Annotated in this window: 57 protein-coding genes (2 of these 57 running past the window's edge); 42 read left to right on the top strand and 15 right to left on the bottom strand. The window is 68.8% G+C overall.

Translation table 11 applies throughout. The annotated features are described in order from the left end of the window. The 3 genes in view from rpmF to mutM are tightly spaced (at most 28 nt apart) and all read left to right on the top strand, a layout consistent with a single transcriptional unit that may run on beyond the window. Positions 1-76 carry the final stretch of a 50S ribosomal protein L32 gene (gene rpmF, locus PP359_RS03080; RefSeq protein WP_005050211.1) on the top strand. 134 nt of this gene lie to the left of the window's left edge, so only the last 76 of its 210 coding nucleotides appear in the window; the start codon falls outside the window, past its left edge; its stop codon occupies positions 74-76. Between the two features lie 28 nt (positions 77-104). Next, entirely contained in the window at positions 105-785 is a 681-nt protein-coding gene (gene rnc, locus PP359_RS03075; protein ID WP_499249881.1) for a ribonuclease III, read from the top strand. Continuing rightward, complete coding sequence (mutM, locus tag PP359_RS03070) at positions 778-1,683, top strand: bifunctional DNA-formamidopyrimidine glycosylase/DNA-(apurinic or apyrimidinic site) lyase (protein WP_499249880.1); 906 nt, start codon at positions 778-780, stop codon at positions 1,681-1,683. Before rnc ends, mutM begins: the two co-directional genes overlap by 8 nt. Here mutM and PP359_RS03065 read toward each other — a convergent pair. The 3 genes from PP359_RS03065 to PP359_RS03055 are packed head-to-tail and all read right to left on the bottom strand — an operon-like array spanning position 1,676 to position 4,021. Continuing rightward, entirely contained in the window at positions 1,676-2,749 is a 1,074-nt protein-coding gene (locus tag PP359_RS03065) for a GNAT family N-acetyltransferase (protein WP_499249879.1), read from the bottom strand. The genes mutM and PP359_RS03065 overlap by 8 nt on opposite strands. After that, on the bottom strand, positions 2,746-3,831 hold the full coding sequence (locus tag PP359_RS03060) for a GNAT family N-acetyltransferase (RefSeq protein WP_039416900.1): 1,086 nt from the start codon (positions 3,829-3,831) through the stop codon (positions 2,746-2,748). Before PP359_RS03060 ends, PP359_RS03065 begins: the two co-directional genes overlap by 4 nt. A 58-nt stretch (positions 3,832-3,889) precedes the next feature. Further along, entirely contained in the window at positions 3,890-4,021 is a 132-nt protein-coding gene (locus PP359_RS03055) for a hypothetical protein (protein WP_255266054.1), read from the bottom strand. 399 nt (positions 4,022-4,420) lie between these two features. Between PP359_RS03055 and smc the strand changes: the two genes are divergently transcribed. The 3 genes from smc to PP359_RS03040 all read left to right on the top strand — a co-directional run bounded on the left by smc (position 4,421) and on the right by PP359_RS03040 (position 9,414). Further along, positions 4,421-7,927: a chromosome segregation protein SMC gene (gene smc / locus PP359_RS03050; protein ID WP_499249878.1), complete on the top strand. Its 3,507-nt coding sequence runs from the start codon at positions 4,421-4,423 to the stop codon at positions 7,925-7,927. Between the two features lie 65 nt (positions 7,928-7,992). After that, positions 7,993-8,865, top strand: coding sequence for a signal recognition particle-docking protein FtsY (gene ftsY / locus PP359_RS03045; RefSeq protein ID WP_036320575.1), 873 nt, complete (start codon positions 7,993-7,995; stop codon positions 8,863-8,865). Positions 8,866-8,913: 48 nt separating this feature from the next. Next, positions 8,914-9,414 (top strand): DUF2004 domain-containing protein, encoded by a 501-nt coding sequence (locus tag PP359_RS03040; protein ID WP_036320573.1) that lies wholly within the window; start codon positions 8,914-8,916, stop codon positions 9,412-9,414. Positions 9,415-9,438: 24 nt separating this feature from the next. Here the strand turns inward: PP359_RS03040 and lipA are convergent, their stop codons facing one another. Together lipA and lipB are read right to left on the bottom strand one after the other, a co-directional pair. Next, a complete protein-coding gene (gene lipA / locus PP359_RS03035) occupies positions 9,439-10,467 on the bottom strand; it encodes a lipoyl synthase (protein ID WP_083868029.1) in 1,029 nt (342 codons plus the stop codon). Then, entirely contained in the window at positions 10,464-11,111 is a 648-nt protein-coding gene (gene lipB / locus PP359_RS03030; protein WP_295774616.1) for a lipoyl(octanoyl) transferase LipB, read from the bottom strand. The genes lipA and lipB overlap by 4 nt, the downstream gene beginning before the upstream one ends. Before the next feature lie 73 nt (positions 11,112-11,184). Between lipB and PP359_RS03025 the strand changes: the two genes are divergently transcribed. Continuing rightward, entirely contained in the window at positions 11,185-11,733 is a 549-nt protein-coding gene (locus PP359_RS03025; protein WP_347417266.1) for a TetR/AcrR family transcriptional regulator, read from the top strand. Positions 11,734-11,800: 67 nt separating this feature from the next. Continuing rightward, entirely contained in the window at positions 11,801-13,351 is a 1,551-nt protein-coding gene (gene ffh, locus PP359_RS03020) for a signal recognition particle protein (RefSeq protein WP_112931392.1), read from the top strand. Between the two features lie 4 nt (positions 13,352-13,355). Here ffh and PP359_RS03015 read toward each other — a convergent pair whose 3' ends face one another. Both PP359_RS03015 and PP359_RS03010 read right to left on the bottom strand, forming a co-directional pair. Continuing rightward, positions 13,356-14,090: an SGNH/GDSL hydrolase family protein gene (locus PP359_RS03015; RefSeq protein WP_499249877.1), complete on the bottom strand. Its 735-nt coding sequence runs from the start codon at positions 14,088-14,090 to the stop codon at positions 13,356-13,358. 99 nt (positions 14,091-14,189) lie between these two features. Continuing rightward, complete coding sequence (locus PP359_RS03010; RefSeq protein WP_347417268.1) at positions 14,190-15,353, bottom strand: glutamate--cysteine ligase; 1,164 nt, start codon at positions 15,351-15,353, stop codon at positions 14,190-14,192. A gap of 183 nt (positions 15,354-15,536) precedes the next feature. Between PP359_RS03010 and rpsP the strand changes: the two genes are divergently transcribed. From rpsP to trmD, 4 genes are read left to right on the top strand one after another with little or no spacing between them, the layout of a single operon-like run. Further along, positions 15,537-15,965 (top strand): 30S ribosomal protein S16, encoded by a 429-nt coding sequence (gene rpsP / locus PP359_RS03005; RefSeq protein ID WP_036317112.1) that lies wholly within the window; start codon positions 15,537-15,539, stop codon positions 15,963-15,965. Between the two features lie 5 nt (positions 15,966-15,970). Continuing rightward, positions 15,971-16,201 carry an RNA-binding protein gene (locus PP359_RS03000; RefSeq protein WP_036317111.1) on the top strand — a complete coding sequence of 77 codons (231 nt, stop codon included), beginning with the start codon at positions 15,971-15,973 and terminating at the stop codon, positions 16,199-16,201. Position 16,202: 1 nt separating this feature from the next. After that, complete coding sequence (gene rimM / locus PP359_RS02995) at positions 16,203-16,832, top strand: ribosome maturation factor RimM (protein WP_036317109.1); 630 nt, start codon at positions 16,203-16,205, stop codon at positions 16,830-16,832. Position 16,833: 1 nt separating this feature from the next. Beyond that, positions 16,834-17,523: a tRNA (guanosine(37)-N1)-methyltransferase TrmD gene (gene trmD, locus PP359_RS02990; RefSeq protein ID WP_112931396.1), complete on the top strand. Its 690-nt coding sequence runs from the start codon at positions 16,834-16,836 to the stop codon at positions 17,521-17,523. A 37-nt stretch (positions 17,524-17,560) separates the two neighbouring features. On the opposite strand, the gene map is transcribed toward trmD, so the two are convergent. Continuing rightward, entirely contained in the window at positions 17,561-18,343 is a 783-nt protein-coding gene (gene map / locus PP359_RS02985) for a type I methionyl aminopeptidase (RefSeq protein WP_036317104.1), read from the bottom strand. Positions 18,344-18,395: 52 nt separating this feature from the next. Here map and PP359_RS02980 point away from each other — a divergent pair, with 52 nt between their 5' ends. From PP359_RS02980 to PP359_RS02935, 10 genes are all read left to right on the top strand, one after another. Further along, on the top strand, positions 18,396-18,890 hold the full coding sequence (locus PP359_RS02980; RefSeq protein WP_039416884.1) for a hypothetical protein: 495 nt from the start codon (positions 18,396-18,398) through the stop codon (positions 18,888-18,890). A 168-nt stretch (positions 18,891-19,058) separates the two neighbouring features. Further along, positions 19,059-19,406 (top strand): 50S ribosomal protein L19, encoded by a 348-nt coding sequence (rplS, locus tag PP359_RS02975; protein WP_036317132.1) that lies wholly within the window; start codon positions 19,059-19,061, stop codon positions 19,404-19,406. 155 nt (positions 19,407-19,561) lie between these two features. Beyond that, positions 19,562-20,314 (top strand): signal peptidase I, encoded by a 753-nt coding sequence (gene lepB / locus PP359_RS02970; protein WP_135949136.1) that lies wholly within the window; start codon positions 19,562-19,564, stop codon positions 20,312-20,314. Beyond that, complete coding sequence (gene rnhB, locus PP359_RS02965) at positions 20,311-20,970, top strand: ribonuclease HII (protein ID WP_036316629.1); 660 nt, start codon at positions 20,311-20,313, stop codon at positions 20,968-20,970. Before lepB ends, rnhB begins: the two co-directional genes overlap by 4 nt. Before the next feature lie 53 nt (positions 20,971-21,023). Then, positions 21,024-21,347 carry a DUF2469 family protein gene (locus tag PP359_RS02960; protein ID WP_005050243.1) on the top strand — a complete coding sequence of 108 codons (324 nt, stop codon included), beginning with the start codon at positions 21,024-21,026 and terminating at the stop codon, positions 21,345-21,347. 113 nt (positions 21,348-21,460) lie between these two features. Then, on the top strand, positions 21,461-21,820 hold the full coding sequence (locus PP359_RS02955) for a YraN family protein (protein WP_378793480.1): 360 nt from the start codon (positions 21,461-21,463) through the stop codon (positions 21,818-21,820). Beyond that, positions 21,817-23,349, top strand: coding sequence for a YifB family Mg chelatase-like AAA ATPase (locus PP359_RS02950; RefSeq protein WP_135949138.1), 1,533 nt, complete (start codon positions 21,817-21,819; stop codon positions 23,347-23,349). The genes PP359_RS02955 and PP359_RS02950 overlap by 4 nt, the downstream gene beginning before the upstream one ends. Next, positions 23,346-24,557, top strand: a complete 1,212-nt coding sequence (gene dprA, locus PP359_RS02945) for a DNA-processing protein DprA (protein WP_499249876.1) — start codon at positions 23,346-23,348, stop codon at positions 24,555-24,557. The genes PP359_RS02950 and dprA overlap by 4 nt, the downstream gene beginning before the upstream one ends. Before the next feature lie 91 nt (positions 24,558-24,648). Continuing rightward, positions 24,649-25,545, top strand: a complete 897-nt coding sequence (locus PP359_RS02940) for a tyrosine-type recombinase/integrase (RefSeq protein WP_036316638.1) — start codon at positions 24,649-24,651, stop codon at positions 25,543-25,545. A 21-nt stretch (positions 25,546-25,566) separates the two neighbouring features. Next, positions 25,567-26,154 (top strand): hypothetical protein, encoded by a 588-nt coding sequence (locus PP359_RS02935; protein ID WP_294944174.1) that lies wholly within the window; start codon positions 25,567-25,569, stop codon positions 26,152-26,154. On the opposite strand, the gene PP359_RS02930 is transcribed toward PP359_RS02935, so the two are convergent. Continuing rightward, positions 26,139-26,723, bottom strand: a complete 585-nt coding sequence (locus PP359_RS02930; protein ID WP_244295648.1) for a murein hydrolase activator EnvC family protein — start codon at positions 26,721-26,723, stop codon at positions 26,139-26,141. The genes PP359_RS02935 and PP359_RS02930 overlap by 16 nt on opposite strands. 289 nt (positions 26,724-27,012) lie before the next feature. Here PP359_RS02930 and rpsB point away from each other — a divergent pair, with 289 nt between their 5' ends. The 9 genes from rpsB (at position 27,013) to PP359_RS02885 (ending at position 33,592) form a co-directional block, all read left to right on the top strand. After that, complete coding sequence (gene rpsB, locus PP359_RS02925; protein WP_036316642.1) at positions 27,013-27,882, top strand: 30S ribosomal protein S2; 870 nt, start codon at positions 27,013-27,015, stop codon at positions 27,880-27,882. An 89-nt stretch (positions 27,883-27,971) separates the two neighbouring features. After that, on the top strand, positions 27,972-28,799 hold the full coding sequence (tsf, locus tag PP359_RS02920) for a translation elongation factor Ts (RefSeq protein ID WP_036316645.1): 828 nt from the start codon (positions 27,972-27,974) through the stop codon (positions 28,797-28,799). A gap of 91 nt (positions 28,800-28,890) precedes the next feature. Next, entirely contained in the window at positions 28,891-29,610 is a 720-nt protein-coding gene (gene pyrH / locus PP359_RS02915) for a UMP kinase (protein WP_036316647.1), read from the top strand. Between the two features lie 56 nt (positions 29,611-29,666). Further along, a complete protein-coding gene (gene frr, locus PP359_RS02910) occupies positions 29,667-30,221 on the top strand; it encodes a ribosome recycling factor (protein WP_036316663.1) in 555 nt (184 codons plus the stop codon). Between the two features lie 4 nt (positions 30,222-30,225). After that, positions 30,226-31,248, top strand: a complete 1,023-nt coding sequence (locus tag PP359_RS02905; protein WP_036316648.1) for a phosphatidate cytidylyltransferase — start codon at positions 30,226-30,228, stop codon at positions 31,246-31,248. Next, positions 31,245-31,811, top strand: coding sequence for a DivIVA domain-containing protein (locus PP359_RS02900; protein WP_499249875.1), 567 nt, complete (start codon positions 31,245-31,247; stop codon positions 31,809-31,811). Before PP359_RS02905 ends, PP359_RS02900 begins: the two co-directional genes overlap by 4 nt. Before the next feature lie 48 nt (positions 31,812-31,859). Beyond that, positions 31,860-32,591 carry an aggregation-promoting factor C-terminal-like domain-containing protein gene (locus PP359_RS02895; RefSeq protein WP_499249874.1) on the top strand — a complete coding sequence of 244 codons (732 nt, stop codon included), beginning with the start codon at positions 31,860-31,862 and terminating at the stop codon, positions 32,589-32,591. A gap of 4 nt (positions 32,592-32,595) precedes the next feature. Then, a complete protein-coding gene (locus PP359_RS02890; protein ID WP_036316652.1) occupies positions 32,596-32,877 on the top strand; it encodes an Rv1322 family protein in 282 nt (93 codons plus the stop codon). 1 nt (position 32,878) lies between these two features. After that, positions 32,879-33,592, top strand: a complete 714-nt coding sequence (locus PP359_RS02885) for an alpha/beta hydrolase (RefSeq protein ID WP_036316654.1) — start codon at positions 32,879-32,881, stop codon at positions 33,590-33,592. 3 nt (positions 33,593-33,595) lie between these two features. On the opposite strand, the gene PP359_RS02880 is transcribed toward PP359_RS02885, so the two are convergent. Further along, positions 33,596-34,675 (bottom strand): AI-2E family transporter, encoded by a 1,080-nt coding sequence (locus tag PP359_RS02880; RefSeq protein WP_036316666.1) that lies wholly within the window; start codon positions 34,673-34,675, stop codon positions 33,596-33,598. 158 nt (positions 34,676-34,833) lie between these two features. On the opposite strand from PP359_RS02880, the gene PP359_RS02875 reads away from it, so the two are divergent. Together PP359_RS02875 and PP359_RS02870 are read left to right on the top strand one after the other, a co-directional pair. Further along, positions 34,834-36,600, top strand: coding sequence for a DUF8094 domain-containing protein (locus PP359_RS02875; protein WP_499249873.1), 1,767 nt, complete (start codon positions 34,834-34,836; stop codon positions 36,598-36,600). Beyond that, complete coding sequence (locus PP359_RS02870; RefSeq protein ID WP_499249872.1) at positions 36,601-37,527, top strand: tetratricopeptide repeat protein; 927 nt, start codon at positions 36,601-36,603, stop codon at positions 37,525-37,527. 32 nt (positions 37,528-37,559) lie between these two features. On the opposite strand, the gene glgB is transcribed toward PP359_RS02870, so the two are convergent. Genes glgB through glgX form a run of 3 tightly spaced genes read right to left on the bottom strand, consistent with a single transcriptional unit; the run spans position 37,560 to position 43,950 of the window. Beyond that, entirely contained in the window at positions 37,560-39,698 is a 2,139-nt protein-coding gene (gene glgB / locus PP359_RS02865) for a 1,4-alpha-glucan branching protein GlgB (RefSeq protein WP_499249871.1), read from the bottom strand. After that, complete coding sequence (locus PP359_RS02860; RefSeq protein WP_499249870.1) at positions 39,695-41,794, bottom strand: alpha-1,4-glucan--maltose-1-phosphate maltosyltransferase; 2,100 nt, start codon at positions 41,792-41,794, stop codon at positions 39,695-39,697. Before PP359_RS02860 ends, glgB begins: the two co-directional genes overlap by 4 nt. Before the next feature lie 56 nt (positions 41,795-41,850). Further along, positions 41,851-43,950, bottom strand: a complete 2,100-nt coding sequence (gene glgX / locus PP359_RS02855) for a glycogen debranching protein GlgX (protein WP_499249869.1) — start codon at positions 43,948-43,950, stop codon at positions 41,851-41,853. Between the two features lie 21 nt (positions 43,951-43,971). On the opposite strand from glgX, the gene PP359_RS02850 reads away from it, so the two are divergent. The 3 genes from PP359_RS02850 (at position 43,972) to ligA (ending at position 48,742) form a co-directional block, all read left to right on the top strand. Then, the gene (locus PP359_RS02850) at positions 43,972-45,213 is read left to right on the top strand and encodes a cysteine desulfurase family protein (RefSeq protein ID WP_499249868.1); all 1,242 of its coding nucleotides are present in this window, start codon (positions 43,972-43,974) and stop codon (positions 45,211-45,213) included. A gap of 9 nt (positions 45,214-45,222) precedes the next feature. Continuing rightward, positions 45,223-46,320 carry a tRNA 2-thiouridine(34) synthase MnmA gene (gene mnmA / locus PP359_RS02845; RefSeq protein ID WP_499249867.1) on the top strand — a complete coding sequence of 366 codons (1,098 nt, stop codon included), beginning with the start codon at positions 45,223-45,225 and terminating at the stop codon, positions 46,318-46,320. A gap of 94 nt (positions 46,321-46,414) precedes the next feature. Further along, entirely contained in the window at positions 46,415-48,742 is a 2,328-nt protein-coding gene (gene ligA / locus PP359_RS02840; protein ID WP_036316680.1) for an NAD-dependent DNA ligase LigA, read from the top strand. Positions 48,743-48,747: 5 nt separating this feature from the next. On the opposite strand, the gene PP359_RS02835 is transcribed toward ligA, so the two are convergent. Then, positions 48,748-50,466 (bottom strand): long-chain-fatty-acid--CoA ligase, encoded by a 1,719-nt coding sequence (locus PP359_RS02835; RefSeq protein WP_499249866.1) that lies wholly within the window; start codon positions 50,464-50,466, stop codon positions 48,748-48,750. Positions 50,467-50,524: 58 nt separating this feature from the next. Between PP359_RS02835 and gatC the strand changes: the two genes are divergently transcribed. Genes gatC through PP359_RS02805 form a run of 6 tightly spaced genes read left to right on the top strand, consistent with a single transcriptional unit; the run spans position 50,525 to position 56,068 of the window. Then, positions 50,525-50,824, top strand: a complete 300-nt coding sequence (gene gatC, locus PP359_RS02830; protein WP_036285370.1) for an Asp-tRNA(Asn)/Glu-tRNA(Gln) amidotransferase subunit GatC — start codon at positions 50,525-50,527, stop codon at positions 50,822-50,824. Further along, entirely contained in the window at positions 50,821-52,332 is a 1,512-nt protein-coding gene (gene gatA, locus PP359_RS02825; RefSeq protein ID WP_294944193.1) for an Asp-tRNA(Asn)/Glu-tRNA(Gln) amidotransferase subunit GatA, read from the top strand. Before gatC ends, gatA begins: the two co-directional genes overlap by 4 nt. Further along, positions 52,332-53,846 carry an Asp-tRNA(Asn)/Glu-tRNA(Gln) amidotransferase subunit GatB gene (gene gatB, locus PP359_RS02820; RefSeq protein ID WP_036316685.1) on the top strand — a complete coding sequence of 505 codons (1,515 nt, stop codon included), beginning with the start codon at positions 52,332-52,334 and terminating at the stop codon, positions 53,844-53,846. The genes gatA and gatB overlap by 1 nt, the downstream gene beginning before the upstream one ends. Positions 53,847-53,906: 60 nt before the next feature. Beyond that, entirely contained in the window at positions 53,907-55,166 is a 1,260-nt protein-coding gene (gene dinB / locus PP359_RS02815) for a DNA polymerase IV (protein WP_499249865.1), read from the top strand. 22 nt (positions 55,167-55,188) lie between these two features. Further along, positions 55,189-55,509 carry a hypothetical protein gene (locus PP359_RS02810; RefSeq protein WP_036285382.1) on the top strand — a complete coding sequence of 107 codons (321 nt, stop codon included), beginning with the start codon at positions 55,189-55,191 and terminating at the stop codon, positions 55,507-55,509. Next, the gene (locus tag PP359_RS02805; protein ID WP_499249864.1) at positions 55,493-56,068 is read left to right on the top strand and encodes a nucleoside/nucleotide kinase family protein; all 576 of its coding nucleotides are present in this window, start codon (positions 55,493-55,495) and stop codon (positions 56,066-56,068) included. The genes PP359_RS02810 and PP359_RS02805 overlap by 17 nt, the downstream gene beginning before the upstream one ends. Before the next feature lie 13 nt (positions 56,069-56,081). Here PP359_RS02805 and PP359_RS02800 read toward each other — a convergent pair whose 3' ends face one another. Then, positions 56,082-56,435 carry the 3' portion of a DUF2017 family protein gene (locus PP359_RS02800; RefSeq protein WP_135949162.1) on the bottom strand. The gene runs 132 nt beyond the window's last position, so the window shows 354 of its 486 coding nt (coding positions 133-486); its start codon lies off the right edge, out of view; it ends in the stop codon at positions 56,082-56,084.

The raw sequence follows: 56,435 nt of genomic DNA, 5'->3' as shown, positions 1-56,435 counted from the left end.
GGCGAAGGTCGTGACCGACTCGCAGGGTACCGAGCTGTTCCTCGAGTACAAGGGCCGCAAGGTCGCAGACATCTGATCGCGGCGGCCATCTGATGGCGGATGCCGTGATCGAGCACCGTGTGCTCTCCGACAAGCTCGGGGTCGATATCGACCCCGAGCTTCTGTCGGTTGCGCTGACACACCGCTCGTTCGCCTACGAGAACGGCGGGATCCCGCACAACGAGAGACTGGAGTTCCTCGGGGACTCGATCCTCGGTCAAGCGGTGACGGTGCACCTGTTCTTGACGCACCCTGAACTGGAAGAGGGTGCCCTGGCCAAGCGCCGGGCGAGCGTGGTCTCCACCGTCGCTCTCGCCGAGGTCGCCCGCGGTATCGACCTCGGCGCGCACCTGCGTCTCGGACGCGGTGAGGATCAGACCGGTGGGCGCGACAAGGACTCGATCCTCGCCGACACGATGGAAGCGGTCATCGGCGCCACATTCCTCTCCTCCGGGCCGGAAGCGGCCACGGCACTCGTGCTGCGCCTCGTCGAGCCGCTGATGGCGGACCCCGACCGCTACGGCGCCGCGATGGATCCGAAGACGAGCCTCCAGGAGCTCGCAGCGCGGCTCAACCTCGCGCCGCCGTCGTACGTGATCACCGCCGAAGGCCCCGATCACAATCGCGTGTTCACCGCGACGGTGAGCGTCGGCGAGGCGTCTGCGGCGGGCGTCGGTTCCAGCAAGAAGCAGGCGGAGATGGCTGCGGCGCTGACGCTCTGGCGCCTTCTCAGCGATCGTGCCTGAGCTTCCCGAAGTCGAAGTCGTCCGCGCTGGACTCGCCCCGGCGCTTGCCGGCGCCCGCATCATCGGGGTCGATGCGCGGGACCCGCGAGCGCTGACGCGCCACGACGGCGACGCCGTCTCGTTCGAACGCGAGCTGGTGGGTCGACGGGTGACGAGCGTGGCGCGGCGCGGGAAGTTCCTGTGGATGCCGTTGGCTCCGGCATCCGCTAGGGCCCGTCGTGCGATCATCGCCCACCTCGGGATGAGCGGTCAGATGCTGCTGCGTGCTCCGGGCGCGCCTGCGGAGCGTCACGAACGCGTGCGCATCGATATCGATCACCCTGAGCACGGAGAGCTCGCCGTGGTGTTCGCCGACCAACGGACCTTCGGATCCCTCGCGATCGATGAACTGGTGCCCACCGCCGACGGCCATGCCGGCGGGTGGGGGAGCGCCGAGGCGCTCGTCCCCTCGCAAGTCGCCCAAATCGGGCGAGACCCGCTCGATGACGCCTTCGATGACGCCGCCGTCCGGGATCGCGTGCGGGCGAAGCGTTCCGCGATCAAACGCGTGCTTCTCGATCAGACCGTGCTCAGCGGCGTCGGGAACATCTACGCGGATGAGGCGCTGTGGGCTGCGCGGATCCACCCCGAGTCGCCCGCCGCTGCCCTCAACGAGCGCGACGTGACCCGCCTGTTCGCCGAGGTGCGGGCCGTGCTGCTGAAGGCCTTGGCCGAAGGCGGAACCAGCTTCGACGCGCAGTATGTGAATGTCAACGGCCAGGCCGGCTACTTCGCTCATTCGCTCAACGTCTACGGCAGGGACGGCTTGCCCTGCCCGCGATGCGGACGTCCCATCGTGCGCGCATCGTTCATGAACCGGTCCAGCCACTACTGTCCACGCTGCCAGCGCCTCAGCTGAGACGCTTCTGCCACTCGCCGGCACAGGACACCGGCGTGAACCCGATGGCCTCGTTGATCACGAGCATTGGTTCATTCTCCTCGGCGTTGTAGGTCTCGACGTGCGTCACCTGCGGAAAGAACTCGCGCAGGCGCGCGAGGGTCGCGCACTTGACCCACGTGCCCAGCCGGCGACCGCGATGTTCCGCGCGTACGAGCGTGTCGTTCTGGTGCGCGATCGTCGGATCGGCCGGTGAGACGTTCAGCTCGTTCAGCGCGACGAGCACTCCTGACGGCTCATGCCGCACCGCCCCGATCAGGCGCCGCACACCGCCGACGGCGTCGTGTGCCTCGATGCGCGCGATGCGCTCGGCATCCCACTCGCCGTCTTCGACGTCGACGTTGCCCGAGGGGGCGTCGGTGGCCATTCGCGACTTCAGGTCGGCCAGCGCGGGCGCAAGAGCTGCGGGCGTGGGCGAGAGCCAGAACAGGTAGCGATAGTCGTCGCCGGCGTGGGTGCGCGCACGCGCGCAGAGCGCATCCGTGTGAAGGGCAGTGGACCTGAGGTCGAGGGTGCTCTGACGATAGACCTGCTCCAACCGGAACCCCCGTCTCCGTGCGAACATCGCCGTCGCATCGCGGGGCACGGATCCGAATCCGGTCGATGCCCGCAGGCCCGCACCGCCGGAATGCCTGTGTTCGGTCCAGGACTGCAGCACCGAGCGGCCCAACTCGGCTGCGATGGCCTCGGCCTCGCGCAGCAGACGCGTGCCGATGCCCTGACGGCGGTGTTCTGCGTGCACACGTACCATCACGCCCGCGGTCCGAGACTGCGCATCGGGGAGATGATCGACGCTCGCCGTACCGAGGATGAGGCCGTTGCGCTCCGCGAGACGTCCGATCACCGGGCGATCCGACTGATCCTGCCACGCGGCCAGAACCTGAGGGAGCGTCAGGTCATAGGCGCTCGAGCCATGCACGTGAGCGGCGTGCGCATTGCGCAATTGCCGCACCGCCTCGAGGTCCACGATTTCCGGTGCATCGATCGAGTGCGGTACCCGGATGGAGCGGACGGTGACATCGATCACGTCAGCACCTTCTTCCATGCCCCGTTGTAGGCGACGGGCACGAAGCCGATTCTCTCGTTGATGTCGAGCATCGGCCGGTTCTCCTCCGCGTTGTAGGTGATGACCTTCGGCGACTGCGGGGCGACATCGCGGCGCCAGGTCTGCAGGCCCGCGCACTTGACGAGCTGTCCGAGCCGATGGCCTCGGTGCTCGCGAAGCACCAGGGTGTCCTCCTGGTGACTCGGACCGGTCGCATCGGTGCCGAGGACGAGCTCGTTGAATGCCACCAGGTGACCGCTGTCGATATGCTGGGCCGCGGTGACGAGTTTGGTGCGGCCCGACTGGACGTACTTGGCGTCGTGGCGAGCGACCCGCTCGGCATCCCAGTTCTCCTCGTCGAAGTCGAGATCGGCGCTCGGTGCGTCCGTCGACATGCGGGATTTCATCCAGGCGTACGCCTCGACATGCGCCGCCGGCGTCACGCCCTGCCATTGGACGACGCGGTATCCGCCCGATGCCGTCACAGCCTCGGTGAGCAGGCGGTCGATGTTCGTGTCGGCGCCCGCGAGGATCAGCTCGCTCTGACGCTCGATCTGTTCCAGGGTGTAGCCGTGGCGCAGGTAGAAGCGCGCCGCATGGTCGCGCGGAATCGTTCCGTAGCCGGTGGGTGCACTCAACCGCTCGCCGTCGGCATCCGGATGCTGCGCCCACGACTGCAGGATCGTGCGATCGTGTTCGCGTGCGGTCTGCTCGATCAGGGCGTAGCCGGCGGATCCGATGCCGCGACCGTGGTACGAGCGGAGCAGTTCGACAAGCCAGAAGGCGGTGCGAGATCCGTCTTCCAGCGGCAGATCGACGCCGACGCGACCGACGAACTCGTCGTCGACGATCACCGCCCACGCACGACGGATCTCGTTCGGATCCGGCTGGTAATGCGGCAGCAGTTCTTCCGGGGTCATCGCGTCGTCGTCGTTGCCGGCGATCTCGCGATAGACGAGGTTGCGTACGCGGGTGAACTCGCGGAAGTCGGCGGCGTCGCCGGCATCCATGGAGGCAGGGATCGTGAGGGGGCGGAACTGGAGTCCGGGAATCGCGGTGGTCATGAGATGTCCTTGAGATGGGGCCGGGGCGTCGCGGTCGGACGCCCCGGCCCGGGGCGGATCAGAGGTACGGAAGGATCTGTCGGCGACGCTGCCATTCGAGCTCGCGCTGCTCGCGCTCGCGCTCGGCGAGACGGATGCGGCGGCGTTCGGGGTCGTTGGCGTGCAGGACCGACGCGATGAAGGTATGCATCGTGGTGCTTTCGGTGGGTGCGCGCGGATGCGCGGCGGGCAGAGTGAGAGGCCGGGCTGCGGCGGGGGCACACGCAACGAGAAGTCGTGGGTGCCGGAAGGCTGTGTGCGAGAGCGAACTCGCACCTCGACGAGGCGAGGGCGGAGTTCTCCTCTGATCGCGTCAGCAGGCGCCGCGGAAGGCGTCGAAGGAGACGGCCCCCGCGGGCTCACGGAACCAGAAGGAACGCATCGCGGATGCGATGCGGCCGGTGGCGTTCATACGAATCATGTCGGGGACCTCCTTTCTCGACTTCAGACGCGATCTGTGACGATAGCGGGTGTTCTCGACGCGCGTCAAGCGAGGATCCGCGTGTCGTTCCGCTAGCGTGGGTGGACGATCACCCAGGAGGACCCGCGGATGCACCTGAAGAGCCTGACGCTCAAAGGCTTCAAGTCGTTCGCGCAACCGACCACTTTCGCGCTCGAGCCCGGCGTCACCTGCATCGTCGGTCCGAACGGTTCCGGCAAGTCGAACGTGGTCGACGCTCTCGCCTGGGTCATGGGCGAGCAGGGCGCGAAGACCCTTCGCGGCGGGAAGATGGAAGACGTCATCTTCGCGGGCACCTCTACGCGCGGTCCGCTCGGCCGCGCCGAGGTGCAGTTGACGATCGACAACAGCGACGGGGCGCTGCCGATCGAGTACAGCGAGGTCACGATCAGCCGCACGCTGTTCCGCAACGGAACCAGTGAGTACGCGATCAACGGCGCGAGCTGCCGCCTGCTCGATGTGCAGGAGCTGTTGAGCGACTCCGGGCTCGGGCGCGAGATGCACGTGATCGTGGGCCAGGGCCGTCTGGACAGCGTGCTGCAAGCGAGCCCCGAGGACCGTCGCGGCTTCGTGGAGGAGGCCGCCGGCATCCTGAAGCATCGTCGACGCAAGGAGAAGACTCTTCGCAAGCTCGAAGCGATGGAGGCGAATCTCACGCGACTCAGCGACCTTGCCGGAGAGCTGCGTCGACAGCTGAAGCCGCTCGGCAAGCAGGCGGAGATCGCTCGCGAGGCGGCGACGATCGCGGCAGTGGTGCGTGACGCCAAGGCCCGCCTGTTCGCTGATGAACTGGTCGGTCTGCGTGCGCAGCTCGCCGACCACGCCCGCACCGAGCAGGAGCGCAGCGCCGAGCGCCTCGTGCTGCAGGATCAGTCGGAGCAGCTGAAGCTGCGCATCGATGCGCTGGAGGCGCAGCAGCGCTCGGAAGCCGTGGATGCGGCGCGGGCCGTCGCCTTCGGTTTGGAACGCGTGCAGGAGCGACTGCGCGGTCTCTTCTCGCTCGCGGGCCAGCGTCTCGCTCTGCTCGAAGACGACGGCACGCTCGGGATCGAGGTCGCCACGGTCAGCCAGGCCGCGATCGACGAGGCACGGGCGGAGATCGATGAGATCTCGGCCGGACTCGGAGGCGCTCAGGATGCCGCGGAGGCGGCCGCGCGCGACGTGATGCGGGCCCGTGCCGAACTCGACGCGCTCGACTCCGACATCGCGGCCCAGAGCGCGCTCGTGTCCGCGCACGACATGCGCATCACGAAACTTCGCGGAGCCGCAGATGCCGCAGCATCCCGCCTGGAGGCCGTGCGCGCGGGCGTCGAACGCCAGCAGCGTGCGCTCGACGCGGCCCTGGCGCGGCGCGCAGAAGCGGAAGAGGCACTCGCAGGGGTCGATCCCGAACTGGTCACCGAGGGATCCTCTGCCGAGCACGCTGCCGCTTACGAGCGTGCGCAGCGCGACGCCACCGCCGCCGAGAACGAGGTCGGGGCGATCCGTGAGCGGCTTCACGCCGCCGAACGCGAACGCGAATCCCTGACGGCGCAGACCGCGGCGCTCGGACGGGCGCTGGATGTCCGCAACGCCGCGGCCGAGATGATCGCGGTCGGAGGCGCCGGCATCCGCGGCCTGGTCGGCGACGCGGTCAAGGTGCGCTCGGGGTACGAAGCGGCGATCGCAGCCGCGCTGGGGGCGCTCGCGGAGGGGCTGCTCGTCGACGACATCGACGCGGGTATCGCCGCCGCTCGCGCTGCGCGCGACGCCGACCTCGGCCGGCTCGACATCACGATCGCCGACGTGGAAGCGGGTGCGCCGGCGGCGGCGATCCCCGAGGGAGCGATCGCCGCTGCGGAGGTGGTGACTGCACCGGCCGGCATCCTCGGCATCCTCGCCCGTGTCCTGATCGTCGACGACCTCGATTCCGCGCACGCCGTCCGCCGCAGGATCATCGACGTTCCGGATGCCGCGACGACTATCGTCACGCGCGCGGGCGAGCGGGTGACGTCGTACACGATCCACGCCGGCTCCGGGGCCGGACGCTCGCGGCTGGAGCTGGCGGCGGAGCGAGATGCCGCCGCCGAACGCCTCGCGGAGATCACGGTCGTCGCAGACTCGCTCCGCGAGGCTCTCTCGGACGCCCAGACGACCTGGAACGACGCACGGGCGCGGACGAAGGATGCGCTTCAGAGCCTGCGCGAACACGATGCCGCCCTCGCGGCGCACACCGAGCAGGTCAACCGCGCCACCGTGCGTCATGAGGCAGCCGTCGCAGAGTGCGAGCGGTTGGAGGCCGGGCTCGCTCAGGCGTCGTCCGCGGTCGCGGATGCCGAGAGAGCAGCACGCGTCGCCAACGACGCCTTCGAGGGTGCCCAGCAGGCTCCCCGTCCGATCCTGGACGCCTCCGCGCGTGACGGTCTGCTCGACGCTCTGGAGAGTGCGCGCGACCGCGAGATGCGCGCACGTCTGGATGTCGAGACGCTGCGCGAGCGCGTGCGCGCCGGAGAGGGACGTGTCGATCAGCTCGTGCGCCAGCGCGAACGCGAGCGCGCGGCGGCGGCGGAGGCCGCCCGCCGCGCCGTGATCCGTCGTGCACAGCGTGCGCTGGCGGCCGAGGTCGCAGATGCGCTGCCGCCGGTACTGGACTCGGTCGATCGTTCGGTCACCCAGGCACGCGTGGAGCTTCAACTCGCCGAGCAGGCACGCACCGCGCTGACCGCCGAACTGACCTCCCTGCGCGCCGAGGAGGCGACCGTGCGCGAGCGGCTCGGGCGACTCACCGAAAGCGTCCACGGACTCGAGTTGCAGATGCACGAGAAACGCCTGCACGTCACGAGTCTGCTGGACCGCGTCCGATCCGAGTTGAGCCTCGACGAACATATTCTGGTTGCGGAATACGGCCCCGATGTTCCGCTGCCCTCGGACGAAGGCGAAGAGGGCGTGGCGTACGACCGGGCGGCGCAGCGCAAGAGACTGCAGGATGCCGAGCGCAAGCTCGGCCAGCTCGGGCGCGTCAATCCGCTCGCGCTCGAGGAGTACGCCGCGCTCGAGCAGCGGCACGCGTTCCTCACCGAGCAGCTCGCCGATCTCGTCCAGACGCGCTCCGACCTGCAGACGATCATCGCGGAGCTCGACGAACGCATGCAGACCATCTTCCTCGCGGCCTTCGAAGACACGCGCGTCGCTTTCGGCGAGGTGTTCCCGATTCTGTTCCCGGGCGGCTCCGGCAGCATCTCCCTGACCGACCCGGACAATCCTCTGACGACGGGGATCGAGGTCTCGGTGCGTCCCGTCGGCAAGAAGATCGAGCGTCTGTCGCTGCTGTCCGGCGGAGAGCGCTCTCTCGCCGCCGTCGCGCTGCTGACCGCGATCTTCATGGCGCGACCGAGCCCCTTCTACATCCTCGACGAGGTCGAAGCCGCCCTTGACGACGCCAATCTCGGCAGACTGCTCGGCGTGTTCGAGAAGCTCCGCGCGTCCAGCCAGCTGATCGTGATCACCCATCAGAAGCGCACGATGGAGATCGCGGACGCGCTCTACGGGGTCTCGATGCGGCAGGACGGCGTCTCCGCGGTGGTCGGTCAGCGCGTCCGCGAACGCGCCGACGCGTGATCCCCAGAACGCGGGCATACGTCGCGGCGAGAGGGGTGGAGCGCGCCGACCCGTAGGCTGAAGTCATGGCGGAGAACTCCTGGTCGCTCGGCCGCGCCCTGCGCGGCATGTTTGTGAAGCCGACGATCGACGACAACACGTGGGAGGACCTCGAGACGGCACTTCTCACCGCCGACTTCGGTCCCGACATCACCGAGCGGATCGTCGACGAGCTCCGTGAGAAGGTCGAGCGGTTCCGCACGACCGATCCGCGCGATCTCCAGCGGATGCTCAAAGAGACCCTGGAAGAGCGTTTCGCGAAATTCGACACCACCCTCCGGCTCACCGAACGTCCCGCTGTCGTCCTCGTCGTCGGGGTGAACGGCGTCGGCAAGACGACCACGATCGGCAAGTTCGCGAAGTTCCTCCAGCGCTATGGTCGTTCCGTCGTCGTCGGCGCCGCCGACACCTTCCGTGCGGCGGCCGTCGATCAGCTGGCCACGTGGGCAGAGCGGGGGGGAGCGGCGATCGTCCGCCCCCAGCACGAGGGCCAGGACCCGGCATCGGTCGCCTTCCAGACCATCGACTACGCCAAGCAGAACGGCGTCGAGATCGTCCTCGTCGACACCGCCGGACGCCTCCACACGAAGGGTGGGCTCATGGACGAGCTCACGAAGATCCGCCGCGTCATCGAGAAGCAGGCGCCCATCAGCGAGGTGCTGCTCGTTCTCGATGCGACTACGGGGCAGAACGGCGTCATGCAGGCCGAGGCCTTCCTCCAGCACGCCGGCGTCACCGGTCTCGTGATCACGAAGCTCGACGGTTCGGCCAAGGGCGGCTTCGTTCTCGCCGTTCAGGAACGCACCGGCATCCCCGTCAAGCTCCTCGGCCAGGGTGAAGGCGTCGGTGACCTGACCGGCTTCACGCCGCACGTGTTCGCCTCGGCGCTCGTGGACTGATCGCGCAGCGGGGTCGCGCACGGACGCCGAGGATGGTTGCATAGGGTCATGGCGATCGAGCACGACTACTTCGGGCTGTTGGAGTCCGGGCCGGACGGATCCATCTTCTGGTCCGAGGTCGTCGACTTCGCCGACCAGCGGGTCACCGTCGATCTGACCGCACCCGATCAGGACGACGTCTCCGCCGCCGCACTCGATGTCGCGGCCGCCATGATCAACGCGCTGGAGCAGATCGACCTGCAGGCCCGCAACGCGATGGTGGCCGAGCTCGACGACCGTACCAGCGAGGTCACCGAGTACCTCCTTCAGCAGCAGGAGGCGCTGGGAGAAGATCTGGAAGACGTCCTCGTCGACATCTCCGGCGACACGCACATCGACATCATCCGGTCGCTGCAGCTCGTGAGCATGACGATCCTCGCCGACGAGCACGGTGGAACGGATCCCTTCGCCGTCCTCGAGTACGCCCTCGACCCCGACGCCACCGATGAAGTGCTGCTGGTGAATCTGACCAGCGACGGCGACGTGCAGTCGGTCACCAGCGCCGACTGACCGTCGTCCGCGGTGCCGCGCGCCTCACACCGCTTGCGCGAAGCCGAGCTCGGTGTCGGCGAGGTGCGACAGGTGTGCCGGGATTTCCCGTCCCTTGGCGACCATCGACTGGGCCCACAGCCGCCCCGCCCGGTAGGACGATCGAACCAGGGGACCGGCCAGAATGCCGAGAAAGCCGATCCGCTCTGCCTCCTGCTTGAACGCCACGAACTCGTCCGGCTTCACCCACCTCGCAACCGGAAGGTGCCGAGGCGAGGGCCGCAGGTACTGAGTGATCGTGATGATGTCGGTGCCGGCCTCGTGCAGGTCCTGGAGGGCCTGGATGACCTCCTCCGGCTCCTCGCCCATGCCGAGGATGAGGTTCGACTTCGTGATCAGCCCTGCGGCCCGCGCCTGCGTGAGCACGTCGAGCGAGCGCTCGTACCGGAAGGCGGGCCGAATGCGCTTGAAGATACGGGGAACGGTCTCGACGTTGTGCGCGAAGACCTCGGGACGAGCCGCGAACACCTCATCGAGGAGACGAGGCTCCCCGTTGAAGTCCGTGGCAAGCAGTTCGACGCCGGTTCCCGGATTGACGGCATGGATCTGCCGGATGGTCTCGGCATTGAGCCAGGCGCCGCCATCCGGGAGGTCGTCGCGCGCGACGCACGTGACGGTGGCGTAGCGCAGCTGCATGCGACGCACGCTGTCGGCGACGCGTCGCGGCTCATCCGTGTCGTAGTCGGCCGGCTTGCCGGTATCGATCTGGCAGAAGTCGCAGCGCCGCGTGCACTGCGACCCACCGATCAGGAAGGTGGCCTCCCGATCCTCCCAGCACTCGTAGATGTTGGGACATCCCGCTTCCTGGCAGACCGTGTGCAGCCCCTCGCCCTTCACGAGCGACTGCAGCGCCTGGTACTCCGGACCCATCTTCGCCTTCGTGCGAATCCACTCGGGCTTTCGCTCGATCGGCGTCTGCGCATTGCGCACCTCGAGGCGCAGGAGCTTCCGGCCCTCGGGGACGTTCGCGGGGCCGGCCTCGCCGCCGGTCGGGGTGATTCCGCAGGCGCTCACGCGGCCACCTCCGCGGGCGCGGCGAACGAAGCGCGGAAAGCGTCGGCGACCGCAGCGTGCACGTCGGCGGGAGAGACGTCGCGACCCAGCACCTCGCTGATGGTCGTCACCCCGGCGTCCGAGATGCCGCACGGCACGATCTGGGAGAAAGGACGAAGCGAGTTGTCGCAGTTGAGGGCGAAGCCGTGCATCGTGACGCCGCGCTGGACGCGGACGCCGATCGCTGCGATCTTGTCCTCGGAGAGCGGGCGGCGCACCCAGACGCCGGAGCGTCCCTCGACGCGGTAGCCGTCGACGCCCAGCGTGTCCAGCACGTCGATGAGGATCTGCTCGAGCCGGCGCACGTGGGCGACGACGTCCACGGGTTCGGTGAGTCGAACGATCGGGTAGCCGACGAGCTGGCCGGGTCCGTGCCACGTGATCTTGCCGCCGCGGTCCACATCGACGACCGGCGTACCGTCGGTGGGCCGTTCGTTTCGCGCTGTGCGCGCACCCGCGGTGAAGACGGCCTCATGCTCCAGGAGCAGCAGCGTGTCGGGGCGCTGCCCGGCGACGACGTCGGCGTGGATGTCGCGCTGCAGCGCCCACCCGTCGGTGTACGCAATGAAGTCGGGCGCGAGGCCGACGGTCTGCACGTCGAGCATGGTGGGCTCCTTCGCGAATGGAGGGCGGTGTTTGTGGACCGCGTCCAACAATACGCCTCGCTACAGTGGACAGATGTCCTCGGGTCGCCCGCGCGTCACCTCACGCTCCACGATCGCGGAGGCGGCGACAGAGCTCTTTCTCGAACGGGGATTCGCGGAGACGACGATCGCCGCCATCACGCAGCGCGCGGGCGTGAGTCGATCGAGCTTCTTCAACTACTTCTCGTCGAAGTCCGCCGTCCTGTGGGCGGCGCTCGACGACGGCATCCGCCGTGCGGTCGACGCGTTGCGCGCCGGCGCAGCTCCGACGGCTGCCCTGCGGGCGGCGGTGTGCGACATCGAAGCCGACAGCCTCGCACTGGCCATCATCCACGGCGCGGTGATGGGGCTGTCCGATGAGCTCGCCGACGAGCGGGCGATCCGTACGGGGGTCCTCAGTCGCGCCGTGTCCGACAACCTGGTCGCCGCGGGCGCGTCGCGCCTCGAGGCCGACGTGCACGCCGCCGCCCTGTCGGCCGCCGTGTTCGCCGCCGTCTGGGCATGGGCGGCATCCGAGGCTCCCCGCCCGGCGCTGAGCGGATTGGTCGAGCGCGCACTGGCGGCCGCCGCCGCGTCGCAGTGACCGGGGCCACCGGCTCCGCCTCAGCAGCGCAGAGCCGGCGAGGGGCTTCCCGTAGAATCAGGGGATCATGGCGACTTTCGGCACCCTCAGCGATCGGCTGACAGAGACCTTCCGCAACCTTCGCACGAAGGGCAAGCTCAGCCCCGCAGACGTCGACGGCACCGTCCGAGAGATCCGGCGCGCCCTGCTCGATGCGGACGTGGCACTGGTCGTCGTCAAGGAGTTCACGGCGAAGGTTCGCGAGCGTGCTCTCGGCGACGAGGTCAATCGCGCCCTCAACCCTGCCCAGCAGGTCGTGCAGATCGTCAACGAAGAGCTCGTCGCGATTCTGGGTGGTCAGCAGCGTCGTCTGCAGTTCGCGAAGACCCCGCCCACCGTGATCATGTTGGCCGGCCTCCAGGGATCCGGCAAGACCACCTTCGCCGGCAAGCTCGCCCGACAGCTCGAGAAAGACGGGCACACGCCGCTGCTCGTGGCCGCCGACCTCCAGCGTCCGAACGCCGTCAACCAGCTGCAGGTCGTTGCCGAGCGCGCCGGCGCCGCCATCTACGCACCCGAACCGGGCAACGGCGTCGGCGACCCGGTTCGCGTCGCGCGTGACGGCGTCGAGACGGCGCGCCGCCAGCAGCACGATGTCGTGATCATCGACACCGCGGGACGGCTCGGTGTGGATGCCGAGCTCATGAAGCAGGCGGCCGATATCCGCACGGCGACGGATCCCGACGAGGTGCTCTTCGTCATCGACGCGATGATCGGTCAGGACGCCGTGAACACGGCGAAGGCCTTCCAAGACGGTGTCGACTTCACCGGTGTGGTGCTGAGCAAGCTCGACGGCGATGCGCGCGGTGGTGCCGCCCTGTCCGTGGCCTCGGTGACCGGCCGCCCGATCATCTACGCCTCCACGGGCGAGAACCTCGAGGACCTCGAGGCGTTCCATCCTGACCGCATGGCCAGTCGCATCCTCGATCTCGGCGACATCCTGACGCTCATCGAACAGGCGCAGCAGGCCTTCGACGAGGAGGAGGCTCGCAAGGTCGCGGAGAAGCTCGCGACCGAGCAGTTCACCCTCGAAGACTTCCTCGAGCAGCTTCAGCAGATGAAGAAGATGGGCTCGATGAAGAAGATGCTGGGCATGCTTCCCGGCATGGGGCAGATGAAACAGCAGCTCGAGAACTTCGATGACCGCGAGATCGATCGCACCGAAGCGATCATCCGGTCCATGACACCGGGGGAGCGCCGCAACCCCAAGGTCCTGAACGGCTCGCGGCGACTTCGCATCGCCCGTGGATCCGGGATGACCGTCACCGATGTCAACCAGCTGGTGCAGCGTTTCGAACAGGCAGCGAAGATGATGAAGACCGTCGCGCGCGGCGGTGTGCCCAACATCCCCGGCATGGGTCCGATGGGCGGTAAGCCCGGCGCATCCACGAAGCGCGGGAAGCAGAAGTCCCGCGCCGGCTCACGATCGGGCAACCCCGCCAAGCGCGCCGCGGAGAACGCCGGACTGGCCGCTGCCGCCAGCGCCCCGACCGGCTCGGGTTTCGGACTCGGCACCCCCGCGGCGCCGCCGAGCGAGGCCGACCTCGCGGAGATTCAGAAGCTGTTCGGCAAGAGTTGAGCGCTCACAGGACGACGCCCGCATCGTCCAACGCGGCCTCCACGGCGTCGCTGAGCACGATCTGCCCGTCGCTGTTGGGATGCTCCCCGTCCCACTGCAGCAGCTCCGGGCGGCCTCGCAGCGGCTGGCCGAGGGAGACGAAGACGCCGTCGTCATCCGACACGGCGCGCTGGAGGGCCTCACTGGACCAACCGATGGCGTCGGGCTCGTCCCAATCCAGATGCCAGAGCGTGGCGATCCCGATCAGCTGCACGTCGGGCAGCGCGGCCCGCAGCTGGTCGACCGCCGCCCGCGTCGACGCGTCGATCTCGTCCTGCGATGCGCCGCTGTCGTTGTCGGAGGACTGGATGATCACGATCGCGGGACGCAGAGTGATCGCCTGCTGCACGAGACCGGCGTAGTCATCGCCGCAGTCACCGGTGATCGTGAAGCCCGCGCCACTGCAACCGAGGTTCACGATGTCTGCGCCGGTGTCGGCGGCGACCAGAGACGGCCACGCCTGATCGGGGTCGAGACCGAGACCGGCCATGATCGAGTCCCCGATCGTGACGACGACGCCGCTCGGTGCGGGTGCGGGGACTCGCGCGGCGTCGACGGCCGCCGCCGGCACCGAATCCGCGGGCGACGCGGCAACGGGTCGATCCGGTGCCGACACGCCGCATCCCGCCATCGTGAGCACCGCGATGCTGACCACGGCAGCGCTCGTCGCGGTCGTCGGGGCGAACCTGCGGACGGACACGACGTCACTCTACGTCGGACAGGATGTGAAAGCCCTTTGTCGCAGATCTGGTCTCGTCGGGAACACGTCAGCGCACCGGCGCGCGCGCTCGCCCCATCGTCAGGGAAGGCGGGAGGCGAGGTGGTCGTGCAGCGTCGGGCCCGCCCGGAACTCGCGGATCAGATGGTGCACAACGGCGCGAAGGTCTCCGTCGGCGGCATCAGCGACCAGCAGCTGACGCGCCGAACTGCCGCCTTCGTCGAGGATCGTCGCGACGCCGGCGAGCTCGCGCGCGCAGTGCAGGTCGACCGCGACGTCGGCCAAGGCATCGATCGTCTCGCGCAGGTGCTCCGAGACGGGACGCTGCGTGCCGTCACGGTCGACGATGACCCGCGCCTGGGTGCCGTATCGCGCCGCCCGCCACTTGTTCTCCCGGACGAACCACGGCTGCAGCATCGGCAGTTCGCGTCCGGCGTCCAGCTCACGCGAGAAGTGCTCCACGAGAACCTGGACCAGTGCGGCCACCGCTGCCAACTCCGGGAGCGTCGACATGCCGTCGCACGCCCGCACCTCGATCGTGCCCCATTTCGGCGCCGGACGAATGTCCCACCGCACTTCGGTGGCGTCTTCCATGACGCCCGTGCGCACCATGTCATCGAGGTATGCCTCGTACTGCGACCACGCGGTCAGCGGCCACGGCAGCCCGGCGGTGGGGAGTTGTTGGAAGACCAACGCGCGATTGGAGGCGTACCCGGTGCGCTCGCCCGCCCAGAACGGACTCGACGCCGACAGCGCTTGCAGATGCGGCAGGTAGGCCGTGAGGGCACCGATGATCGGGAACACCTTGTTCACGTCCTCCACGCCGACATGGACGTGGATGCCCCAGATCATCATGTTCCGCCCCCACCACTGGGTGCGCTCGATGAGCTTGTGATACCTGGTCTTGTCGGTGACGCCCTGCTCGTACCACTGCGCGAACGGATGACTGCCGGCGCACAGGAGGGCGATGCCGCGGGGGTCGGTCGCGGTGCGGATCTCGGCGATGGCGTCGGCGATGTCGTCGATGACCGCCGCCACGGTGTCGCCGACGCCGCTCGTGACCTCGATGGTGTTGGTCAGCAGCTCGCCCGTGATCGTGTGGCGCTCGAGGGCCGCTCCGCCACCCACCGCAGCCAGGACCTCCGGCGCGCGGGGGACGAGGTCGCCGGTGCGCTCGTCGGCGAGCATCAGCTCCCATTCGACTCCGACGGAGGAACGGCGGGATGTCGCGAAGGGCACCGTCATGGGCACAGTCTGACACGCCTGCGGCGATGGTTCGCGGCATCCGTCCCGATCTGGCAAAATAGGACGCTGGACCGTTCGCTCGACCCTCTATCCGGCGCTCGCTTCCACCCTAGAGCCTCCGCCGGGTGTGCACCCCACAGCCCGAGCGTCGTTCATCACCTCACAACACCATTCAGGAGAATTGTGGCTGTCAAGATTCGTCTCAAGCGCCTCGGCAAGATCCGTGCGCCCTACTACCGCATCGTCGTCGCCGACTCGCGCACCAAGCGCGACGGTCGCGTGATCGAGGAGATCGGCAAGTACCACCCGACCGAGGAGCCCTCGTTCATCGAGGTCGACTCGGAGCGCGCGCAGTACTGGCTCTCGGTCGGCGCGCAGCCCACCGAGCAGGTCGCCGCGCTGCTCAAGCTCACCGGCGACTGGGGCCGCTTCAAGGGTGACGCCGACGCCGTGTCCACCGTGAAGACGGCAGCGACCAAGGAGGAGTTCCAGGTCGACACCGCCAAGAAGTCGGTCATCAAGCCCAAGGCGGAGAAGAAGGCCGAAGAGCCCGCCGCCGAGGCAGCCGAGGTCGAGGCTCCGGCCGAGGCCGAGTCGACCGACGCAGAGTAAGACCGTTGCTCTCCGCCGCGCTCGAGCACCTCGTCAAGGGGATCGTCGATCACCCTGACGAGGTCACCGTCCGTTCGTCCTCGTCGCCGCGTGGCGACGTCCTGGAGGTGCGTGTGCACCCCGATGATCGGGGACGGGTGATCGGGCGCGGCGGACGCACGGCCAAGGCCCTGCGGACGCTCGTGTCCGCCCTCGCCGACGGCACGCGCGTGCGCGTCGATGTCGCGGACGACTGAGATGGCTGCCGCAGGACCCGCGCGAACGCAGCTGCGCGTCGGGCGTCTCGTCAAGGCCCATGGACTGAAGGGCGCCTTCAAGCTCGAGCTCTACACCGACGATCCGGATGGCCGTTTCGTGCCCGGCGCCGTCTTCACGCTGCAGGTGCCGGAGTCCTCACCCTGGCATGGCAAGACGGTCACGGTTCGGGAGTTCCGATGGATGAACTCCCACCCGGTCGTCTTCTTCGAAGATGTCGAGGACCGCACGGCCGCCGAGAGCATGGTGCGCGCGATCCTGTGGGTCGATCAGGACGAGAACCCCTCCCAGGAGGAGGACGCCTGGTACGACCACCAGCTCGTGGGTCTCACTGTGCTTCGTGACGGGGCCGATGTCGGACGTGTCGTCCGTGTCGACCACCTGCCCGCGCAGGACCTTCTCGTCGTGCGCACGCACGACACGGATGCCGAGATCCTCGTGCCCTTCGTCTCCGCCATCGTGCCGGAGGTCGACGTCGCCGCCGGCACCGTCACCGTCACACCACCGTCCGGCCTCTTCGAGGAGCTGCCCGGCGAGGACGATCGCGAACCGGCGACGTCCGGCGAGGACGACGACGAGGCGGATGCCGCGGCGGCCGATCCCGAGGTCTGACGTGCGGATCGACGTCGTCACGATCTTTCCCGCGTTCTTCGACGTCCTGGAAGTCTCTCTTCTCGGACGGGCCCGCGGAGCGGGCATCCTCGACGTCCGCGTCCACGATCTGCGGGACTACACCCAGGATCGCCACCGCACGGTCGACGACACGCCGTACGGCGGCGGCGCAGGCATGGTGATGAAGCCCGAGCCCTGGGGCCAGGCATTGGACGCCATCGCGGCCGACGCTGCCGGGCCGCTCCGCTTCGTCTTCCCTTCGCCCGCCGGCGCCGTCTTCACGCAGGGGACGGCACGGAACTGGGCAACCGGCGGAGAGCATCTCGTCTTCGGATGCGGCCGCTACGAAGGCATCGACGAGCGCGTGTTCTCCTACGCGGCGACGTTGGGACAGGTCAGTCTGACCAGCATCGGCGACTATGTCCTCAACGGCGGCGAGGTGGCCGCGATGGCGATGATCGAGGCCGTGGGCCGTTTGATTCCCGGCGTCGTCGGCAATCCCGAGAGCCTCGTCGAAGAGTCTCACGAAGACGGCCTGCTCGAGTACCCCTCCTTCACGAAGCCCGCGGCGTGGCGGGGCTACGACGTACCCGACGTGCTGCTGTCGGGTCATCACGGCCGCGTCTCGCAGTGGCGTCGAGAGCAGCAGCTCGAGCGCACACGGGAGCGACGGCCCGATCTTCTCCCGTAATAGTCGGCGCGCCGGGCAGGAACTCGGCGCCGGCGCCTCAGTCGACGCCGAGGAACGAGCGATCGGTGAGGATGACGGGACCGTCGTCGGTGATCGCGACGGTGTGCTCGGCGTGAGCGCCGCGTGAACCGTCGGCGCTGCGCAGCGTCCAGCCGTCCGGGTCGGTGACGAGCTTGTCCGTCGTCTGCAGGAACCAGGGTTCGAGAGCCAGCACGAGACCGGCGCGCAGGGGGTAGCCGCGCCCGGGCTTGCCGTCGTTCGGGACGTGCGGGTCGCCATGCATCGTGCGTCCGACACCGTGACCGCCGAAGTCGGTGTTGATCGTGTACCCGTCGGCGTGCGCGACCTCGGCGATGGCGTGCGAGATATCGCCGATCCGCCCTGCCGTCGTTGCGACGCTGATCGCCGCATCCAAGGCGCGCTGCGTCGTGTCGATGAGAGCGAGGTCTTCGTCGCGCGGCGTCCCGACGATGAAGGAGACCGCCGAGTCGGCGACCCAGCCGTCGACGGCGACGGCGAAGTCCAGGGTCACGAGGTCGCCGTCCTGGAGGGCGTAGTCATGCGGCAGACCGTGCAGGACGGCGTCGTTGACTGACGTGCAGATGACCTTCCCGAACGGACTCGCGCCGAACGAGGGGTGGTAGTCGATGTAGCACGATTCAGCGCCTGCCCGCCGGATCAGGTCGTGCGCACGGCGATCGATGGTCAGCAGATTGGTGCCCACCTTCGTCTCGTCCCGCAGCGTCGCCAGAGTCTCTGCGACGAATCGCCCCGCGGGACGCATCGCCTCGAGCTCGGCGGGAGTGCGCAGTTCGATCATCGTGATCCTTTCGTCAGGATCCATTCTGTCTGACCGGCGTAGCATCGAAGGTATGTGGCTGCGTCAGACGTTCTTCCGGTGGCTGATTCCGGCGGCGTTCGTGCTGCCGTTGTGGCTCGTCGTCGGCTGGATCGTCTTCGGCGCAAGTCCCTGGGCGCTGCTGTGGGTTCTGCTGTCGGCGCCGATCGTCTTCGTCTGGCAGCTGGTGCTCGCTCTGCTCGTGCGCGCCCGCGGAACCGTCCGCGCCGAACGTGCCGTCTCGTGGACGGATGCCGGCCTCATCGGAGCTTGGCATGTGCTCGTCGTCGCGCTGGGCGTCTTCGACGGTCGGTGGTGGTGGCCCGCGCTGGCCGTGACCATCGTCCTCGGTGTCGTCGCACTGTCGTCGGCGCTGCGGCAGCTGTGGCGCGAGACGGGGCCGCGCGTCTCGATCCTGCGCACTGCCAGCGGGGTCGGCTACGTGCCGCCCGCGCGCCCTGAGCACACGGGCGGGTCGAATCCCGAGGAGATCATCGTCATCCGCGAGAACACGCCGCCCGGATCGTGAGACGCCGGTTTTGATGCGCTCGTCATCCATGGCAGAATGGCTGTTTGTGCCCTGAACAGGCTCTGCCTCAGGGGAGTACGGCGCCGGCAACGGATGCCTCGGGCACACGATACCTTTCCCAATCCCCATCTCGCGATCGACCTGTGGCGGTCGCAGGAAGTGACGATCATGCAGATTCTCGACGCCGTCGATGCGGCTTCGCTGCGCAGCGACATCCCCGTCTTCGCCCCCGGCGACACCGTCAAGGTGCACGTCAACATCACCGAGGGCAACCGTTCCCGTATCCAGGTCTTCCAGGGCGTCGTCATCGGCCGCTCGGGAGACGGCGTTCGCGAGACCTTCACGGTCCGCAAGATCAGCTTCCAGGTGGGTGTGGAGCGCACGTTCCCGGTGCACAGCCCGACGATCGACCACATCGAGGTCGTCACCCGTGGCGACGTCCGCCGCGCGAAGCTCTACTACCTGCGGAACCTCCGCGGCAAGAAGGCCAAGATCAAGGAGAAGCGCGACCGCTGACGCGCTCTCGCCTCGGATGCCCCGGACCCTGCGGTCCGGGGCATCTGTCGTCCGCACGCCACGGCGCATCCCGTCGGATGCGCGCTGCGCACAGCCGGCATGTGCGACCCTTGAGAGACGGCACAGACGGGTGCCGGGACCGAAGAAAGACAGGCATGAGCTCGGACAACACAACGGCCCCGGATACGGTGCTTCCCTCCCGTCAGCGCCGACGCCGCGGCGTCTGGCTGCTTCTGCGCGACGTGCTGGTGATCGTGGTGATCGCGGTGGTCGTCTCGTTCGTCATCAAGACCTTCCTGGTGCGCTCCTTCTACATTCCTTCGGGCTCGATGGAACAGACGCTGCTCATCAAGGACAGGATCCTCGTCGACGAGCTCACGCCGCATTTCGGGGGGTACCAGCGCGGTGACGTCGTCGTCTTCCGCGATCCCGGCGGATGGCTGCCGCCGGCGCCGGCGACCCCCGCCCAGCCGCCCCTGGCCCAGGCCGCCGATTGGCTGCTCTCACTCGTCGGCATCACAGCCTCGGACAGCGATGAGCACCTCATCAAGCGGATCATCGGCGTGGGCGGCGATCACGTCGTCTGCTGCAACGCGATCGGTCAGGTCACGGTCAACGGGACACCGATCGATGAGACCCCCTACCTGAATCTGTCTCCCGGCCAGAGCGCGCCGCGGCCGGTACCGTTCGATGTCGTCGTACCGCAGAACTCGCTCTGGGTGATGGGCGACAACCGCGACCACTCCCGCGACTCGCGCTACAACATGGATCAGCCCAACAAGGGGTTCGTGCCGTTGGGCAACGTCGTCGGGCGCGCTTTTCTCATCACCTGGCCGTTCGACCGCTTCGGCACCATCGACGGGCACCATGCCGTCTTCGCGGGGGTGCCGGCCCCCGGCGCCGGATGAGTGTCATCACGCCGCGGCTGACCGTCGAGCGGCGCCTGCTGCGTGAACATCCGATCGTCATCGCATGCGATGAGGTGGGGCGGGGCGCCCTTGCGGGTCCTGTCGCGGTCGGCGCGGCGGCGATCGGAGCTGCGGGTGTCCGGCGGCGGATCCCGGAGGGGCTGCGGGACTCGAAGCTCGTCGCCGCGCATCATCGGCACGCCGTCGCCGCGCGAGCGGCCGCCTGGGTCGACGCGTCTGCGGTCGGCTGGGCGAGTTCCGCAGAGATCGACGAGGTCGGGATCATGCGTGCGCTCGGGCTCGCGGCGTTGCGCGCCCTCGCGGATCTGCGCGCGCAGGGGTGCGTTCCCGACGAGGCGATCGTCATTCTCGACGGCAACCACGACTACATCACCGCGGCGGGCGGCACGAATCTGCGCGTCCAGCCGATCGTCAAGGCCGACCGCGACTGTGCGTCGGCCGCGGCCGCCTCGGTCGTGGCGAAGGTTGCGCGCGACGACCTGATGATGCGCCTGCACGACGAGCACCCCGTGTATCTGTGGGAGCGCAACAAGGGCTACGCCAGCCTCGAGCACCGCAGCGCGATCCGTTCGCACGGTCTCAGCCCCCACCATCGGGCGTCCTGGGCGATCGCCGACGCTCCCACGTTGTTCTGAGCGGATGCCGCGGCATCCGCTCCGCTGCTCCGCCCGCATAGGATGGGATCACCATGGACGACGAGGGCTTTGACGACTACGACCGCGAACTCGAGCTGGCGCTGTACAAGGAGTATCGCGATGTCGTCTCGCAGTTCGCGTACGTGATCGAGACCGAGCGACGCTTCTATCTCGCGAACGACGTGAATGTCGTGCGCCGCGACACCGAGCACGACTTCTACTTCGAGATCTCGATGACCGACGTCTGGGTGTGGGACATCTATCGCGCGGATCGTTTCGTGAAGTCGGTGCGCGTGCTCACCTTCAAGGACGTCAATGTCGAGGAGATGCAGCGCCGGGACTTCCAGCTTCCCGACGAGCTCGCTCTCGACTCCTGACCCGCGCGTCCCTCAGATCGCCTCCTCCTCCCCACTCCTGCCTTGTGCGGGAATGTCCACCGAACGCCTGAGATCCCGAGGTGCGCGGCGGACGGGCCGGCACGCTTGTTCCCATGGCAGCCAAGGATGAACGCGGACGGTCGGGCGAAGCGCGAGCGGCGCAGTACCTGAGCGATGCCGGGTACACGATCCTCGCGCGCAACTGGCGTTGCGCTGTCGGAGAGATCGACATCGTTGCTCTGCGCGACGACGAGGTGGTCATCGTCGAGGTGAAGTCCCGACGCTCCGACTCGTACGGCCATCCGTTCGAAGCCGTCGATGCGCGAAAGCGCGCGCGACTGTGGCGTCTGGCGACCACGTGGGCAGCCGTGCACCCCGCCGCCCGCGGTCGTCGCCTGCGCGTGGACGTCATCGGCGTCACCGGCCGCGACGCGACGACTGCGCGTATCGAGCATCTCGAGGATGTCCGATGACGGTGGGCAGGACCTGGGGGGTCGTGTTGACGGGGCTCCGCGGTGATCTGGTCGAGGTCGAGGCCGACCTGTCCAGCCAGACACCGGCATTCGTGATCATCGGGCTCGCCGACAAGGCGATCGCCGAGGCGCATCAGCGGGTGCACAACGCCTGCGCCAACAGTGAGCTGCCGCTGCCGCGGCGAAAGCTCACCGTCAACCTGTCGCCGGCCAACCTTCCCAAGCAGGGCTCCGCGCTCGACGTGGCGATCGCGGTTGCTGCACTCGCCACTGAGCACGATCTCGATCGCGCCTCGCTCGCACAGACGGCCCACATCGGCGAACTCGGACTCGACGGTCGACTGCGGCCCGTCGCCGGGGTACTGCCGGCGGTCGCGGCCGCTGCCCGGGTGGGCATCCGCAGGGCCGTGGTGCCGTTCGCCAACCGAGAGGAGGCTGCGCTCGTGGAGGGCGTCGAGGTGCTGGGCGCCGTCTGCCTCCGCGATGTGGCACGCTGGCACGGCCTCGATGTCGACGAGGTGTCGCTCGAACCCGTTCCGCACCCGGGGGTGGGAAGCGCGCCGTCTTCCGCCGCCGTCCCCGATCTGTCCGACGTGATCGGGCAGGCCGACGCGGTCGACGCGCTGACAGTCGCGGCAGCGGGTGGGCACCACGTTCTCATGAGCGGTCCGCCCGGTGCGGGCAAGACGATGCTCGCGCGGCGGCTGCCCGGTATTCTGCCCGGTCTCGATGACGACGATGCCGTGCAGGCGGCGTCGTTGCGCTCGCTGGCGGGGGAGCGGGTCGACACGCTGAGTCGGACGCCTCCTTTCGAGGCGCCCCATCACAGCGCCAGCGCGACGGCGCTGATCGGAGGTGGAAGTCGCACCGTGCGGCCGGGCGCCATCGCCCGCGCGAGCGGGGGAGTCCTCTTCCTCGACGAGGCTGGCGAGTTCGCCCCGCACGCGCTGGACGCGCTGCGTCAGCCTCTGGAGTCGGGACTGATCGAGATCCACCGTGCCGGCTTTCGTGCAGTCTTTCCGGCACGTTTTCAACTGGTGCTCGCGACGAACCCGTGCCCGTGCGGCAACTACGGCGTACCGGCCGCCGAATGCACGTGTCCGTCTCTGGCGATCCGGCGCTACCTCGGAAAGCTGTCGGGTCCGCTCCGTGACCGCATCGACATCGAACTCGGGCTGCGGCGGGTCTCGAGCGCGCAGAGCGCGACGTCGACCGCAGTCACCTCGTCGGCGCAGGTCCGGGAGCAGGTCGGTAGCGCTCGTGAGCGCGCCCGCCACCGTCTGCGCTCGACCCCCTGGCGCACGAACGCACAAGTCTCCGGTCCCTGGCTGCGCAACGGCCCCCTGGCCGCGGATCCCGACATCCGCCGGCCCCTGGATGCCGCGCTGCACCGCGGCGCGCTGACCTTACGAGGCTACGACCGTGTATTGCGCGTGGCGTGGTCGGTCGCAGATCTCGCCGGTCACGATCGGCTGCGCGCCGCTGATATCGGGCGCGCGCTCTACCTCAAGAAGGGTGTGGAGGCATGAGCATCAGGCCCGAAGCCGACGCCGCTCGTGCGGCTCTTGCCGGCCTCGTCGGCGACGGACTGTCCGACGAGAAGATTTGCGCCGCGTCGGCAGCGGCGATCTGGTCGACGCTGGTCGAGCCGGGCGACGGCACGGCGGGTGCGCTGATCGCGCAATACGGTGCGGTCGAAGCGCTGCAGCGTGTCGAGGTCGACAGCACGTCGGCACTCGCCCGCGGCGCGGGGCTCACCGAGCAAGACGTCAGCGCGGCGCGAGCCCGTTGGCTGCCCCGACGCGGTGACGTCGACCGCGCCTTGGCAGCCGCACGTCGAGCGGGAGCTCGACTCCTCATGCCGGGCGAGGACGTCTGGCCGCGCGCGCTCGACGACCTCGGAGTGCATGCACCCGTGTGCCTGTGGGCGCGCGGTGACGCCGACGCGCTCTCGGGCCCCGCCGCTCTCGCGCTCGTCGGCGCCCGCGCCGCAACGGCATACGGCACGCAGGTCGTGACAGAGCTCGCCGCGGAGGCGGCGACAGCCGGAGTGGTCGTCGTCTCCGGCGCGGCCTACGGCATCGACGCTGCGGCGCACCGGGGGGCACTGCGAGCCGACGGCACGACAGTCGCTGTCCTGGCTGGCGGCGTCGACCGCCCCTACCCTTCGGGTCACGACGAGCTGATCTCGGCGATCGTGCGGACGGGAGTCGTTCTGGCCGAGGTCCCGTGCGGCACGGCCCCGACCAAGTGGCGCTTCCTCGCGCGCAACAGGATGATCGCGGCGCTGGCGGGCGCGACGATCGTCGTCGAAGCTGCCCACCGCAGCGGTGCGCTGAACACCGCCCACCACGCCGCTGCACTCGGACGCGCCCTCGGCGCCGTTCCGGGGCCCGTCACCAGCGCCGCATCGGCCGGCTGTCATCGGCTTCTGCGCGACGCGGACGCCGTGTGCATCACCTCCGCCGCTGATGCCTGGGAGCTGCTCGGAATCCTGGGCGGCCCCGGCGGCGAACCCGGTGCTGACCATGGGGAGCGCATCGACGAGCGCACCAGAGTGCTCGACGCGCTGAGCGGACGCCGCGCACGGGCGACCGCGGAGATCGCACGCCTTTCGGGGCTCTCCGCAGCAGAAACCAGCAGCGTCCTCGGGCTGCTCGACCTGGATGGACGTGTCGAGCGCCTCCCGGACGGGTGGCGACGGCGGTCGGGGCCTGGAGCCGTGCGACTGTGGTGATGCCTTCCCCGTGGGAACCTCGTGTCGGCGAAGGGCGTCGTCGTCGGTGCGCCGTCTCCCATGCTGTCGTCGTGCGCGAGATGCTGTTGCGGTGAGACTCTCCGACGCCGCCGACGCGTATGCGCGCGAGCTCTCGGACGTGCGCCGACTGTCCCCGGCCACCGTGCGCGCGTACAGCGCGGACCTGCGCGATCTCCTCGCGGTGATCGGTGACCGCGAGCTGGCCGATGTCGATCTCGAACATCTGCGGGAGTGGCTGTGGGTGGCAACGCGTCGCGGCGATGCGCGGTCGACGCTGGCGCGGCGAACGGCGGCCGTCCGCGGATTCTTCGCGTGGGCTCGGCAGACGGAGCGCATCGGCGCCGATCCGTCGCTGCGTCTGGTGGCGCCGCGACGCGGGCGGCCGTTGCCGAAGGTGGCGACGGCACCGGCGATGGCCGCCGTTCTCCGGGACGCCGAGGTGCGCGCTGACGGCGGCGATGCCCTTGCGCTGCGGGATGCGGCGCTCGTCGAACTGCTCTACGCCTCCGCTCTTCGCGTGTCCGAGCTCTGCGGAGCGGATGTCGACGACATCGACCGCGACCGCCGCACGGTCCGCGTCGTCGGGAAGGGCAGAAAGGAGCGTGTGGTGCCGTACGGTTCTCCCGCCGCCCACGCACTCGACGCCTATCTGGCGCGCGGACGACCCGCGCTGGCGGCCCGCGGTTCCGGCACGCCGGCGCTGTTCGTCGGAGCTCGCGGCGCGCGACTCGGTGCCCGCTCCGCCTATGACGTGGTCGCACGCGTCGTTGCTCCCGCGGTCGGACAAAGCGTGGGGCCCCACACGCTGCGCCACTCGGCCGCCACGCATCTGCTCGACGGGGGAGCCGACCTCCGCACGGTGCAGGAGATGCTCGGACACGCCAGTCTCGGGACGACCCAGATCTACACGCACGTGTCGGCGGAGCGACTGGCCGCGGCGTACCGCCTCGCTCATCCACGCGCGTAGACGGAGCACTACCCTGCTCTCATGAAGATTCGCGTGCTCGCCGTCGCTGCCGCCGTCATCGCCGCGTCTCTTCTCGCCGGCTGTGCAGGCGAGGGCGCGCCCCGACGCACCGTCGTCCCGACCCCGGACGCCACCTCCGCCTCCACCCCCGACGCCACCTCCACCCCGACGCAGCCGGCGTCGGACCCGGACACCGGGGCACCGACCAGTGCCGTCTCGACCACCCCGGTCGCGTGCACGAACGGACTCGCCACCGTCGCTGGCGCCGCGGGACGGTACGCGCTGTCCGGAGACTGCGCGGCGGTGACGATCGCCGGCAATGACCTCTCCCTGCAGGTCGACGGATCGATCGGAACGATGACGCTCCAGGGAGACCGCAGTCATGTCACCGGTGGGGCCGACGTGTCGACCATGGTCGTCGAAGGTCAGGACAATTCCCTCGCCATCGCGAAGGTCGACGACCTCACGATCCGCGGGCAGCGCAACAGCATCACCAGCACCACGGATCTGCCGCGCCTGCAGATCGCGGGAAGCGGCAATACGGTCGCCGCCGCCGGTGTGGGCAGCGCCGAGGTCAGCGGAACCGGCAACACCTATCCCGGGTCCTGACCGACCTCGCAGCACGGTAGCAGCACCGCTCGCGGCAGCCCGCCCAGCAACCGGAGCGGATTGAGATAGACGTCGTCGCGGCGGGCTCCCAGATGCAGGTCACCGGGCGTCGTGTGACCACCCAGCCCCACGGTGCCCACCCACTCGCCGCGTTGCACCCGCGCTCCCACCGGCACGCCGGCGTGCACGGGCTCCATCGTCGATACCAGTCCATTGCCGTGGTCGATCGTGATCAGCGGGCGATCGACCACCACCCCGGCGAAGGCGACGATCCCGTCGTCGGGTGCCCGCACGTCCGCGCCCACGTCGCTGGACAGATCGATGCCTCGGTGTCCGGGTCCGTAGGCATGGGCGGGCGCACGGTAGGCCACCGTGATGAGCGGCGGCGAGACCGGCCACCCCCACCGACCGCGCATGTCGTCGGAGGCATCCGCCACGACCAATGCGCCCTGCCCTCCGCTGCCGGCGGCAGCGGAGGCACCGCAGACGAGGCCGAGGCTCACCGCCAGCACCGCGATACTCGCCGCGCCGACGCGCCTGGCCACATCACCCCGTCGGTGCCCGTTCATCCCTTCAGCCTCCGCGCCGACGCCGACGGACCTCGACAGCCACCGACATCTGTGGACGGGCGAGGTGCGCCGCACGTCGGGGGAGGAGGCCCCGCGGCTGATACACTGACTGAGCACCCCGCTGGTCGGGGTGACTCCGCGTGCCCACAGCGGCGCCGTCCTCGGACGGATGCCGCGGCATCCACACCCTGAGGTCTCCCCGCGACAGCGGTGAGCGGGTGTGCGCCGGGCGCCAGGCGCACGGGACCATCCGGTCCTCGCGATCAACCCAACGAAAAGGAGAACGGCCATGGCCGTCGTCACCATTCGCCAGCTGCTCGACAGCGGCGTGCACTTCGGACACCAGACCCGCCGGTGGAACCCGAAGGTGAAGCGCTTCATTCTCACGGAGCGCTCCGGCATCCACATCATCGACCTGCAGCAGTCGCTGTCGTACATCGATAAGGCGTACGAGTACGTGCGCGAGACGGTCGCCCACGGGGGCACCGTGCTGTTCGTCGGCACCAAGAAGCAGGCTCAGGAAGTCATCGCCGAGCAGGCGACGCGCGTGGGCCAGCCCTACGTCAACCAGCGCTGGCTCGGCGGCCTTCTGACGAACTTCTCGACCGTCAGCAAGCGCCTCGCCCGCATGAAGGAGCTCGAGGAGCTCGACTTCGACAACCCGGCCGACAGCGGCTTCACCAAGAAGGAGCTCCTGCTCAAGAAGCGTGAGCTGGACAAGCTGCACAAGTCACTGGGCGGTATCCGCAACCTGCAGAAGACGCCCTCCGCGATCTGGGTCGTCGACGCCAAGCGCGAGCACCTCGCCATCGACGAGGCAAAGAAGCTCGGCATCCCCGTGATCGGCATCCTCGACACGAACGCCGACCCGGACGAGTTCCAGTTCCCGATCCCGGGCAACGACGACGCGATCCGCTCGGTGGGCCTGCTCACGCGCATCATCGCCGACGCCGCCGCCGAGGGTCTCATCCAGCGTCACCAGCCGACCGACGAGTCCGCCGACGCCGAGCCCCTCGCCGATTGGGAGCGCGAGCTGCTCGAGACTCCCGTCGTCACGGACGTCGCCGAGGTCGAGACCATCGCCACCGAGTCGGCCGCCGACGCCGCGGGCGCCGAGGCCAAGGCCGAGGGCGACGCCGCAGCGACCGCTGCCGAGTAAGACCACGTCGCCGGTGCGAAGCCCATCCTGAGGGACGGCTTCGCACCGGCATCCCACGAGAACTCACGACACGCAAGGAGCCACCACCCATGGCAAACTTCACCATCGCCGACATCAAGGCCCTGCGCGAGCAGCTCGGCACGGGCATGGTCGACACCAAGAAGGCGCTCGAGGAAGCCGACGGCGACCTCGAGAAGGCCGTCGAGATCCTGCGCCTGAAGGGCGCGAAGGGCAACGCGAAGCGCGCTGACCGCTCGACGAGCGAAGGCCTGGTCACCGCTGTCGAGAAGGACGGCAAGGTCACCATCCTCGAGCTGAACACCGAGACCGACTTCGTCGCCAAGAACGAGCGCTTCATCGCGCTGGCCGACAAGGTCCTGGCTGCGGCCGCGGCCGTGGGCGCCGACTCGGTCGAGGCGGCTCTGGCCGCGGATGCCGAGGGCAAGACCGTCGCCGACCTCATCTCCGACGAGGCAGCGATCATCGGCGAGAAGGTCGAGCTCCGTCGCGTGCGCACGATCGCGGGTGACAAGTTCGAGATCTACCTGCACAAGACGAGCAAGGACCTGCCGCCGCAGGTGGGTGTCGTGCTCGCCTACACGGGGGACGACGCCGAGACCGCGCGCTCGATCGCTCAGCACATCTCGTTCGCCAACCCGACGTACCTCTCGCGTGAGGACGTCCCCGCCGAAGAGGTGGAGAAGGAGCGCGAGATCGTCACGGAGATCTCCCGCAACGAAGGCAAGCCGGAGGCCGCGCTGCCGAAGATCGTCGAGGGTCGCGTGAACGCCTTCTTCAAGCAGGTTGCTCTGCTCGATCAGGACTACGCGAAGGACAACAAGCTGTCCGTCGCCAAGGTCGCCGGTGACGCCGGAATCACGATCACCGACTTCGCCCGCTTCAAGGTCGGCGCGTAAGTCGCCTCAAGGGGTCCGCATTCACCGAATGCGGACCCCTTTTCCATGCCCCGCCTTCGATAGTCTGCATCTCGACGAGAGGAACCCCCCTGTGACCGATGAGAACACCGGACGCCGTCGCGTCCTCCTGAAGCTGTCCGGAGAGGCCTTCGGAGGAGGTCAGCTCGGGGTCAACCCCGACGTCGTCGGTCAGATCGCGCGCGAGATCGCCGCGGCGGTCGATCGGGTGGAGATCGCCATCGTCGTGGGCGGCGGCAACTTCTTCCGCGGTGCAGAGCTGAGCCAGCGCGGCATGGACCGTGGACGTGCCGACTACATGGGCATGCTCGGCACGGTAATGAACGCCTTGGCGCTGCAGGACTTCCTCGAGCAGGCGGGAGCTGCGACACGCGTTCAGTCCGCGATCTCGATGACCCAGGTCGCCGAGCCCTACATTCCTCGGCGGGCGGAACGCCACATGGAGAAGGGCCGGGTCGTGATCTTCGGTGCCGGCGCCGGTCTTCCCTACTTCTCGACCGACACGGTCGCCGCCCAGCGCGCACTGGAGATCGGGGCGGACGAGGTGCTCGTCGCCAAGAACGGCGTCGACGGCGTCTACACGGCCGACCCCAAGACCAATCCCGATGCCGAGCGGATCGACACCATCACCTATCGCGACGCCCTCCAGCGCGGGCTCAAGGTGGTCGACTCGACGGCCTTCAGCCTCTGCATGGACAACGGCATCGACATGCGCGTGTTCGGCATGGAGCCGGCGGGCAACGTCACGCGCGCGCTGCTCGGCGAGTCGATCGGCACGCTCGTCAGCGTCTGAGCGACGGGGCGCCCCGCACTAGACTCGATCTGACGTACCGAACGAATGGAGTGACCGTGATCGCCGAGATCCTGGCCGACACGTCCGCCCGCATGGACCGCGCCGTGGAGGCCGCGAAGGACGACTTCGCGACCGTGCGCACGGGACGCGCGAACCCCCAGCTCTTCCAGAAGATCCTGGTCGACTACTACGGGTCGCCGACGCCGCTGTCGCAGCTGGCGTCGCTGAACACGCCCGAAGCACGCACGCTCGTCGTGACGCCGTACGACAAGTCGGCACTGAAGGCGATCGAACAGGCGATTCGCGACATGCCGAACCTGGGCGCGAACCCCACGAACGACGGCAACATCATCCGTGTCACGATGCCCGAACTGACGGCGGACCGCCGCAAGGAGTACGTGAAGCTCGTGCGCTCGAAGGGTGAAGACGCGAAGGTGCACCTCCGCGGCATCCGTCGCAAGGCGAAGGACGAGCTCGACGCTCTCAAGAGCGAGGTCGGCGAGGACGATCTCGTTCGCGCCGAGAAGGAGCTCGACGGCGTCACGCGCAGCCATGTCGACGAGATCGATGAGGCTCTGAAGCGCAAAGAAGCCGAGCTTCTCGAGGTCTGAGGACGTGCCCACCACCGACTCGCCAGGGGATGCCGGGACCGGAGGCGCTTCGGACCCGGAGGGGGATCGTACGCGCTCCGCAAGCCCGGCGAGCTTCCAGGCTCACGTGCGCGCCGCGCGCACCGAGATCGAGCACCAGATGGACCGGGCTCGGGCGGACTTCGAAGAAGTCACAGATCGTATCAACGCGCGCACCGGTCGCAACCTTCTGATGGCGATCCTCATCGGCCTCGCCGTCGGAGCGGTCGTGCTGGGCTCGTTGCTCTTCATCAAGTGGCTCTTCCTCGTCTTCGCCGTGCCGGTGTGTCTGCTCGGAGTGTTCGAGTTCAGCCGCGCGTTGCAGACGGCGGGCCGGCGCGTCGATGTGTGGCCGCAGATCGTCGCCGGCGCGGTCATCATGCTGTCGGCCTTCTTCGCCGGCCACCTGACCCATTGGGCGCTCACCTTCGGCGCTGTGACCGCGGTGATCGTCTGGCGGCTTCTCGCCCAGATGGTGGCTCGTGACGGCCGTCGCTACGGCGAGGTCCTCGGCGATGTGCTGATCGCCGGCTTCCTCCCGCTGTACGTGCCGTTCCTGGCCAGCCTCGCGCTCGTCCTGCTCCGCCAAGACCAGGGCGAGTACTGGGTGCTCGGCATGCTGATCGCGGTCGTCGCGACCGACACCGGGGCCTACGCGTCCGGGCTCGCGTTCGGATCGCATCCGATGGCCCCGCGCATCAGCCCGAAGAAGACCTGGGAAGGGTTCGCCGGGGGAGCCGTCGCGACGCTCGTCGCCTCTGTCCTGTGGGCGCTGTTCATGCTCGGCATCCCGTGGTGGGCCGGCGTGGTCTTCGGACTGCTGATCTTGGGATGTGCAACGGTGGGCGACCTCGGCGAGTCGATGATCAAGCGCGATCTGGGCATCAAGGACATGAGCTCGTGGCTGCCGGGCCACGGCGGCGTACTCGACCGACTGGACTCGATTCTGCCCTCCGCCGCAGCCGCTCTCGCCCTTTACTTTCTCTTCTTCCCCCTGGTGGTCTCATGAACGACGCCCCCGAGACGAGCGCGACGCCGTTTCCGCTGACAACCGGCCGCACCCGCGGCTACCGTGCGGATGCGGTCGACGACTTCCTCGCCCGTGCTCGCGCCGCGTTCGAGTCCGGCGACTCGACGGAGATCGATGCGTCGGTCGTTCGCACGGCCGCGTTCCCGCTGGTACGCCGCGGATACCAGGTTGCGGCGGTGGATGCCGCGCTCAGTCGCATCGAAGACGCGTTCGCCGCCCGTGAGCGCGAGCAGGCGCTGTCGCGCCGTGGCGCTCGGGCGTGGGTCGGACAGTCGCGCAAGCTGGCCCAGGAGGTGCTCGATCGCCTCACCCGCCCCAAGGGGCGCCGCTTCCGTCGTGTCGGGCTGCTGCGCTTCGGCTACCGGGTCGACGAGGTCGATCTGGTCGCCGACAAGATCGCCCGCTTCCTCGAGAACGGCGAAGCCGTGACCGTCGACCAGGTGCGTTCCGTCGCCTTCCGCATGCAGCGGCGGGGCTACAGCGAGGCGCAGGTCGACGCCGTCCTCGACGCGACGGTCGAGGTCATGCTCGCCGTCGTCTGAGCCGACCCGCCTGACACGCCCAACGCCGGGCGCTAGAATCGGAGGACTGTGACTGCCGACGCCGATCTGACGCCCGCCAGCGCCGACGTCCCTGCGACGCGTGCCGCGCGGAGGAACCACGTCGCCGGGCGTCGCGTCCGTCCAGCCGCTGCGACGGCAAAGTGGTCGCGCCGACGCGGCGTCATGAGCGTCTTCGCGGTCCTGGCCGTTCTCGGCTTCGGTGCCGCCTACATCGGCCCGATGACGGCGGCGAGCCCGCGCGCGCACGCCGCAGAGGTGGCTCCGATCTCCCTCTATGCGTCCACCATCGCGAACGCACAGGCTTACCTCGCGGCATCCGACCAGACAGTCGGACTCGGACGAGACGGCGTCGTGTACAGCGTGTACGTCACACCCAAGCCCACCCCGACGCCGTCAGCAGCGACGGGGTCGTCCGCGTCGAGTTCGTCGTGGTCGCCTCCGTTCGTCGCACCCGATCCGGGCACGGCGCAGTCGATCGCCTACGCCATGGTGCAGCAACGCGGTTGGGGCGACGACGAGTTCGCCTGCCTGGTGGCGCTGTGGAACAAGGAGTCCGGATGGCGTGTGGGCGCGTACAACGCCGGAAGCGGTGCCTACGGCATTCCGCAGGCGCTTCCGGGAAGCAAGATGGCATCCGCGGGCGCCGATTGGGAGACCAACCCCGCCACGCAGATCGCCTGGGGCCTCGGCTACATCGGCGGACGCTACAGCAGCCCGTGCGGGGCGTGGTCGCACTCACAGTCCACGGGGTGGTACTGAGAAGATGCCGCGCGCGAACCGACGGCAGCCCTCACCAGCCGACGATTCGTTCGATCGGCTGCTGAGCGGCTGGAAGCGCACCGAGAGCCGGCGCGGCGCGGAATGGACCGTACAACCCGTGAGCGCCGTACAGGCGCAGAAGAACTACACGTGTCCGGGGTGCGGTCGGTCGATCCCGCCCGGCACGGCCCACGTGGTGGTGTGGCGTGCCGATGGCGTCCTGGGCGACGCAGCGGATCTGGCCGCGCGTCGACACTGGCACACGGCTTGTTGGAAGGTGGCATGAGATGGAGATTCGCGGACCGGTGCTCTTGCCCGCCCGGCGTGAGGAGATCGAGCTTCAGACCCTCGACGGGTTGACCCTCGTGGGCGAACTTGCCCTTCCCGAACAGCGCGACCCCGTCGCGACGCTCGTGACACTGCATCCGCTGCCGACGGCCGGCGGGTTCATGGACTCGCACATCCTGAGAAAGGCAGCCGGACGGCTGCCGGCTCTGGCCGACCTTGCGGTCCTGCGCTTCAACACGCGCGGCACGACATCGCCCCGCGGAACGAGTGAGGGAGCCTTCGACGGCGGACGCGCCGAAGAGTTCGACGTCGCCGCGGCGCTCGCTTTCGTCGAGGCGCGAGGGCTGCCGCATCCTTGGCTGGTGGGATGGTCTTTCGGTACCGAGCTCGCTCTCAAATACGGCCGGGATCACGCGATCGACGGCGTCATCCTGCTCTCGCCGCCGTTGCATCGTGCGACGGCAGAGGACGTCGCCGCGTGGCAGGGGGAGTCTCGGCAGCTGGTGGCGCTGATCCCGGAGTTCGACGACTACCTTCGCCCGGAGCAGGCTCGGGACCGCTTCGCGCCGGTCGACCACGCGAGAGTGATCGCCGTCGACGGGGGCAAGCATCTCTGGGTGGGGGAGACGCAGACCCGCCGCGTTCTGACGGAGATCGTCGCAGCCGTCAACCCGGACGCGCTGCCCCTCGCCACCGAATGGGACGAGGGATAGGACTCAGCGCTCGTTCTGACGGGGAATGATGACCTGCCGGTAGATGATCAGGACGCTGGCCGCGACGGGAATCGCGATGAGCGCGCCGAGAAGCCCGAGGAGGGCGCCGCCGGCCAATGCGGCGATCACGACGACGGCGCCGGGCACCGACACCGCACGATTCATGATGCGCGGCGACAGGATGTAAGCCTCCACCTGCATGTACACGACGTACCAGACGAGTGCCACGATCGCCGTCAGAGGCGAGCTGAGCCCGGGGATGAGACAGGTGAGCACGATGATCGCCGAGCCGGTGAGGGTGCCGACGAGGGGGATCAGCGAGAAGAAGAACGCGATCACCGCCAAGACGGCCGGGAACGGGGCGCCGATGATCGAGAGGAACGCGGCGCTGAGCACACCGTTGATCGCACCGAGCGTGACCTGACCCATGACGTAGTGACCCACGGACGCGGTGATCTGCTCGGAGAGATCGATGTATCGCGCGCGCTTCGAGGCGGGCACGAGCTGAGCGGCAGCCGCCTTCAGCGAAGGGGTCGAGGCCGTGAAGTAGATCGTGAGGATCAGGATGATGATCGCGCCGGTGATGAGCGAGATGATCGAGGCGCCGATGCCGAGGATCACGTTGCCGGCAGAGGTGCCGATCTGAGCGAAGTCCAGGCTGTTGAACCAGTCGGATGCGTACTTGAACGCCATGTCGACGTCCAGCGCGGGGAAGGTCGAGTGCAGCCACTTCGACAGATCGTCGACGGGGTTCCATGACCCGTTGACGGCGCTGTCGATGAGGCGCTGGACCTGTGTGATCAGCTGCGCGATCTGCCCCACGAGGACCGGGATGACGATCAGCACGATGCCGGTGAACACCGCCAGCACGGCGGCGAAGGTGATCAGAAGCGCTGCCCACCGCGGCAGACGGCGGCGCTCGAGCCAGCTCACGAGAGGATCGAGGCCGAGCGCCAGGAAGAGAGCCGTCCCCACGTACAGCAGAATCGTCGACAGCGACTGCACGCTGGAGATGAGCAGGATGCCGACCCCGACGCCGAGAGTGGCGACGAGAGCCGTTCGGAACGGATGCTGCAGCTTCATGGTGATGTCAGAATACGCACCGAGCGGCGCTTTTCCCGTCAACACGGCCACGCAGTTCCACCGCAGGGAGAGAGTGCTCCCGGGCGACGCACAGCAGGATGTCGCTAGGCTGGAATGTCGATTGCGCGCCGCGATCCCGTCTGCGGTGCGCGCGGGAGGTGTCTTACGTGCGTTTCGTCTGGGCTGTGACAGCCTTCGTGCTGGCTGCGGTCATGATCGGTGCCGGCATCGCCCAGCGCACCGTGCTGCAGGGTCCGCGCACCGAGAGCGAGACGATCTCCGTCGCCGGAGACGCGCCGTACATCCTGATCGACGGCAGCGTGCTCAACAGCCACAGCGGCTCGCAGACTCTCCGCGTTCAGGAAGCGGGCACGATTTTCGCGTCCTACGGGCGCACGGCCGACCTGAAAGCGTGGTTGACGCCCTCGTCGTACACCCACGTGACCCTCGACGGGGGCGCCACCACGACGACAGCGGTCGCGGCGAAGAACCCGCCCGCGGCCGGCAGCGCGCCGATCACGCCCGTCGGCTCCGACCTCTGGCTGGACGAGTTCCAGCAGGACGACGTCCTCATCACCCCTCTGCAGCTTCCCGCGGACATGAGCCTGCTCGTCGCCACTGACGGAGTGAAGCCGGCACCGAGCAGCCTCACCCTCAGCTGGCCGACGGGCGCGACCACTCCCTGGGCGGGGCCGCTCATCGTGCTGGGCAGCATCTTCCTGCTGGTCGGCATCATCGTGTACGTCCTCGGCGTGCGACATGCGCGCCGATCGCGGGGACCGCGACGCAAGGGCCTTCCCATGCCCGTGACCGAGCCCATCGACGTCGCGGTCACGGGTGCCGACAAGGGTGTCATCAGCGCCACGCCCTCGAGGCGTCAGCTGACGCGCGGCAAGCGCGCACTGCTCGCGGCTCCGGCCGTCGGCGTCGCTGCGTTGCTGTTCACCGGCTGCACCGCGGACGCATGGCCTCAGCTGGCCGGCACCCCGACCCCCACGGCATCCGAGAGCGTCGTCGTGCCGCAGGACCAGGGACAGCCCGCCGTGACGCAGCAGCAAGGCGAGCGCATCCTCACGCGGATCTCCGAGCAGGTGGCGAAGGCAGACGCCGCGAAGGATCCCGCGGCGGCCGCGCTGCGGTTGACGGGATCGGCACTGGCGGCTCGAGAGACCGACTACAAGCTGCGCGACGTCGCCGGGCACACCGCGCTGAACGCCGTGCCGGACAAGCCGGTGAAGATCATTCTCCCCGAGGCCTACGACGGGTGGCCGCGCACGTTCTTCGCTGTCATCGAGACGGGGGACGTCATTCTGAGCGTGACCCAGGAGGACCCCTGGTCTCCGTACAAGGTGAGCAGGGAAGCCGAGCTGGTGTCGCAGGCCAGTCTCAACCTCGCGCCCTCCTACGTCGGCGCGATCTCCATCGACCCGGACTCGCCGTTCCTCGCGCTGGCTCCCAACAAGGTGGCCGCGGCCTACGCCGACATCCTCACCAACGGCGACAGCAGCGCGTTCGCAGCACAGTTCGACTCGACGAACGACCCCTTCCGCAAGCTGGTCGCGGACAACCGCGCCACGCGACTGCAGGCGTTCAATCAGACCGGGGCGCAGACCGGGACGCTGACGTACGCCGCATCCGCCGGCCCGGACGAACCCATCTCGCTCGCCACGCTGGATTCGGGAGCGATCGTCGCGGTGACCGTGCATGAAAGCGACACGGTCAAGCCCACGAACACCGACGCCGTCATCAAGCTCGACAACAACGCAATCGTGCAGACCCTCACCGGAGTGAATCAGTCCTCGACCGGTTTCACGACGACCTTCGTCGACCAGCTCTTCTTCTTCGTCCCTTCTCAGAGTTCCAGCAAGCGCATTCAGCTGCTGGGATACTCGACCTCCATCCTCGACGCGAAAGTAGCCCCCTAAGTGAGCGATCCCACCTCGGGCGCCGTGCTGCGCGGTGCCGTCGACCTGTCGTCTTTGCGTTCGCGCCCGTCGGCACCGGCCGGTGCGGCGGCGCCGGCCGCGGGCTCCCGCGCGTCGCTGATCTTCGATGCCACCGACGAGAGCTTCGGCCAGGTGCTCGAGCTGTCGCGATCCGTGCCGGTCGTGGTCGACTTGTGGGCCGAGTGGTGTGGCCCCTGCAAGCAGCTGAGCCCGATTCTCGAGAAAGTCGTGACCGAGCTCGACGGACGTGTGGTGCTCGCCAAGGTCGATGTCGACGCGAACCCTCAGCTCGCCCAGGGCTTCCGCGCGCAGTCGATCCCCATGGTCGTCGCCCTCGTCGCGGGGCAGCCCGTTCCACTGTTCACCGGCGCGGTGCCGGAGCAGCAGGTCCGCGACGTCTTCGCCCAGCTGCTGCAGCTGGCTGCCCAGAACGGCGTCACGGGCACGGTCCCCGTCGACGGGGCGTCCGAGCCGGAATCCGACGAGCCCGTCCTGCCCCCGCGGCACCAAGAGGCGTTCGATGCGATCGAAGCGGGTGACTACGCGCGCGCCGTCGCGGCGTACGAAGCGGCGCTCGCGGAGAACCCGCGCGACGAGGAGGCTCGGGCCGGTCTCGGCCAGGTACGTCTCCTGCAGCGCGTCCAGGGCCTGGATCTGCAACAGGCGCGGGATGCCGCGGCATCCGCGCCCCGCGACATCGATGCGCAGTTCGCCGTGGCTGACCTCGACATCGTCGGCGGTCACGTCGACGACGCGTTCGCGCGCCTGCTCGACCTGTTCGCCGTGCTTCCCGCGGATGAGCGCGGCGCCGTGCGCGACCGCCTCGTCGAGCTCTTCGGACTGATCGGCGACGGCGACCCGCGCGTCATCCGCGCCCGTGGTCGTCTGACCTCACTGCTGTTCTGACACGGAACGTTCCGGCACCGGTCGCCGGCTGTTCAGGCGAAGCGGCCGAGCCAGAGCACGCCGAGCGGCGGCAGAACGAGCGTCGCGCGCCCGTTGTCATCGGCGTGCACGGTCCCGAAGTTGCCCACTCCGGAGCCGCCGTAGGCTTCCGCATCGGAGTTGAGCAGTTCCCGCCACGCTCCGCCGGCGGGCAGGTCCAGGGCGTAGTCGTGAAGGGGAACACCGGAGAAGTTGCAGATGACGACCACGGTGTTGCCCCGGTCGTCATCCCGCGCGAAGGCGATGACGTTCGGGTTCCAGGTGGGGGCCCCGAGGCGCCGGAAGGCGGAGCCGTCGCTGTCGCGCGCCCACAACGGTGAGTTCTCCCGGTAGACGCGATTGAGCGCAGCCACGAAGTCGAGGAGTTGACGGTGCGGCGGCTGATCGAGCATCCACCAGTCCAGTCCTCGTCCCTCCGACCATTCGGACAGCTGCCCGAAGTCCTGGCCCATGAACAGCAGCTGCTTGCCCGGATGACCCCACATGTACGCCAGGAAGGCGCGGGTGTTGGCGAGCTTCTGCCAGTGATCACCCGGCATCCGTGTGAACAACGTGCCCTTCCCGTGAACGACCTCGTCATGGCTGATCGGAAGGACGAAGTGTTCGCTGAAGGCGTACACGAAGGAGAAGGACAGTTCGCCCTCATGATGGCCGCGGTACATGGGGTCACGCTTGATGTATTCGAGCGAGTCGTTCATCCAGCCCATGTTCCACTTGAGACCGAAGCCGAGGCCTCCGGCGCTCGTGGGCGCCGTGACGCCCGGGTAGCTGGTGGACTCCTCCGCGATCATGGCGATGCCGGGGTAACGCTTGTATGCGGTGGCGTTGACCTCCTGAAGGAACCGGATGGCCTCCAGGTTCTCGCGACCGCCGTAGATGTTCGGCTCCCACTCGCCGGGTTCGCGCGAATAGTCGAGGTAGAGCATCGAGGCCACGGCATCGACGCGCAGCCCGTCGACGTGGAACTCCTCGAACCAGTACAACGCGTTGGCCACGAGGAAGTTGCGCACCTCGTTGCGGCCGTAGTCGAAGATGAGCGTGCCCCAGTCCTTGTGCTCGCCACGGCGGGGATCGGGGTGCTCGTAGAGGGGGTCGCCGTCGAAGCGGGCGAGAGCGAAGGCGTCTTTCGGAAAATGGCCCGGAACCCAGTCCATGATGACGCCGAAGCCGCCCTGGTGCAGGCGGTCGATCAGATAGCGCAGGTCGTCGGGGCTGCCGAAGCGGCTCGTCGGCGCGTAGTAGCCACTGACCTGATAGCCCCATGAGCCGCCGAACGGATGCTCGGCCAGCGGCAGGAACTCGACGTGGGTGTAGCCGGTCTCGGTGAGATAAGCGATCAGGGGCTCGGCCGCGTCCCGGTAGCCGAGTCCGGGTCGCCACGACCCGAGGTGGAGCTCGTACGTCGACATCGGCTGGGACAGGACATCGCGGCCGGCGCGGGCGGCCATCCACTCCTCGTCGCCCCAGCTGTACGCGCTTTCGGTCACGACGGAGCCGGTCGCCGGCGGAACCTCGGCACGCTGGGCCATCGGATCGGCCTTGAGAATCCAGCCGCCGTGGCGCGTGAGGATCTCGTACTTGTAGACCGCGCCGGCAGTGAGCCCGGGCACGAACAACTCCCAGACACCGCTGGAGCCGAGGCTGCGCAGCGCGTGCCCCTGGCCGTCCCACGCGTTGAAGTCGCCGACCACGCGAACCGCGCGCGCATTCGGAGCCCACACGGCGAACGACACACCGCTGACGCCGTCGTAATGACGCACGTGTGCGCCGAGTGCCTGCCAGAGCTGCTCGTGCCGACCCTCCGCGATCAGGTGGCGGTCGACGTCGCCCAGGGTCGGAAGGTGACGGTAGGGATCGTCGACGCGGTAGTCGGCACCGCCCTCGTAGGTGGCCACCAACTCGTACGCCCGCGGCTGTGTCGGGCTTTCGCCCTCCCAGATTCCTCCGCGCACGTGATCGAGCGCGATCTCGGTGCCGTCGTCCGCGACGGCCGTCACCGACGACGCCATCGGCCGACGTGCACGGATGACCCACGATCCATCGGCGCGCTGATGCGGACCGAGGACGTCGTGCGGGGCGTGATACGAACCCGTCGCGACCGTGTCGAGGACCTCGTCCGAGATATCGCTCATCGCGTCTCCTTCACGTGCAGGATGTGAACGGGTTCGTCGAATGCGTCGAGACGGACGAAGTTGTCCTGATTCCAGGTCCAGCTCGCGCCGGTCACGAGGTCTTCGACAACGTAGTCGACGCCGCGGGCAACGCCGAACACGGTGGAGTCGATGTGCACCGTGGTCTGGCGGATCGAATGCGGGTCGACATTGGCGACGACGATGATCGTGTCGTCCACGCCGTCGACGCTCAGCGCCGCGGGAAGGTGCTTGACGTAGACGAGGATCGCGTCGTCGTCGCTCCAGTGGAGAGAGACGTCACGCAGCTGTCGCAGCGCCGGATGAGCGCGGCGGATCTCGTTGAGGCGCGTCAGGTAGGGCGCGATGGAAAGGCCCTGGGATGCCGCGGCATCCCAGTCGCGCAGCTTGTACTCGTACTTCTCGTTGTCGATGTTCTCTTCCGACCCCGGCCGGGCCACGTTCTCGATCAGCTCGTAGCCGGCGTACACGCCGTAGGAGGCGCCAGCGGTGGCGGCCAGGGCTGCCCGGATCTTGTAGGCGGGGCGCCCCCCGTACTGGAGGTACTCGGTGAGGATGTCAGGCGTGTTGACGAAGAGATTGGGCCGCATGAAGTCCGCGGTGTCGTGGGCCACCCAGCGAAGGAACTCCTCCAACTCCGCCTTGGTGTTGCGCCACGTGAAGTACGAGTAGCTCTGCTGGAAGCCGGCCTGCGCGAGCGCCTGAAGAGGAGCTGGACGAGTGAAGGCCTCGGCCAGGAAGATCACGTCCGGGTGCTCGGCATTCACCGTGGCGATGAGCCATTCCCAGAACTGCAGCGGCTTCGTGTGCGGGTTGTCCACGCGGAAGATCTTCACGCCCTGGGCGATCCAGTGCCGGACGATGCGGAGGACTTCGGCGCGAATGCCCGCAGGATCGTTGTCGAAGTTGATCGGGTAGATGTCCTGGTACTTCTTCGGGGGATTCTCCGCGTAGGCGATCGTGCCGTCGGGCAAGGTGGTGAACCACTCCGGGTGAGCGGCGACCCACGGGTGATCGGGCGCCGCCTGAAGAGCGAGGTCGAGCGCGACCTCGAGTCCCTCGGTCCGCGCCGCACGGACGAAGGCCCGGAAGTCTGCGAGGGTGCCCAGGTCGGGGTGCACCGTGTCGTGGCCGCCGGCTGCCGACCCGATGGCCCACGGCGAGCCGGGATCGCCCGCGGCGGCGGTCAGCGTGTTGTTGGGTCCCTTGCGGTTGACCTCGCCGATGGGGTGAATCGGCGGCAGGTACAGCACGTCGAAGCCCATCGCGGCGACCGCCGGCAGCCGCTTGGTGGCCGTGCGGAAGGTGCCGCTCTTGATCGATCCGTCCTTCAATCGCTTCGCGCCCTCGGACCGGGGGAAGAACTCGTACCAGGCGCCGACGCCCGCGCGCTCCCGCTCCACGAGCAGCTCGAGATCGGGGCCCACTGTGACGAGCGACTGCAGGGGACGTGCGTCGAAGTACGCGGCGATCGCGGGGTCGCGGACGACGGCCAACGCCTCGTCATCGCTCGTCCCCGGGTCGCGCAGCGCGCCGGCGGCAGCGTTCAACGCCTTGCGTTCGGCTGCGGGGCGATCCTTCTCCCGCGCCGCATCGGCGAACAGTCTCGCGCCCATCTCGCGCATGAGCGGGGTGTCGACCCCCGCCGCGATCTTCACGTCGGCCGCGTGCTCCCACGTCGCGACATCGTCGCCGAACGCTTCGAAGCGGAACCGCCAGATGCCCTCTTCCAGGGGAGCGATGTCGACGCTCCAGCGGTCGAAGCCATCGCCGCGTGCAGACAGCCGGTGCAACGACTCCTCTCCGGAGGGGGAGAAGAGCCGCACGTGCACGCCGATGAGATCGTGGCCCTCGCGGAAGGCGGTGACGGTGAACGGAACGGCTTCGCCGGAGAAGGCGGATGGCCGAAACAGCGCGTCCGGCACGGACGGGTGCGGCAGTGCCATCGGGATCCGTCCCGCCCGCGTGTCGGTGACGCCCCGCCAGACGGTGACCGGGCGGACCGGAATCTGTGCAGCGCTGCGCAGCGTCGTCGCGCGAGGAGGAACGGAGGGAGCGGAGCGCGTCGTCGAAGCCACGTCTCGAACCTACCGCCGAACACCGAACGGGCACACCACTCGGCGTCCGGTTCGCGTCATTGCATCCGGAACAGATGCAGAGCGGTTCCGGGGAGGGTGAGCACGGCGCCCGGCGCGAACAGCGGCTCGGTCGTGTCGGGACGGTCAGGCACGCTGGACCACAGTGACACGTAGCCGCTCACGCCCTCGATCGTGGGAAGCGTGACCTCGACCGGCCTCTCGGTGCCGTGCACGACCAGCAGGATACGGTTCGGGTCCTCCTCTTCCGGCGTGGATGCCGCGTCATACTGCAGGGTCCGGTGAGCGGGATCGGTCCACCGCTCGATCGACATCGTCTCGCCGTTCTCGTCGTACCAGTCGATGACCGACGCGCTGGGGACGACGTGAGCGTCGCGGGCGAAACGGCGCGGTCGCAGGGCGGGGTTGTCGCGGCGCACCTGAATGAGACGGCGGACGTGGGCCTGCAGGTCCTCCTGCCAGGGTGCGTGCTCCCAGTTGACCCACGTGAGAGGAGAGTCGTGGCAGTAGGCGTTGTTGTTCCCTCGCTGGGTCCGGCCGGCCTCGTCTCCCGCCGTCATCATCGGCACGCCGGCCGACAGCAGCAGCGTTCCCATGAGGTTGCGCATGGCCTTGCGGCGCGTCGCGAGGATCGTGTCGTCGTCGGTGCGGCCTTCGGCGCCGTGGTTGAAGGACCGGTTGGTGTCGGCCCCGTCACGGTTCTGCTCGCCGTTGCCGAGGTTGTGCTTGACGTCGTAGGAGACGAGGTCGCGCAGCGTGAACCCGTCGTGCGCCGTGACGAAGTTGATGCTCGCAAGCGGCCCGCGTTCCGCGGTGAAGGTGTTCGATGAGCCGGCGAGCCGCGTCGCGAACCCTCCGATGCCGACGGGGGATGTCGACGCGCGGCGGGCGTAGTCGATGTCGCTCAGCCAGAAGTTGCGGACGCGGTCGCGGTAGCGGTCGTTCCATTCGGCCCAGCCGCTCCCGAAGTTACCCGTCTGCCAGCCGCCCATACCGACGTCCCATGGCTCGGCGATCATCTTCAGATCCGCGAGCGCCGGGTCCTCGACGATGGCCCGCAGCAGCGGGTGATGGGGATCGAAGGCGTTGTCACTCCCACGGCCGAGGGTCACGGCCAGGTCGAAGCGGAAACCGTCGATCTGCACGTTGTCGGCCCAGTACCGCAGGGAGTCCAGCACCAGACGCGCGGCGGCGTCGGTCGCCGTGTTGACGGCGTTTCCGCAGCCTGTGACGTCGATGTAGGCGCCGTCGTCTTCCTGCCGGTAGTAGCCCCGGTTGTCGATGCCGCGGAAGCTGGATCTCGGTCCGCCCAGACCGAGCTCGGACGTGTGGTTGTACACCACGTCGAGGATGACCTCGATGCCCGCCGCATGGAGGTCACGCACCATGGTCTTCACCTCCCGCAGCACGGCATCCGGGCCGGCGGCGACGGCCTCCGCCGTCGCGTACGGGGCGTGTGCGCTGAAGAAGTTGAGAGTGTTGTAGCCCCAGTAGTTCGTCAGTCCCTGATGCAGAAGACGGGGCTCCGTCTCGAACGCGTGGATCGGCAGGAGTTCGACGGCCGTCACGCCGAGATCCCGCAGGTGCGCGATCATCGCCGGATGGCCGAGTCCCGCGTAGGTGCCGTGCAACGCCGGCGGGATGTCCGGGTGCCGCTTGGTGAGACCCTTCACGTGCGCCTCGTAGATGACGGTGCGGTCCATCGGCGTGTGCGGGCGCGGCACGTCGTTCCAGTCGAATGCGTCATCGACGACGGCCGCGCGCCACTGGCCGATGCGCACGGGCACGAGTCCTCGCGCATAGGGGTCGAGGAGCAGGCTCTCCGGGTTGAAGGTCTGCCCGGGACCGGACGGTCCTGTCACGCGAAGCGCGTAGCACGCCCCTACGCGCAGATCCGGTGTCGTCACCTGCCAGACATCGCCTCCCGCGGGGGCCAACGGGATGGTCGCGGTGATCCAGTCGAGATCATCGGCGTCGAAGACGACGAGATCGATGCCGGTCGCATCCTCCGACCACACGCGCAGAGTCCCGCCTTCGGCGCCGAGGGTGACGCCGAGCCGGTCGAAGGCGGGTCCGAGGAAGGGAGCGGGCGTGGCAGGGTGGGCTTCGGCGACACGGGACGGCTTCGGGCTGGCCATGCGCTCTAGAGTAGTGACGCGGTGAGTCCGCGTCGTCACGAGGGCGGGAGCGTCATGTCGATCTACCTCGACCATGCGGCGTCGGCGCCCCTGCGAGACAGCGCCCGCGACGCATGGATGGCGGCGGCGACGCTGACGGGCAATGCGTCCTCGGTGCACGGTGCCGGACAGGCCGCACGACGACTGCTGGAGGAGTCGCGCGAGCGCATCGCCGCCGTGCTCGGCTGCGACCCGATCGAGGTGGTGCTCACCTCCGGGGGGACCGAAGGCATCAACCTGGCGCTGAAGGGTCTGTGGTGGAGCAAGCCCGATGATCGAGACGCCGTCGTCCTGCCCGACGGCGAGCACCATGCGAGCGTGGACACCGTGGATTGGCTGCGCCTGCGGGGCGCCCGCGTGCGCGCGGTCGCTCTCGATTCGGTCGGGCACATTCCTCTCGACCGATTCCGAACGGCGCTGAGCGCCCCCGACCCCGCGGCCCTGGCGACCGCGCTGGTCGCCAACAACGAGGTGGGTACGGTCCAGGATGCCGCTCAGCTGGCGGCATCCGCCGCGGCCGCCGACGTGCCGCTGCACCTCGACGCCGTCGCGGCGATGGGTCACCTGCCGGTGTCCTTCTCCACCTGGCGCGGCGATGCCCCACCGGGCGCCGGTCTGGTGACCCTCAGCATCTCGGGGCACAAGGTCGGTGCTCCCGTCGGAACGGGCGCCGTCGTCGTCTCACGCCATGCCCGCATCGCAGCGCTGCTGCACGGCGGAGGCCAGCAACGCGGACTGCGCTCGGGCACGCCGGACATCGCCGGAGCCGCGGCGCTCGCCGTCGCCCTCGAAGACGCCGAGGCCGAACGCGTCAGCGAACAGACACGGCTGGCGGCGCTGGGAGATCGGCTGCTGTCCGGCATCCGGGCCGCGATCCCGCAGGCCGAGTTGCTGGGCGATGCCCGCGATCGCCTTGCAGGCAATGTGCACGTCCATCTGCCGGGCGCGATGGGGGAGACGTTGCTGTTCCTCCTCGATCAGGAAGGGATCTCGGTCTCGACCGGGTCTGCGTGCCAGGCCGGTGTCGCTGAACCCTCGCACGTCGTCCTCGCTCTGGGGCGCGACGAGGCCGTCGCGCGCTCGGTACTGCGGATCACCCTCGGCCGCACCACCGCGCCGAGTGATGTCGATGCTCTGATCGCGGCGCTTCCGCTGGCCTATGCCCGGGCGACCAGTGCCGCCCGGCCGCGAGGACTCGGAGCCGCGGGCGTGCAGCCCTCGTAGACTGGAGCGATGCGTATCCTGGCGGCCATGAGCGGCGGCGTCGATTCCGCCGTGGCGGCTGCGCGCGCCGTGGATGCCGGTCACGACGTCGTCGGCGTCCATCTCGCCCTCTCGCGTGCCGGTGGCACGCTGCGAACGGGAAGCCGCGGCTGCTGCACGATCGAAGACGCGATGGATGCGCGCCGGGCGGCCGATCGGCTCGGCATCCCCTTCTATGTCTGGGATTTCTCCGAGCGGTTCCGCGACGACGTCATCGACGATTTCATCGCCGAGTATCGCGCGGGTCGGACGCCGAACCCGTGCATGCGCTGCAACGAGAAGATCAAGTTCGCAGCTCTGCTCGAGCGTGCGCTCGAGCTCGGCTTCGACGCGGTGTGCACCGGTCACTACGCGATGATCGTCGACACACCCGACGGACGCGAACTGCACCGGGCGAGCGACGAGGCCAAGGACCAGTCCTACGTCTTGGGGGTGCTGACGGCCTCACAGCTGGCCCACACCTACTTTCCGCTGGGGTCGACGCCCTCCAAGGCCCTCGTGCGTGCCGAAGCAGCAGAGCGCGGCCTGACGGTCGCCCAGAAGCCCGACAGCCACGACATCTGCTTCATCCCCGACGGCGATACCCGCGGGTGGCTTGCCGAAAAGGTCGGCACCGCGCACGGCGACATCATCGACCGTGACGGCGCGGTCGTGGGAAGCCACGACGGCGCGCACGGGTACACGGTCGGACAGCGTCGCGGTCTGCAGCTGGGCGTTCCCGCGTCCGATGGCAAGCCGCGATTCGTCCTCGAGGTCCGTCCCGTCTCGAACACGGTCGTCGTCGGTCCGAAGGAGGCGCTGGCCACGGCGGAGATCTCAGGCTCTCGCCACAGCTGGGCCGGCCGAGCGCCGCAGGATGCCGAGTTCCCCTGCCAGGTGCAGATCCGCGCCCACGCCGACCCCGTGAGGGCGTCGGCCGTGGTCCGCGACGGCATCGTCACGGTGCGCGCGGATGCCCCCTTCGACGGCGTCGCGCCGGGTCAGACCGCGGTGCTCTACGACGGCACGCGGGTGATCGGGCAATTCACGGTCGACCGCACGGTCTCGGCCGTCCCCATCGCGGGTTGAGCTCGACCCCCGTCAGCGTGCGACCGCGGGCACCGGGCCACGCGCGGCGCGCAAGGGGCAGGGCGATGTCGGCCGCCCCACCTACACTGGCCGGGTGACGGATGATGAAGTCTCCCTTCCGACGAACCTCGACGACGCCCGCCTCGACGCGGAGCGATTGACCGACCTCATCCTCGGCGCCCGGGACGCGTACTACGGGCGCGACGCCGAGATCGTCGACGACGCGACCTACGACGGGTGGATGCGGCGGCTCGAAGCAGTGGAGCGCGCCTTCCCCGAGGTGCAGGGACAGGATTCGCCGACGCAGTCGGTGGGCGCGGCGCAGAGCTCGATGTTCGCGCCCGTCGAACACGCCGAGCGCATGCTCAGCCTCGACAACGTCTTCAGCGCGGACGAGCTGCGAGACTGGTGCACGAAGACATCGGCTGCCGCGGGACGACACGTCCGTTGGCTGCTGGAGCTGAAGATCGACGGCCTGGCCATCAATCTCCGCTACGAGCACGGCGTTCTCGTGTCGGCCGCCACCCGCGGCGACGGACGAGTGGGCGAGGACGTCACCGTCAATGCGCTCCAGGTCGCGGGCATTCCTGCACGACTCGCGGGTGAAGGGCATCCTCCGATCGTGGAGGTGCGCGGCGAGGTCTACATCCCCGTCGCGGCCTTCGACGAACTCAACGCTCTCCAGGCCCGGTTGCGCGAGCGTGTCATCACGGACGGTCGTGAGCGCGGAGGCGACGAGGAGAAGCTCACCCGAAGCGCCGCCCGCCGATTCCCGGCATTCGCGAACCCGCGAAACGCGGCCAGCGGCGGCCTTCGCCAGCAACTCGACAAGAAAAGCGGCATGGAGCTCGAAGCCGGACGCGCCCGGCTCGCATCGCTGCGGCTGCTCGTCCATGGGATCGGGGCGTGGCCGGAGCCGCCCGTGTCCTCGCAGAGCGAGGTCTACGCACTGCTCGCGACGTGGGGGCTGCCGACGAGCACGTCTTTCCGCACCGCAGACGACATCGACGGCGTGGCGGCGTTCGTCGCGTACTACGGCGAGCATCGCCACGACGTCGAGCACGAGATCGACGGCGTCGTGGTCAAGGTCGACGAGCTGGCATTGCACGGTGAGCTGGGCGCGACCAGTCGTGCCCCGCGATGGGCCATCGCGTACAAGTACCCGCCGGAACAGGTCAACACGAAGCTGCTCGACATCGTCGTCTCGGTCGGCCGCACCGGCCGGGCGACACCCTTCGCCGTGATGGCTCCCGCCCGCGTCGCGGGCTCGGTCGTCCGGCAGGCGACGCTTCACAACCAGGACGTCGTCGTGTCCAAGGGAGTTCTCATCGGTGACACCGTCGTGCTGCGCAAAGCCGGCGATGTCATTCCCGAGGTGCTCGGTCCCGTGGTCGAGCTGCGCGACGGCACGGAGCGGGCATTCGTCATGCCGACCCGGTGCCCGGAATGCGGCTCCACGCTGGCACCCGCGAAAGACGGCGACATCGACCTGCGCTGCCCCAACACGCGCGCCTGTCCCGCCCAGGTTCGGGGCCGCGTCGAGCACATCGGCTCCCGTGGCGCCCTCGACATCGAAGCCCTCGGCGAGGTCACCGCAGCGGCCTTGACGCAGCCGTCGGTTCCCGCCGTGCCCCCGCTGATCACCGAGGCCGGTCTGTTCGACCTCACACTCGAACAGCTCGTCCCGATCGAGGTGATCGTCCGCGACAGCGAAACGGGGGAGGCCAAACTCGATGACGACAGCGGCGAACCGATCACCCGCGCGCCCTTCCGTCGCCAACCCTCGTCGGCGGAGAAGAAGGAGGGACTCACAGGTCCCCAGCCGTCGGCCCAGGCGCTCACCCTTCTCGAGGAACTCGAGAAGGCCAAGACGAAGGACCTGTGGCGGTTTCTGGTCGCGTTGAACATCCGCCACGTCGGCCCGGTCGCCGCGCGGGCACTCGCGCAGTGGTTCGGTTCGCTGGACGCGATCCGCGCGGCCGAGCGCGACGCTCTCGCCGACGTCGACGGCGTCGGCGGCATCATCGCGGACTCGCTCCTGGAATGGTTCGCCGTCGACTGGCATCAGGAGATCGTGGAACGCTGGGCGGCGGCGGGCGCGGTCTTGGAGATTCCAGGTCACCCCGGCCCGGGAGCTGCCGTCGCCGCCGGCGGCGTGCTCGAGGGTGTCACGGTCGTTGCGACCGGCACGCTGGAGGGCTACACCCGAGAGGGCGCGCAGGAGGCGATCATTGCCGCTGGCGGGAAAGCAGCCTCGTCCGTGTCGAAGAAGACCGACTTCGTCGCCGCAGGTCCGGGCGCGGGCTCGAAACTCACCAAGGCGGAGGAACTCGGCATCCGCATCATCGATGCCGCGCAGTTTCGCATCCTCGTCGAGCAGGGGCCCGCCGCGCTCGGGGCACTCGATCCCGACGCGGGCTGATCGGTTCAGTCTCCTCCGGGATGCGTGAGCTCGAGCAAGGACTCACGCACCTGGCGACGCAGCACCTTTCCGATCAGCGACTTCGGCAGCTCGTCGACGATGAAGATCCGGCGGGGGACCTTGTAGGGCGTGAGGATGCCGCGGGCGTAGTCCCGGATGGAGTCCGTGTCGACGTCGGCTCCGGACCCGTCGAGCACCACGGCGGCGACGACCTCTTCGCCCGAATGCTCGCTTGGCAGGCCCACGACAGCGGTATCCACCACGCGCGGGTGCTGCCTCAGTGCGTTCTCGACTTCGGTGGGCGCCACATTGAACCCGCCGGTGATGATGAGCTCCTTGATGCGATCCACGATGCGCACGAACCCCTCGTCGTCGATCTGGACGATGTCGCCGGTGCGGAACCACCCGTCCACGAAGACCTCCTCGGTGGCTTCCGGCTTGCCGTAGTAGCCCTGGAAGACCTGCGGGCCCCGCACGATCAGCTCGCCCCGCTCACCGGAGGGCATGTCCACGGTGGGATCGTCCGGATCGACCACGCGACACTCGGTGCCGGGGAGGGGGAGTCCGACCGTTCCCGCCTTGCGATTGTCGGCGACCGGGTTCGCCATGAGAACCGGCGAGCACTCGGACAGCCCGTAGCCCTCGACGAGGTAGCCACCCGTCGCCCGCTCGAACGGCACGACGAGATCATGCGGCAACGCCATCGCTCCGGAGATGGCGACCTCCGTGCCGGCCAAGGAGACGCCCTCGGCGCGCGCTGCGGCGAGCAGTCGATCGGCGATCGGCGGCACCAGCGGCAAGAACGTCGCCGGGTGCTTCTTCGTCACTTCGAGGACCATCGCGGGTTCGAAGCGGGGAAACAGCACCAGACGGGCACCCATCGACATCGCGAAAGTGAGGCACAGGGTCAGCCCGTAGGCGTGGAACATCGGCAGCACCGCGTACACGACGCATCCCTTGCCGCGCTGGATCGACGGGACCCACGCTTGAGCCTGCCGGGCGTTGGCCAGGAGGTTGCGGTGGGTGAGCACCGCGCCTTTCGGCGTTCCCGTCGTTCCGCTCGTGTACTGGATGATGGCGACGTCGTCGGTGACCGGACCGGGGAAGGATGCCGCCAGTGCTTCGCTGCGTGCCAGGTGTTCCCAGGGCACGGCGTGCGACACGCGCGTGGTGAGCGCGTCGCGCGACTGACGGGCCTTCGCGACGGGAAGCCGCAGCGCGAGACGCAGCGAGAGCGGCATGGCGGTCGTGATGTCGACGCTGACCAGCGTGGTGACGGCGAGATCGGCGGGGAACGCTTGCACGGTGGCGGCGACCTTGCTCCAGACGATGGCCGTGCGCGCCCCGTGGTCTTCGAACTGCTTGCGCAGCTCCCGTGGAGTGTAGAGCGGATTGTGCTCCACCGCGATGGCGCCGAGGCGCAGAATCGCGTAGAAGGCGATGATGTGCTGGGGACAGTTGGGCAGTACGATCGCGACCGTGTCGCCTTTGCCGACCCCACGCTCTCGGAGACCCGCCGCCACGCGATCGATCGCCTCGACGAGGTCGCGGTACGAGGTCGTGCGACCGAAGAATTGCAGCGCCGGCGCATCCGGGTAGTCACGCGCCGATGCCGTGACGATGTCCAGGAGCGAGCCGGTGACCGGTTCGAGATCATCGGGGACTCCGGCGGCGTAGCTGGCGATCCACGGGCGGGGCGGGTCGTACGGGGCAGCGGCACTCACGCGGGCCAGCCTATCGGCCGTGAGAAGCGGGCCGAAGGGGGCCGACTAGAATCGACGGGTGTCTGAAATCACCCCTGAACTCGTTCGCCATCTCGGCGTTCTGGCCCGGATTCAGCTCGACGAGCACGAGGTGCAGCGCCTGACGGGGCAGCTCTCGGTGATCGTCGACAACATCGCGAAGGTGTCCGAGGTGGCAACGCCCGACGTCCCCGCGACGAGCCATCCCCTCCCGCTCGAGAACGTCTTCCGTCCCGACGTCGTCGGCCAGATGCTGACGGTGGAGCAGGTGCTGCAGAACGCGCCAGACGCCGCCGACGGTCGCTTCCGCGTCACGGCGATTCTGGGGGAGGAGCAGTGACCGATCTCACACGGCTGAACGCCGCAGACCTGGCCGCACGACTGGCCTCCGGTGACGTGTCCAGCGTCGAAGCGACGCAGGCCCACCTCGACCGGATCGCCGCCGTCGACGGCGATGTGCACGCCTTCCTGCACGTGAGTGACCACGCCCTCGAGGTTGCCGCCGACATCGATCGCCGCCGCGCCGCCGGTGAAGCCTTGGGCGAGCTCGCGGGAGTTCCCCTCGCGATCAAGGACGTGCTCGTCACGACAGACATGCCCTCTACGAGCGGCTCGAAGATCCTGGAGGGATTCCTGTCGCCCTACGACGCCACCGTCGTCGCGCGTTCGCGCGCCGCCGGCCTGGTGCCCCTGGGGAAGACGAACATGGATGAGTTCGCCATGGGATCGTCGACGGAGCATTCGGCGTACGGTCCCACCCACAACCCGTGGGACCTCGATCGCATCCCCGGAGGCTCCGGGGGCGGATCGGCGGCCGCCGTCGCCGCCTTCGAGGCTCCGCTGGCTCTCGGCTCGGACACGGGCGGATCGATCCGCCAGCCGGCGCACGTCACGGGAACCGTCGGCATGAAGCCGACCTACGGCGGGGTGAGCCGGTTCGGCGCCATCGCGCTGGCGTCTTCACTCGACCAGGTCGGTCCGGTCTCGCGCACCGTGCTCGACTCGGCGCTCCTGCACGACGTCATCGGCGGCCACGACCCGCACGACGCGACGTCGCTGACCGACAGCTGGCCCTCCTTTGCGGCGGCCGCACGCGAAGGCGCCGCCGGCGCCGGTCTTGCGGGGCTTAAGGTCGGCGTGATTCGCGAGCTGCCCGACAGCGGCTTCCAGGCCGGCGTGTCGGCATCGTTCCGCGCGGCGCTGGCGCTCCTCGAAGCGCAGGGCGCGGAGATCGTTGAGGTCAGCGCCCCGCACTTCGAGTACGGCGTCGCCGCGTATTACCTGATCCTTCCCGCGGAGGCGTCGAGCAACCTCGCCAAATTCGACTCCGTCCGTTTCGGCCTGCGAGTCGACGTCCCGGGCGGCACGGTCGAAGACGTCATGGCTGCCACTCGAGACGCCGGCTTCGGCGAGGAGGTGAAGCGTCGCATCATTCTCGGCACCTACGCGCTGTCGGCCGGATACTACGACGCCTACTACGGCAGCGCCCAGAAGGTGCGCACGCTCATCCAGCGCGACTTCGACGCGGCGTTCGCTCAGGTCGATGTCATCGCGACGCCGTCGGCTCCCACCACTGCGTTCAAGCTCGGCGAGAAGATCGATGACCCGCTGCAGATGTACCTCAACGATGTCACCACGATTCCGGTGAACCTGGCCGGCGTCCCCGGCATCTCGATTCCGTCGGGTCTGGCAGAGGAGGACGGGCTGCCCGTCGGCATCCAGTTCATCGCGCCGGCGCGGGAGGACGCCCGTCTGTACCGGGTCGGCGCCGCTGCCGAGGCATTGCTCGTCGATTCGTGGGGTGGTCCTCTGCTGGACCGTGCCCCGCTTCTGGGAGGGAACCGCTGATGGCCACGGCCGCACTGATGGACTTCGACGAGGCATTGAAGCTCTACGAGCCGGTGCTCGGCTTCGAGGTGCACGTCGAACTCAACACCGAGACGAAGATGTTCTCCCCCGCGGGAAATCCGGCGCACGCTTCGAACCACGATGCCGCCCCCAACACCCTCGTGGCGCCTGTCGACATGGGCCTTCCGGGGTCGCTGCCGGTGGTCAACGAGACGGCGGTGCGGTTCTCGATCAGCCTCGGGCTCGCCCTCGGGTGCCAGATCGCGCCATCGAGCCGCTTCGCGCGCAAGAACTACTTCTACCCCGACCTCGGCAAGAACTACCAGATCTCGCAGTACGACGAGCCCATCGCCTTCGAGGGCCAGATCGAGGTGGAACTGACCGACGGGACGGTCTTCGAGGTGCCCATCGAGCGGGCGCATATGGAGGAGGATGCCGGCAAGCTCACGCACGTCGGCGGCTCCACCGGCCGCATTCAGGGCGCGGAGTACTCGCTCGTGGATTACAACCGCGCCGGCGTCCCACTCGTGGAGATCGTGACCAAGCCGATCTTCGGCGCGGAACACCGTGCACCCGAGCTGGCCGCCGCGTACGTGCGGGCGATTCGCGACGTGGTGCTCTCGCTCGGCATCTCTGAGGCGCGCATGGAACGCGGAAACCTCCGCTGCGATGCGAACGTGTCCCTGCGCCCACGCGGGCAGGAGAAGCTCGGCACGCGCACCGAGACAAAGAACGTCAACTCGATGCGCTCGGTCGAACGCGCCGTGCGTTACGAGATCCAGCGTCAAGCGGCGATCCTCGCCGCGGGCGGGACGATCACTCAGGAGACGCGGCACTGGCACGAAGACACCGGGACGACCTCTCCGGGGCGTCCGAAGTCGGATGCCGACGACTACCGTTACTTCCCGGAGCCCGACCTCCTGCCCGTCGCGCCGTCCTCCGCGCTGGTCGAGTCGTTGCGTGCTGCTCTTCCGGAGCCGCCCGCCGCGCGTCGGCGACGTCTGAAGGCCGAGTGGGGCTTCGCCGACATCGATTTCCAGGGAATCGTGAACGCGGGCCTGCTCGCCGAGGTGGACGCGACCGTCGCAGCGGGCGCTGCGCCTGCGGCCGCGCGCAAGTGGTGGATGAGCGAGATCTCTCGCATCGCCAACGCTCAGGGAGTCGAAGCTTCATCGCTCGTCACCCCCGCATCGGTGGCCGCGCTGCAGCAGCTCGTGGACGCAGGCACGCTCACCGACAAGCTGGCGCGTCAGGTGCTCGAGGGCGTCATCGCCGGCGAAGGCACGCCGCAGCAGGTCGTCGACGCACGCGGTCTTGCGGTCGTCTCGGACGACGGCGCGCTGATCGCCGCGATCGACGATGCTCTCGCCGCGCAGCCCGACGTGCTCGAGAAGATCCGCGACGGCAAGGTGCAGGCCGCCGGTGCCGTCATCGGCGCCGTCATGAAAGCGATGAAGGGTCAGGCCGACGCCGCACGCGTCCGCGAGCTCGTTCTGGAGCGCGCGGCGCAGTAGTCGCACACGCTGCCTTCTCGGTGGCGCCGCGATGTCGGCGGCGTCACCGAGAATGGACTCATGGGACGGGGTGACGGGTCGGGGCGGGTCGTCTCGCCGCCCGGTGCCGACGACACCGGCACGCGGATTCTTCACGTGGACATGGACGCCTTCTATGCGTCGGTCGAAGTCCTCCACGATCCCTCCCTGGCCGGCAAGCCGCTGATCGTCGGCGGTATGGAGGGACGCGGTGTGGTCTCCAGCGCCTCCTACGAGGCTCGTCGATTCGGCGTGCGGTCGGCAATGGGCGTCGCACAGGCTCTTCGGTTGTGTCCGCAGGCCGTCGTGGTCACTCCGCACTTCGAGCGGTATGCGAGCCTGTCACGTCAGGTGATGGCGATCTTCCACGACATCACCCCCCTCGTGGAGCCGCTCTCGATCGATGAGGCGTTCCTCGACGTGTCCGGCGCACGGCGGCTCTGGGGAACTCCGGGGGAGATCGCCCGGATGCTCCGGGCCCGCGTGACAGCGGAGACGGGACTGATCTGCAGCGTCGGGGTGGCGGCCACGAAGCATGTGGCGAAGATCGCCTCCACGCGCTCGAAGCCCGACGGGCTGCTCATCGTCAGCGAACCCGACACCGCCGCCTTCCTCGCCGCGCTGCCCGTCTCGGCGCTGTGGGGGGTGGGGCCGAAGGCCGCGGAGACGCTGGAGGGTCGCGGCATCCGGCTCGTCTCCGACATCCTCGCCTCGCCGCGGGCCGTCCTGGATCGCGCACTCGGACCCGCCGGCGGGGAGCGCATCTGGCAACTCGCGCACGGCATCGACCCCCGAGCCGTCGAGACGGAACGCACGGAGAAGAGCATCGGGCATGAGGAGACCTTCCTCACCGACGTCGCCGACCCGGCAGTCCTGCGCAGCGAGCTTCGCCGGCTCTCCGATCGCGTCGCGGCGCGTCTCCGCGACGGAGGCTGGCGGGCCGGAACCGTCGCGTTGAAGCTGCGCTATGCCGACTTCACCACGCTTTCGCGCTCGCTGTCGCTGGCAGAGCCGTCGGACGTCGGCCAGCGGATCGGCGACGTCGCCATCGGCTTGTTCGACGCGCTGGAGCTGAGCCAGCCGGTGCGCCTGATCGGCGTGCGCGCCGAGAAGCTGCGCGGCGGGGACGGTGGATCCGTGCCGCTCTGGGATGAGGATGCCGAGTGGCGACGGGTCGACGCCGCCTTGGACGACGCGCGTGAGCGTTTCGGCGGGGGAGTGGTCACCCGGGCGAGCGTCCTCGGTCCGCGCCGTGATGTGAATGCTCTGCCGACGAATCCGCGGCTCCCTCGCACCGAGTGAGCTTCCCGGCTACGGTGGGAACATGCCCAATCTCGCACTCGAACTCGGCAAGCAGTCGGCATCGCTCGGCGTCAACAGCGTCTACGGCGAGCAGCAGGACGTCGACGGCATCCGCCTCATCCCCGTGGCTCTGTCGTGGTCGGGCTTCGGCGCCGGCGAGGATGAGAGCGGCAACAACGGCGGGGGCGGCGGCGGCTTCGCCGTTCCCCTCGGTGCCTACATCCGCAAGGGCGACGATCTGCGTTTCGAGCCGAACCTCGTGTCGCTGGTCGCGGTGGCGATCCCCTTCGTGTGGGTCGCGGGACGCACGCTCAGCCGCATCATCCGTGCCCTCAAGCGCTGACGAGGTCGATGCGGCGCTCTCGAGCGGGGTCGACCGCATCGAGTCCGCCATTGCGGCCTTGGAGCCGGAGATCACACCGATCGTCCTGATCGACGGACGGTCCGGCGCGGGCAAATCCACCCTCGCGCGACGGGTGCGCGAGCGGTGGGGGCGCCCCGTCAGCATGATCGGCCTCGACGAGCTGTATCCGGGGTGGGACGGGCTCTCGGCCGGTTCAACTCTGGCGCGGGAGTTCATCCTGATCCCCGTCAGCGAGGCAAGGGCGGCCGTGTGGCGACGGTGGGACTGGGCAGCCGATCGTCCGGGGGCCGAGGTGGAGACGCCCGCCGACGTCCCCCTGATCCTCGAGGGAGCAGGGGTGCTCACTCCGAGCACCGCGCCTCTGGCACACGTGCGCGTGTGGGTGGAATCGCCCGAGAGTGCGCGGCGCGATCGCGCGCTCGCTCGAGACGGCGACACCTACCGGCCGCACTGGCGTCGCTGGGCCGACCAGGAAGAGGAGCACCTCCGCGCGCATCGCCCGCAATCGCTCGCAACGATCGTCATCGACGTCCCGTGAGGGCTGGAGGCGGTCAGTCCTCGATCGCCTGGAGCAGGCCTTCGAGGCGGAAGCCCAGCCAGTTGTAGACACCGAAGCGGGGGTCGTCGTCCTGCTCCTCTTCTGTGGTGATCCCGAGGCGTGTCGCGATCACCAGCCGCACCGCGGTCAACGTTCGCAACCACGCAGCGACCGCACCGGCATCCAGTTCGACGATCACCTCGGCCTCGGCGTCCGCGCGGTCCAGGTCTTGCGGACGCCGTGTCTGGCCATCGCGTTGCAGCGTCACCAGCACCAGCGCCGCATCATCACGACGCCGATCGAGGAGGTCGTCCTGGGTCAGACGACGAAACTCCGCGGCATCCTCCGGAGCGTCCCGGTAGCCGTC

This window comes from Sphingomonas sp. BLCC-B65 (assembly GCF_028550675.1).
Lineage (GTDB): Bacteria > Actinomycetota > Actinomycetes > Actinomycetales > Microbacteriaceae > Microbacterium.
The sequence above is the reverse complement of the archived record's forward strand: the minus strand, read 5'-3'. Positions and strand labels throughout refer to the sequence as shown.

What these genes read in the sequence shown, in the direction of transcription:
- PP359_RS03060 (WP_039416900.1), bottom strand. Translation starts at nt 3,831, where the DNA reads ATGACCACCGCGATTCCCGGACTCCAGTTCCGCCCCCTCACGATCCCT.
- PP359_RS03055 (WP_255266054.1), bottom strand. Translation starts at nt 4,021, where the DNA reads ATGCATACCTTCATCGCGTCGGTCCTGCACGCCAACGACCCCGAACGC.
- smc (WP_499249878.1), top strand. Translation starts at nt 4,421, where the DNA reads ATGCACCTGAAGAGCCTGACGCTCAAAGGCTTCAAGTCGTTCGCGCAA.
- ftsY (WP_036320575.1), top strand. Translation starts at nt 7,993, where the DNA reads ATGGCGGAGAACTCCTGGTCGCTCGGCCGCGCCCTGCGCGGCATGTTT.
- PP359_RS03040 (WP_036320573.1), top strand. Translation starts at nt 8,914, where the DNA reads ATGGCGATCGAGCACGACTACTTCGGGCTGTTGGAGTCCGGGCCGGAC.
- lipB (WP_295774616.1), bottom strand. Translation starts at nt 11,111, where the DNA reads ATGCTCGACGTGCAGACCGTCGGCCTCGCGCCCGACTTCATTGCGTAC.
- PP359_RS03025 (WP_347417266.1), top strand. Translation starts at nt 11,185, where the DNA reads ATGTCCTCGGGTCGCCCGCGCGTCACCTCACGCTCCACGATCGCGGAG.
- ffh (WP_112931392.1), top strand. Translation starts at nt 11,801, where the DNA reads ATGGCGACTTTCGGCACCCTCAGCGATCGGCTGACAGAGACCTTCCGC.
- PP359_RS03010 (WP_347417268.1), bottom strand. Translation starts at nt 15,353, where the DNA reads ATGACGGTGCCCTTCGCGACATCCCGCCGTTCCTCCGTCGGAGTCGAA.
- rimM (WP_036317109.1), top strand. Translation starts at nt 16,203, where the DNA reads ATGGCTGCCGCAGGACCCGCGCGAACGCAGCTGCGCGTCGGGCGTCTC.
- map (WP_036317104.1), bottom strand. Translation starts at nt 18,343, where the DNA reads ATGATCGAACTGCGCACTCCCGCCGAGCTCGAGGCGATGCGTCCCGCG.
- PP359_RS02980 (WP_039416884.1), top strand. Translation starts at nt 18,396, where the DNA reads ATGTGGCTGCGTCAGACGTTCTTCCGGTGGCTGATTCCGGCGGCGTTC.
- rplS (WP_036317132.1), top strand. Translation starts at nt 19,059, where the DNA reads ATGCAGATTCTCGACGCCGTCGATGCGGCTTCGCTGCGCAGCGACATC.
- lepB (WP_135949136.1), top strand. Translation starts at nt 19,562, where the DNA reads ATGAGCTCGGACAACACAACGGCCCCGGATACGGTGCTTCCCTCCCGT.
- rnhB (WP_036316629.1), top strand. Translation starts at nt 20,311, where the DNA reads ATGAGTGTCATCACGCCGCGGCTGACCGTCGAGCGGCGCCTGCTGCGT.
- PP359_RS02960 (WP_005050243.1), top strand. Translation starts at nt 21,024, where the DNA reads ATGGACGACGAGGGCTTTGACGACTACGACCGCGAACTCGAGCTGGCG.
- PP359_RS02955 (WP_378793480.1), top strand. Translation starts at nt 21,461, where the DNA reads ATGGCAGCCAAGGATGAACGCGGACGGTCGGGCGAAGCGCGAGCGGCG.
- PP359_RS02950 (WP_135949138.1), top strand. Translation starts at nt 21,817, where the DNA reads ATGACGGTGGGCAGGACCTGGGGGGTCGTGTTGACGGGGCTCCGCGGT.
- dprA (WP_499249876.1), top strand. Translation starts at nt 23,346, where the DNA reads ATGAGCATCAGGCCCGAAGCCGACGCCGCTCGTGCGGCTCTTGCCGGC.
- PP359_RS02935 (WP_294944174.1), top strand. Translation starts at nt 25,567, where the DNA reads ATGAAGATTCGCGTGCTCGCCGTCGCTGCCGCCGTCATCGCCGCGTCT.
- PP359_RS02930 (WP_244295648.1), bottom strand. Translation starts at nt 26,723, where the DNA reads ATGAACGGGCACCGACGGGGTGATGTGGCCAGGCGCGTCGGCGCGGCG.
- rpsB (WP_036316642.1), top strand. Translation starts at nt 27,013, where the DNA reads ATGGCCGTCGTCACCATTCGCCAGCTGCTCGACAGCGGCGTGCACTTC.
- tsf (WP_036316645.1), top strand. Translation starts at nt 27,972, where the DNA reads ATGGCAAACTTCACCATCGCCGACATCAAGGCCCTGCGCGAGCAGCTC.
- PP359_RS02900 (WP_499249875.1), top strand. Translation starts at nt 31,245, where the DNA reads ATGAACGACGCCCCCGAGACGAGCGCGACGCCGTTTCCGCTGACAACC.
- PP359_RS02890 (WP_036316652.1), top strand. Translation starts at nt 32,596, where the DNA reads ATGCCGCGCGCGAACCGACGGCAGCCCTCACCAGCCGACGATTCGTTC.
- PP359_RS02885 (WP_036316654.1), top strand. Translation starts at nt 32,879, where the DNA reads ATGGAGATTCGCGGACCGGTGCTCTTGCCCGCCCGGCGTGAGGAGATC.
- PP359_RS02880 (WP_036316666.1), bottom strand. Translation starts at nt 34,675, where the DNA reads ATGAAGCTGCAGCATCCGTTCCGAACGGCTCTCGTCGCCACTCTCGGC.
- glgB (WP_499249871.1), bottom strand. Translation starts at nt 39,698, where the DNA reads ATGAGCGATATCTCGGACGAGGTCCTCGACACGGTCGCGACGGGTTCG.
- glgX (WP_499249869.1), bottom strand. Translation starts at nt 43,950, where the DNA reads ATGGCCAGCCCGAAGCCGTCCCGTGTCGCCGAAGCCCACCCTGCCACG.
- mnmA (WP_499249867.1), top strand. Translation starts at nt 45,223, where the DNA reads ATGCGTATCCTGGCGGCCATGAGCGGCGGCGTCGATTCCGCCGTGGCG.
- gatB (WP_036316685.1), top strand. Translation starts at nt 52,332, where the DNA reads ATGGCCACGGCCGCACTGATGGACTTCGACGAGGCATTGAAGCTCTAC.
- dinB (WP_499249865.1), top strand. Translation starts at nt 53,907, where the DNA reads ATGGGACGGGGTGACGGGTCGGGGCGGGTCGTCTCGCCGCCCGGTGCC.
- PP359_RS02810 (WP_036285382.1), top strand. Translation starts at nt 55,189, where the DNA reads ATGCCCAATCTCGCACTCGAACTCGGCAAGCAGTCGGCATCGCTCGGC.